Annotated in this window: 40 protein-coding genes and 1 tRNA gene (1 of these 41 running past the window's edge); 21 read left to right on the top strand and 20 right to left on the bottom strand. The window is 68.4% G+C overall.

The window, feature by feature from the left end:
* The 3 genes in view from ABSH63_RS07855 to ABSH63_RS07845 are tightly spaced (at most 53 nt apart) and all read right to left on the bottom strand, a layout consistent with a single transcriptional unit that may run on beyond the window.
* Positions 1–537: the 5' end (the start) of a DUF1329 domain-containing protein gene (locus ABSH63_RS07855; RefSeq protein WP_352888806.1), read on the bottom strand. 816 nt of this gene lie to the left of the window's left edge; only the first 537 of its 1,353 coding nucleotides appear in the window; its start codon is at positions 535–537; the stop codon falls past the left edge of the window.
* A gap of 53 nt (positions 538–590) precedes the next feature.
* Positions 591–1,073, bottom strand: coding sequence for a GNAT family N-acetyltransferase (locus ABSH63_RS07850; protein WP_352888804.1), 483 nt, complete (start codon positions 1,071–1,073; stop codon positions 591–593).
* On the bottom strand, positions 1,070–2,530 hold the full coding sequence (locus tag ABSH63_RS07845; protein ID WP_352888802.1) for a RimK family ATP-grasp domain-containing protein: 1,461 nt from the start codon (positions 2,528–2,530) through the stop codon (positions 1,070–1,072). Before ABSH63_RS07845 ends, ABSH63_RS07850 begins: the two co-directional genes overlap by 4 nt.
* Positions 2,531–2,728: 198 nt before the next feature.
* On the opposite strand from ABSH63_RS07845, the gene ABSH63_RS07840 reads away from it, so the two are divergent.
* Entirely contained in the window at positions 2,729–3,715 is a 987-nt protein-coding gene (locus ABSH63_RS07840; protein ID WP_352888800.1) for an SPOR domain-containing protein, read from the top strand.
* A gap of 214 nt (positions 3,716–3,929) precedes the next feature.
* On the opposite strand, the gene ABSH63_RS07835 is transcribed toward ABSH63_RS07840, so the two are convergent.
* The 3 genes from ABSH63_RS07835 to ABSH63_RS07825 all read right to left on the bottom strand — a co-directional run bounded on the left by ABSH63_RS07835 (position 3,930) and on the right by ABSH63_RS07825 (position 8,555).
* Entirely contained in the window at positions 3,930–4,922 is a 993-nt protein-coding gene (locus ABSH63_RS07835; protein ID WP_352888798.1) for a malate dehydrogenase, read from the bottom strand.
* 169 nt (positions 4,923–5,091) lie between these two features.
* Positions 5,092–6,435 carry a chloride channel protein gene (locus tag ABSH63_RS07830; protein WP_352888796.1) on the bottom strand — a complete coding sequence of 448 codons (1,344 nt, stop codon included), beginning with the start codon at positions 6,433–6,435 and terminating at the stop codon, positions 5,092–5,094.
* 278 nt (positions 6,436–6,713) lie between these two features.
* Positions 6,714–8,555: a CocE/NonD family hydrolase gene (locus ABSH63_RS07825; RefSeq protein ID WP_352888794.1), complete on the bottom strand. Its 1,842-nt coding sequence runs from the start codon at positions 8,553–8,555 to the stop codon at positions 6,714–6,716.
* A 416-nt stretch (positions 8,556–8,971) separates the two neighbouring features.
* On the opposite strand from ABSH63_RS07825, the gene rsmB reads away from it, so the two are divergent.
* Together rsmB and ABSH63_RS07815 are read left to right on the top strand one after the other, a co-directional pair.
* Positions 8,972–10,372, top strand: coding sequence for a 16S rRNA (cytosine(967)-C(5))-methyltransferase RsmB (gene rsmB, locus ABSH63_RS07820; protein WP_352888792.1), 1,401 nt, complete (start codon positions 8,972–8,974; stop codon positions 10,370–10,372).
* Between the two features lie 62 nt (positions 10,373–10,434).
* Positions 10,435–12,858, top strand: a complete 2,424-nt coding sequence (locus ABSH63_RS07815; protein ID WP_352888790.1) for a serine/threonine-protein kinase — start codon at positions 10,435–10,437, stop codon at positions 12,856–12,858.
* On the opposite strand, the gene ABSH63_RS07810 is transcribed toward ABSH63_RS07815, so the two are convergent.
* Positions 12,810–13,415, bottom strand: a complete 606-nt coding sequence (locus ABSH63_RS07810; RefSeq protein WP_352888788.1) for an ECF-type sigma factor — start codon at positions 13,413–13,415, stop codon at positions 12,810–12,812. The genes ABSH63_RS07815 and ABSH63_RS07810 overlap by 49 nt on opposite strands.
* A gap of 105 nt (positions 13,416–13,520) precedes the next feature.
* On the opposite strand from ABSH63_RS07810, the gene ABSH63_RS07805 reads away from it, so the two are divergent.
* The 4 genes from ABSH63_RS07805 (at position 13,521) to ABSH63_RS07790 (ending at position 20,431) form a co-directional block, all read left to right on the top strand.
* On the top strand, positions 13,521–17,633 hold the full coding sequence (locus tag ABSH63_RS07805) for a choice-of-anchor U domain-containing protein (RefSeq protein WP_352888787.1): 4,113 nt from the start codon (positions 13,521–13,523) through the stop codon (positions 17,631–17,633).
* 45 nt (positions 17,634–17,678) lie between these two features.
* Positions 17,679–18,380: a hypothetical protein gene (locus tag ABSH63_RS07800; RefSeq protein WP_352888785.1), complete on the top strand. Its 702-nt coding sequence runs from the start codon at positions 17,679–17,681 to the stop codon at positions 18,378–18,380.
* Between the two features lie 127 nt (positions 18,381–18,507).
* Positions 18,508–19,500, top strand: a complete 993-nt coding sequence (locus tag ABSH63_RS07795; RefSeq protein WP_352888783.1) for a hypothetical protein — start codon at positions 18,508–18,510, stop codon at positions 19,498–19,500.
* 46 nt (positions 19,501–19,546) lie between these two features.
* Entirely contained in the window at positions 19,547–20,431 is an 885-nt protein-coding gene (locus ABSH63_RS07790) for a hypothetical protein (protein WP_352888782.1), read from the top strand.
* 324 nt (positions 20,432–20,755) lie between these two features.
* On the opposite strand, the gene ABSH63_RS07785 is transcribed toward ABSH63_RS07790, so the two are convergent.
* Positions 20,756–20,832 (bottom strand) — tRNA-Arg (locus tag ABSH63_RS07785).
* A gap of 12 nt (positions 20,833–20,844) precedes the next feature.
* Positions 20,845–21,756: a TIGR01777 family oxidoreductase gene (locus ABSH63_RS07780; RefSeq protein WP_352888780.1), complete on the bottom strand. Its 912-nt coding sequence runs from the start codon at positions 21,754–21,756 to the stop codon at positions 20,845–20,847.
* Positions 21,757–22,105: 349 nt separating this feature from the next.
* Between ABSH63_RS07780 and ABSH63_RS07775 the strand changes: the two genes are divergently transcribed.
* A complete protein-coding gene (locus ABSH63_RS07775; protein WP_352888778.1) occupies positions 22,106–22,708 on the top strand; it encodes an ATP-dependent Clp protease proteolytic subunit in 603 nt (200 codons plus the stop codon).
* Positions 22,709–22,770: 62 nt separating this feature from the next.
* Positions 22,771–23,955 carry a sulfate adenylyltransferase gene (sat, locus tag ABSH63_RS07770; protein WP_352888777.1) on the top strand — a complete coding sequence of 395 codons (1,185 nt, stop codon included), beginning with the start codon at positions 22,771–22,773 and terminating at the stop codon, positions 23,953–23,955.
* Between the two features lie 31 nt (positions 23,956–23,986).
* Here sat and ABSH63_RS07765 read toward each other — a convergent pair whose 3' ends face one another.
* Positions 23,987–24,985, bottom strand: coding sequence for a GGDEF domain-containing protein (locus ABSH63_RS07765; RefSeq protein WP_352888775.1), 999 nt, complete (start codon positions 24,983–24,985; stop codon positions 23,987–23,989).
* Between the two features lie 115 nt (positions 24,986–25,100).
* Between ABSH63_RS07765 and ABSH63_RS07760 the strand changes: the two genes are divergently transcribed.
* A complete protein-coding gene (locus tag ABSH63_RS07760) occupies positions 25,101–25,454 on the top strand; it encodes a hypothetical protein (protein ID WP_352888774.1) in 354 nt (117 codons plus the stop codon).
* A gap of 181 nt (positions 25,455–25,635) precedes the next feature.
* Positions 25,636–26,505 carry an EamA family transporter RarD gene (gene rarD / locus ABSH63_RS07755; RefSeq protein ID WP_352888773.1) on the top strand — a complete coding sequence of 290 codons (870 nt, stop codon included), beginning with the start codon at positions 25,636–25,638 and terminating at the stop codon, positions 26,503–26,505.
* Between the two features lie 67 nt (positions 26,506–26,572).
* Here rarD and ABSH63_RS07750 read toward each other — a convergent pair whose 3' ends face one another.
* Positions 26,573–27,448 carry a DMT family transporter gene (locus ABSH63_RS07750; RefSeq protein WP_352888772.1) on the bottom strand — a complete coding sequence of 292 codons (876 nt, stop codon included), beginning with the start codon at positions 27,446–27,448 and terminating at the stop codon, positions 26,573–26,575.
* Between the two features lie 313 nt (positions 27,449–27,761).
* Here ABSH63_RS07750 and ABSH63_RS07745 point away from each other — a divergent pair, with 313 nt between their 5' ends.
* From ABSH63_RS07745 to ABSH63_RS07735, 3 genes are all read left to right on the top strand, one after another.
* Positions 27,762–29,918, top strand: a complete 2,157-nt coding sequence (locus ABSH63_RS07745) for a primosomal protein N' (protein WP_352888770.1) — start codon at positions 27,762–27,764, stop codon at positions 29,916–29,918.
* 89 nt (positions 29,919–30,007) lie between these two features.
* Positions 30,008–31,786, top strand: a complete 1,779-nt coding sequence (gene argS, locus ABSH63_RS07740; RefSeq protein ID WP_352888769.1) for an arginine--tRNA ligase — start codon at positions 30,008–30,010, stop codon at positions 31,784–31,786.
* A gap of 130 nt (positions 31,787–31,916) precedes the next feature.
* Positions 31,917–32,507, top strand: coding sequence for an SPOR domain-containing protein (locus tag ABSH63_RS07735; RefSeq protein ID WP_352888768.1), 591 nt, complete (start codon positions 31,917–31,919; stop codon positions 32,505–32,507).
* Positions 32,508–32,635: 128 nt separating this feature from the next.
* Here the strand turns inward: ABSH63_RS07735 and ABSH63_RS07730 are convergent, their stop codons facing one another.
* On the bottom strand, positions 32,636–33,439 hold the full coding sequence (locus ABSH63_RS07730) for an SDR family oxidoreductase (protein WP_352888767.1): 804 nt from the start codon (positions 33,437–33,439) through the stop codon (positions 32,636–32,638).
* Between the two features lie 138 nt (positions 33,440–33,577).
* Here ABSH63_RS07730 and ABSH63_RS07725 point away from each other — a divergent pair, with 138 nt between their 5' ends.
* The 3 genes from ABSH63_RS07725 to ABSH63_RS07715 are packed head-to-tail and all read left to right on the top strand — an operon-like array spanning position 33,578 to position 37,990.
* Positions 33,578–34,867: an alkaline phosphatase PhoX gene (locus ABSH63_RS07725; RefSeq protein WP_352888766.1), complete on the top strand. Its 1,290-nt coding sequence runs from the start codon at positions 33,578–33,580 to the stop codon at positions 34,865–34,867.
* Positions 34,868–34,896: 29 nt separating this feature from the next.
* On the top strand, positions 34,897–37,140 hold the full coding sequence (gene uvrD, locus ABSH63_RS07720) for a DNA helicase II (protein ID WP_352888765.1): 2,244 nt from the start codon (positions 34,897–34,899) through the stop codon (positions 37,138–37,140).
* Positions 37,141–37,150: 10 nt separating this feature from the next.
* Entirely contained in the window at positions 37,151–37,990 is an 840-nt protein-coding gene (locus ABSH63_RS07715) for a M90 family metallopeptidase (RefSeq protein ID WP_352888764.1), read from the top strand.
* Positions 37,991–38,032: 42 nt separating this feature from the next.
* On the opposite strand, the gene roxC is transcribed toward ABSH63_RS07715, so the two are convergent.
* Entirely contained in the window at positions 38,033–40,507 is a 2,475-nt protein-coding gene (roxC, locus tag ABSH63_RS07710; RefSeq protein ID WP_352888763.1) for a putative rubber dioxygenase RoxC, read from the bottom strand.
* A gap of 252 nt (positions 40,508–40,759) precedes the next feature.
* On the opposite strand from roxC, the gene ABSH63_RS07705 reads away from it, so the two are divergent.
* The 4 genes from ABSH63_RS07705 (at position 40,760) to ABSH63_RS07690 (ending at position 45,941) form a co-directional block, all read left to right on the top strand.
* Entirely contained in the window at positions 40,760–42,442 is a 1,683-nt protein-coding gene (locus tag ABSH63_RS07705) for an AMP-binding protein (protein ID WP_352888762.1), read from the top strand.
* Positions 42,443–42,533: 91 nt separating this feature from the next.
* A complete protein-coding gene (locus ABSH63_RS07700) occupies positions 42,534–43,475 on the top strand; it encodes a DegV family protein (protein WP_352888761.1) in 942 nt (313 codons plus the stop codon).
* A 24-nt stretch (positions 43,476–43,499) separates the two neighbouring features.
* The gene (locus tag ABSH63_RS07695; protein WP_352888759.1) at positions 43,500–44,552 is read left to right on the top strand and encodes an AraC family transcriptional regulator; all 1,053 of its coding nucleotides are present in this window, start codon (positions 43,500–43,502) and stop codon (positions 44,550–44,552) included.
* A 165-nt stretch (positions 44,553–44,717) separates the two neighbouring features.
* Positions 44,718–45,941: an oxygenase MpaB family protein gene (locus ABSH63_RS07690; protein WP_352888758.1), complete on the top strand. Its 1,224-nt coding sequence runs from the start codon at positions 44,718–44,720 to the stop codon at positions 45,939–45,941.
* Between the two features lie 53 nt (positions 45,942–45,994).
* On the opposite strand, the gene ABSH63_RS07685 is transcribed toward ABSH63_RS07690, so the two are convergent.
* The 7 genes from ABSH63_RS07685 to ABSH63_RS07655 all read right to left on the bottom strand — a co-directional run bounded on the left by ABSH63_RS07685 (position 45,995) and on the right by ABSH63_RS07655 (position 57,433).
* The gene (locus ABSH63_RS07685; protein ID WP_352888757.1) at positions 45,995–48,466 is read right to left on the bottom strand and encodes a TonB-dependent receptor; all 2,472 of its coding nucleotides are present in this window, start codon (positions 48,464–48,466) and stop codon (positions 45,995–45,997) included.
* Positions 48,467–48,544: 78 nt separating this feature from the next.
* Entirely contained in the window at positions 48,545–48,943 is a 399-nt protein-coding gene (locus tag ABSH63_RS07680) for a hypothetical protein (RefSeq protein ID WP_352888756.1), read from the bottom strand.
* A 16-nt stretch (positions 48,944–48,959) separates the two neighbouring features.
* The gene (locus ABSH63_RS07675; RefSeq protein ID WP_352888755.1) at positions 48,960–51,467 is read right to left on the bottom strand and encodes a TonB-dependent receptor; all 2,508 of its coding nucleotides are present in this window, start codon (positions 51,465–51,467) and stop codon (positions 48,960–48,962) included.
* A 137-nt stretch (positions 51,468–51,604) separates the two neighbouring features.
* Positions 51,605–52,402, bottom strand: coding sequence for an enoyl-CoA hydratase-related protein (locus ABSH63_RS07670; protein WP_352888754.1), 798 nt, complete (start codon positions 52,400–52,402; stop codon positions 51,605–51,607).
* 22 nt (positions 52,403–52,424) lie between these two features.
* Positions 52,425–53,903: an aldehyde dehydrogenase family protein gene (locus tag ABSH63_RS07665; protein ID WP_352888752.1), complete on the bottom strand. Its 1,479-nt coding sequence runs from the start codon at positions 53,901–53,903 to the stop codon at positions 52,425–52,427.
* A gap of 60 nt (positions 53,904–53,963) precedes the next feature.
* Positions 53,964–56,135, bottom strand: coding sequence for a 3-hydroxyacyl-CoA dehydrogenase NAD-binding domain-containing protein (locus ABSH63_RS07660; RefSeq protein WP_352888751.1), 2,172 nt, complete (start codon positions 56,133–56,135; stop codon positions 53,964–53,966).
* An 89-nt stretch (positions 56,136–56,224) separates the two neighbouring features.
* On the bottom strand, positions 56,225–57,433 hold the full coding sequence (locus ABSH63_RS07655) for an acetyl-CoA C-acetyltransferase (RefSeq protein WP_352888750.1): 1,209 nt from the start codon (positions 57,431–57,433) through the stop codon (positions 56,225–56,227).
* Positions 57,434–57,671: the final 238 nt, after the last annotated feature.

The following is a 57,671-nucleotide window of genomic DNA, read 5'->3' as shown; positions in this document are numbered from 1 at the left end:
CGCTGCGCCGACGCCACGGTAGCGCACCTTGTGGTTCCAGATCGGCTCCTTGCCGGATTTGGGGATAGGAAACGGCACGCTCACCGACGCCCCCGCGAGGCCCTCCCCCTCGCTGATCAACTCGGCATTGAGCGCGTTCTGGTAAGTCGCCTCGTAGACGAAGTCCGGATAACCCGCGGTGCGGCGCGTCGGGTACACCTTCATTTTGTAGGTGTCCGGATACTTCTCGAACATCGCCTTCTGGCCTTCGCTGAGCTTGTCCGCGTGTTCTTTGTAGTTCTGCGCCGTGATCGTGAACAGCGGCTTATCGTCGGGGAACGGATCGCAGTAGCGATGCGGCCTGCCCTTGTAGCAGGGCGGCGAGGTGGTCAGGCCACCTTCCCAGGCCGGGATGGTGCCGTCGGCATTGCCGGCGCGCTCCGCGCCCATCGGCGTGAGCGTGGTCTTGAGCTTGTCGGCTTCTTCCTTGGAAACCTTGGCGGCGAGCGGCAGGGATACGAACATCAGGGCCAGCGCGACGTGCGAGGCGCGTTTCATCGTTTTTCTCCTCAGATAAGCCTCTCTACGATAGACCAGTTTGGCACGTGCATCTAGCGGCCAGAGCGCAGCGGCGGCGCGAACGGCTTGCGCAAGCGGATACCCGGTGCACCGTCCTCATAGTATCCCGGCAGCACGGCGTCGATGCGATAGCCGAGATTCTCATACAGCGCGCGCGCCGCGGCGTTGTCCTCGCGCACTTCGAGCGTAACGCCGTCGCGCCCGAGGCGCCGCGCATCGGCCTCGGCGGCGAGCACCAGGCGCCGGCCGATCCCCAGGCCGCGCCAGCGCGGATCGACCGCCACCGAATAGATGCGCGCCCAGCGGCTGTTGCGGCGCAAGAGCAGAATCACCGCACCGACCACGGCGCCGTCCAGGCAGGCGACGCGCACGCAGGCGCTCGCCGCACGCAGCAAGTGCCGCACACTGCGCGCGCTCATACGATCGCCGGGGAAGTGCTGCTCCAGCGCGAGGATGCCGGCGGCATCCTCGGCGCGTGCGCGGCGCACGCGCGCCGTGCGCAACGCCCGGTTCACGTGCGCGTGCGCGCTTCGAGGCGCTTGATGAAGTGCTCCATGATGCGCCGGTACAGCACCTCCTTGAGCACCAGGTCCTCGACCCCGTGATCGATGTTGGGGTTGTCGTTGACCTCGATCACCTTGGCCACCTTGCCGAACTGCTTCAAATCCACCCCGTACAGGCCGTTGCCGACCGCGCGCGCCGCCTGCACGGCGATGCTGACGACCTGCGCCGGCGCATCCTCGATCGCCAGGGTCTCGTGGTTGCCTTCGACCTTGGCGCCGTCGCCGGCGCGCTTGACCACCTGCCAGTGATCCTTGGCCATGAAGTAGCGGCAGGCGTACAGCGGCTGGCCATCGAGCACGCCGACGCGCCAGTCGTAGTCCGTGGGCTCGAAGCTCTGGCCGATGATCAGATCCGAGCGCTCCAGCATCTCCGCGGCTTTCTGCTTGAGCTCGGCCGCGTTCTCGACCTTGATCACACCCTTGGAAAACTGCGAATCCGGCTGCTTGAGCACGCAGGGAAAGCCCAAGGCCTCGGCCACAAGCTTGAGATTTCGCGAGTGGATCAGCATGGTCTTGGGCTGCGGGATGCGGTGGCGCTCCATCAACTGCGCGAGGAACACCTTGTTGGCCGCACGCAGGATCGACAGCGGATCGTCGACCACGACCAGCCCCTCGCGCGCCGCGCGCCGCGCGAAGCGGTAAGTGTGATGGTTGACGGCGGTCGTCTCGCGGATGAACAGCGCGTCGAACTCGGCGACGTGGCCGTAGTCGCGCTTGTCGATGAACTCGACGTCGAAGCCCAGATCCTCGGCCGCCTTTTCGAAGAGTTTCAGCGCGCGCGCATTCGACGGCGGTTCCTTTTCGTGCTCGTTGATCAGGATCGCGAGGTCATAGCGCGCCGACTCGCGGCGCACTCGCGGACTGCGCTTGCGCTCGAAGTAGTCGCGCGCGGCCTCGTACAGGAATTCGTGATGTGAGGTCGGCACCTCGCCCAGCGCGATCGGCCCGACCCATTCGACGCGCCACTCATCGCCCTTGTAGACGAAGGTGGCCTGCAGCAGCGGCGCCGGGAACTGGTTGAACAGGAAGCTCGCGAGTCGCTCGTGGCGTTTGGCCAGACTGCGGCCGAAGTAGATGTTGAGCACGTACTCGTTGGAGCCGATGCGCGCCAGCGAGCGCTGCATCAGCTCCTCGATCTCATCGTTGACGATGCGCGGGCTCTCGGCGAGCTTGAGATCCTGGATCGTCGTGATCTCCGGCAGCGGCTTGTGTCCGCGCGCGCCGGCGAGCAGCGACACGTAGTAGCCAGTGGACTGGTAGGCGAAGGACCGGCACAGGTTGTAGACGCGCACGCGCCGAGCGCGCGTATGCAACTCCTGGGTCAGATAGTCCCAGGCCAGCACGACCTCCATGCCGGGGATGTCCACCGGCCAGTCGCTGCGTTGGTCGACGACGACGATGCCGCTCATACGGCGAACGTCGCTGCAATGACGAAAACAGCGGGCAGGGGATCGGCGGGGAGCGGGTCGGGCATGGCGGGGTGGCGGCTGCGCGCGAGCATCGTATTGAAGGCGCATTCAAAAGTCTAAAGCCGCCGCCGAGGCTGACAGCACGCCGCCTTGCCCCTACTCTTGCCTGCACCCGGAGCGTTCGCAGAGTACGATGCGATGACCATCCGCATGACCATCCGATCGACCGGTCTCATCATGCTGTGGCTGTGGGGCGCGTGCGCGCCGCTCGCGGCCCAGGCGACGGCGCTCGGCGTCGCCGGCGCCAGCGGCGAGACGGTGGCGATCCGCGACGGCATCCACCAGCCGCTGCGGCCGGCCGAGGCCGTCGAACCCGGCACCCGCGTCGTCACCGGCCGGCATGGCCGTCTGGAACTGCGGCTCGAACCCGCCGGTCTGCTCGCGCTCGGCGACGCCAGCCGTGTGTTGGTCCACAGCGTCGAGGCGGTCGACCCGCCGGCGCGCATGCATCTGCTGCGGCTGGTGGTCGAGGCCGGTGCGGTGCTGGCCGACAGCCGTCCGCGCACGGGCAGCGTGCCGGCGGATCTGCGCATCAACTTCGCGGCGCTGCGCATGCGCGCGTTCGGCGCCGCCGTGTGGATGGAGCGCACAGCGGCCCATGACGAGGTCTGCCTGATCGGCGGCGCCGTCGAATTGCAGACGCCGGCCGGACCGCAGCGGCTCGACGAAGCCGGCAGTTGCCTGCGCGTGACCGCGACCGGCCTGCAGCACCTCGACGCCGCGGCGGCCGGGCCGCTGGCGAGTCGCATCCAGCGCACCAGCGTGCCGACGCCGCCGGCGGTGACGTCGACGGTCACCCCGACGCCACCGGCGTCCGAGCGCACACCTGCGGCTGCGCAGCCCGCTGCCGAGCCAGCAACGACGTCCGCGCAGCCGGCCGGCTCCGGCCATTGGACCATCGTGCTGGCCTCGCTGCCGGAACGCGTCCGCGCCGAAAGCGAGGCCGCGCGGCTGCGCCGCCTCGGCCTGGATACACGCGTCGTCGAGGCGCGTCGCAACGACGGCGCGATCACCTGGCGCGTCGTCAGCGGCCGCTACGCGACCAAGGCCCAGGCCGCAGCGGACATCGCGGCGATCCGCAACCGGCGCGGCCTGGCCGGTGCTTGGATCGCGCGCCTACCCTGAGCGCCGCCCAAGCTTGCGCGCGCCCGCGCCCGATCGGTTTCGGCCGGACGCGAAACCCGCCCGCAGCGCCCGACGTGCGCCAACACCTGCGGGCGCGTGACCGACTCGGCGCTCGGACGGCGGCCACCGCCACGCGAGGCGCGCAAGGTCCCGGGCACGAATACGACAGGGCCGCGCTGCGGCAGCGGACTCCCTTACGGCCAACCGTATCGCTTCAGGCCTTGAGCAGATCCTCGATCGCCGCACGCTCCTCGCGCAGCTCGGTGTCGGTTGCATCCATGCGCGCGCGGGAGAACGCGTCGATCGACAGGCCTTGCACGATCTCATACTGGCCGTTCTTGCAGATGCAGGGATAGCCGTAGACCACGCCGGGCTTGATGCCGTAGCTGCCGTCGGAAGGCACGCCCATGCTCACCCATTTGCCGTTCGTGCCCAGCACCCAGTCGCGCATGTGATCCACCGCGGCCGAGGCCGCCGAGGCCGCCGACGACAAGCCGCGTGCCTTGATGATCGCGGCGCCGCGCTGCTGCACCGTGGGAATGAATTCCTTCTCGATCCAGGCCTGGTCGACCAGCGACTTGGCCGGCTTGCCGCGGACCGTGCAGTGGCTGAGGTCCGGATACTGCGTGGAGCTGTGATTGCCCCAGACGATCATCTTCTCGATTTCGGTGTTGTGTGCACCGGTCTTGGTCGCGAGCTGGCTCACCGCGCGGTTGTGGTCCAGACGCACCATGGCATGGAACTGCTTCGGATCGAGCCCGCCGCGCGCGGCGGCGGTCGCCGCGATCAGGGCGTTGGTATTGGCCGGGTTGCCGACCACCAACACGCGCACATCCTTGTTCGCCTTGGCGGCGAGCGCCTTGCCCTGTGGACCGAAGATGCCGCCGTTGGCGGTGAGCAGGTCCTTGCGCTCCATGCCGGGTCCGCGCGGACGCGCGCCGACCAGCAGCGCGTAGTCGGTACCCTCGAAACCCGCCATTGGGTCGGAATGGATTTCCACGCCGTGCACCAGCGGAAAAGCGCAGTCGTCGATCTCCATCACCGTGCCCTTGAGCTTCTCCAACACCTCGGGCACCGGCACTTCGAGTAGCTGCAGGATCACCGGCTGGTCGGGGCCGAGCATGGAACCGGAGGCGATGCGGAAGATGAGCGAGTAGGCGATCTGGCCGGCGGCGCCGGTGATGGCGACCTTGACGGGCTTTTTCATCAAAGAACTCCGTGGATGGTCCGATGGAGGGACGGTTGGGCGGCCGAACGGCCGAAAGGGGCGGCGATTTTACCCGTTCCCGGCGCTTTTCGGCCCCGGCCGGCCCGGCCGTTCTCGGCGCGAGGGATCGAGCATGAAGCACGCATCCCTATGTCGCGTCTCCGATCAGTCATGTTCCAGGCGATCGCGGCGTCGAGGAGCGGCGCTTGGGCGCGGACGTGGACGACGGTTCTGCCGCGTCGGCGAGGATGTCGCGCATCAGGGCCTGGTACAGGGAGTCGCGCCAGATCAGCCGCGCGATGCCGGCGGCGATGAGGCTGGCGGCCATCAGCGGCAGGACCATGCGCTGGTCCAAGGTCATCTCCGAGACGATCACGGCCGCGGTCAGCGGCGTCTGGGTGACCCCGGAGAAATAGGCGGCCATGCCCAGCAGCACGACGGCGGCCGTAGGCGCAAAGTCGAGCAAGTGGGCGAGGTCGGCGCCCAGGCCGGCGCCGATGGCCAGCGAAGGCGAGAACACGCCCCCGGGGATGCCGCTGAGATACGACAGCAGGGTCGCCGCGGCCTTGATCAATGGATACAGCAGCGGCAACTGCTCCGGCGCCTCGAGCGCGACCAGGGTCTCGCGATAGCCGCTGCCGTAGGCCGCACCCAGCGACAGCAGACCCAGCACGGCGACGCCCAGGCCGCAAGCCGCGGATACGCGCCAGCCCCAACGCTGGCGCAGCTCGCGCATGCGCCGGTTACCGGCGTACAGCACGCGGCTGAACAGGCCGCCGGCGAGACCGCCGGCGACGCCGCAGATCAGCACGGCGCGCCACTCGTGCCAGTGCACGAGGTGGGCATCGACCACGCCCAGATAGACGCGATGGCCGAGTAGCGACATCGCCACCACGGCGGCGATGATCACCAGCAGCAGCAAGGTACCGCTCGCCTTCTCTTCCAGGCTACGGGCGAGTTCCTCAAAGGCGAAGACGATGCCCGCCACCGGCGTGTTGAAAGCGGCGGCCACGCCTGCCGCCCCACCGGCGAGGATCAGGCTGCGCTGGACCGCCGGGTTTCGGTGACGCACACCCACGACGTTGGCGATGGCCGCGCCGATCTGCACGGTCGGGCCCTCGCGTCCGACCGAGGCGCCGCAGGCGATGCCGACGACGGTCAGCACCATCTTCATCACTGCGGTCTTCAGCGCCAGCAGCTCGGCGCGCAGCGCGCGGCCTTCATTGCGCAGCGCCGCGAGCACCTGCGGGATGCCGCTACCGGCGGCGCCGGGCGCGACGCGGGCCGTGATCCAAGCGACGGCGACCATCCCCAACGGCGTCAGCAGCAGCGCCAGCCAAGGCAGGCGCTCGTCCACGGCGAAGAACAGGTGCTGGGCTGCCTCGCTGCTCCAGGCGAACGCGGCCGCCGCCAGGCCGATGGCCGCGGCGGCCGTCCAATATGCGGCGCGCGGACGCCAGCGCATTAAGACGAGGCGCACACGGGCGCGCAGTGGAAAGCGGCGGCGGCTCATGCCGACCCCCCGGGGGCGGTGCCGGGGAAAACGGGGCATCGCTGTTTCGGGGCGCTCATCGATCGGCTGCTCGCTCATCGAGGTCCGCGACGCGCAAGGCCGCGTCGCCGCGGGCACGGTGCGCCGCGCCGGGGCAGTCAAGCCCGCTGGTGGACGGTACGCGCAGTCCCGACCTTACCATTTCCGCGCGTCAGCGCCCGCGCTGCGGGCAAGGCACGCCCGGACGGCCATGCAGCGAGATCGGCCGCGTTCGGTGACGGCGCCGATGTGTCGTCCGCTCAATCGGCCGGCAGCGCGCTACGCGGCACGACCGGCACGACGATGCTCGACGGATGTTCGGCGTCGCTGTGCACGGTCATCACGCCGACGAGCTGGTCGACCAGATCGACCACCGGCGGCAGGCCGTGCGGAAAGTCGCTGGCGCCGACGGTCACACGCAAGCGGTAGCCCTGCTTGATGACGAAGCTCGACGGGAACACCTCGACCGGCAGATGGACGATGGTGTTCATGCCGACCGGCTCGCGCGAGGCCTCGGTGAACGGATGCCAGGGCTGGATCATCTGGCCGTCGAGATAGCGCGAGCGCGCCGGATCGACCTGGCGCAGCGACGCGGTGAGGATGCCGTTGGTCAGCTCGCGCGAGTTGCCGTCCGGCGACACTTCGGTGACGCGCACCAGCACGCCGGCGTCGAGCGCGGTGGTCGAGATGTGCAGATCGGCCTGGATCGGGCCATTGACGACGTAGTCCTCGGCCATCGGCTCGGTGCTGTAGGTGATCTCGAACAGCGGGTTCTCGTTGAGGTTGTTGCTGTCGAAGCACGGCAGCGGCACCAGACCGAGAAGGCCGGCGGTCCACTGCGAGGTGCTGGTCGAGCAGATGCCGTTGGCCGGCTGCTGCAGCACCACGCGGCCGCCTTCGCCGGCGGCCGGCGGCTCGCGCGACAGCGCACCGTCGCCGCGCAGATACCAGCGCTCGGCGCGCGCCTGCGGGTGCGGCCAGTCGGTCGTCGTCGCGTAGCGCTCGGCGCCGTAGTAGTACTGGGTGACATTGGGCACCGAGGCGGCGCCGACATCGAGGCCGCGCAGGTACTGATCGAACCACATCAGCGCGAGGTTGTTCAGCGGCGGCACACCATCGCGTGGCAGGCCGGCGCCGCTGGCGCCGTCGAGATGCTGCCACGGCCCGATCAGCAGCTTGGTCGTGGTGTTGCGCGAGATCGCCTCGTACAGCAGCGGCTCGCCACGCTGGAAGATGTCGTTGAGACCGCCGACGATGAAGGTCGGAATGCGGATGCGATCGGCCTGCTCGATCGGCGAGCGCGTGCGCCAGAACTCGCCGTCGTAGTTGTAGCCGCCGACGCCGAGCGCCGACTGCAGGATCACCGGCACCTGGAAATTCAGCAGCGCGCTGCTCAGGTGTTCGAGCATCGTCACCGGCGCCACCGGGTCGGGCTCCACCGGCAGCACGCCGAGCGCCGTGACCAGGCCCATCCACAACGGAATGAAGCCGATGTTGGTCTGGCCGCCGGAAAAGACGATGTCGCGGTAGCCATCGGCCATCGGCACGATCGCGAACACTGCCTTGTGCGCCGGGTGCTGGTGCGCCGCCGTGTAGAGCTGGGTGATCGCCATGAACGATGCGCCCCAGGTGCCGACGCTGCCGTTGCTCCAGGCCTGCTTCGACGCCCAGTCGATCACCGCCAGATAGTCGGCCTGCTCGGTCTCGCCGAAAGCCTCCCACTGACCCTGCGACAGCCCGGTGCCGCGCACGTCCACCGACAGGTGCGCGTAGCCGCGCTTGACCAGATAGTCGTTCGACGCCGGAATCGCCGGGATGCTCTTGTTGTAGCCGGTCTGCGTCAGAATGACCGGGAATGGCCCCTCGGCGGGATTGCCGTCGGCATCGGCCGGCAGTGCGACGCTGGCCGACAGTTCGATGCCGTCCGCCATCGTGATCTTCAGGCCGCCGATCTGCGCCACGCCCGGATAGTCCTCGGCGCGCTCGTAGGTGAACCACTTGGCGTCGCTGCCCGCGCCCGGCGCGCCGCCACCGCCGCCGCCACAAGCGCCGAGCACCAGCACCGCCGCCAGCGTGAACCGTCGCAGCATCGCCGTCTTCATTCGCACACTCCTCGATCTCGCATCGTCTGTCACCGCGCGGGCGCGCTCAGCCACCGCGAACCCGGGTCGCGCATGTTGCCAGCACGACGGCGCGCCGGGGATTGGCCGCCGCGCCCGGACTATCGCGCGATCGGCGCGCCTGCGATGATGCGCGCCGCATGAAGAACAGTCGCCCGCCCAGCTCATCCAATCGCCCCACGGGCCGTCCATCTGGCCAAGCGTCCGCGAACCCCTACGGCGGAAAGCCGCACGTGGGCGGCGGTCCGGGCCGGACCGGCAGCGGCGGGTCCGGCAAGAATCCGGATGCCAAAGGGCCGTATCGCGGACAAAAGCCCAACGGCCGCGCCAGTGGCCGACCGGGCGCGCGCCCGGATCAGCGTCCGAGTGGCAACGCCAGACCGACGAGCAGCAAGCCGGTGGCGATTCAGCACAAGCCCTCGCGCGTCGGCGCCGGCAGTTCGGCGAGTCACGAGCGTCCGCGTGTACCGCGTCCCGGCGGCGATGCGCCGCTGCGCGGCAATCACCGACCGCTCGCCAATGTGCGCGCCGTCGCCGCGCGCACGATCAGCCGCGTGCTGCGCGGGCGCTCGCTCGACGATGCGCTCGAACCGGCCGCGCGCCTGCGCTTGGCATCGGACGCGGCGATGGTGCGCACGCTGTCCTACGGCGTGCTGCGCGAGCTCTCGGCGCTGCAGTGGCTCACCGTGCAGTTACTCGACAAGCCGCTGGCCGCCGACGACGACATCGCCGCGTTGCTGCTCGTCGGCATCCACCAGATGCGCTCGCTCAAGACGCCGGCGCACGCGGCGATCCACGAGACCGTCGACGCCGTCGAGATCCTCAAGCAGCCGCAGTTGCACGGTCTGGTCAACGCCGTGCTGCGGCGTTACGCGCGCGAAGGCGCCGCGCTCGAACAGCGCCTGCCGAAAGATCCGGCCGTGCGGCATTCGCATCCGGCGTGGCTGGTCGAAATGCTGCAGCGCGACTGGCCGCAGCACTGGGAAGCGGTGCTCGCCGCCAACAACCTCCAGGGACCGCTGACGCTGCGCGTCAATCGCCGGCGGCTGTCGCGCGACGAATACGTCAAACGCCTCGCCGAGATGAACATCGCCGCCGAGGCCCATCCGCATGCAGCGGATGCGGTCACGCTTGCCGAGCCACGTCCGGTCGAGAAGATTCCCGGCTTCGTCAGCGGCCAGGTCTCGGTGCAGGACGCCTCGGCGCAGCTCGCGGTCGATCTACTCGACCTCAAGCCGGGACAGCGCGTACTCGACGCCTGCGCCGCGCCCGGCGGCAAGACCGCGCACATCCTCGAACGCGCCGACGTGAACCTCACCGCGCTCGACGCCGATGGCACACGGTTGATCCGCGTCGACGAGAACCTGCGTCGCCTCAAGCTCAAGGCCACGGTGCTCGCCGGTGATGCGGGCGAGCCGGCACGCTGGCATGACCGCAAGCCCTTCGACCGCATCCTGGTCGACGCACCCTGCTCCGGCACCGGCGTCATCCGCCGCCATCCGGACATCAAGTGGCTGCGCCGGCCGACCGATGTTCCGGCCTTGCAGCAGACCCAGCTCAAGCTGCTCAAGGCGCTGTGGCCGCTGCTCAAGCCGGGCGGCCGGCTGGTCTACGCGACCTGCTCGCTGCTGCGCGATGAGGGCGACGAGATCGCCAACCGCTTTCGCCTGCTCGGGGAAGACTTGCGCGTCGTGCCGATCGACGCGGCCTGGGGCGAGAAGACCGAGCACGGTCGGCGCCTCGCCCCCGGCGGCGCGCACGACGGCTTCTACTACGCGGTATTCGAGAAAAAGCCGTAGCGCGACTTGCGCGGCGTCGGGGGCACCGTTAGCTTGCCCTTCCCACTTGGCCTGTGCAGACCATGGACGACGCCCAGCGCTGGTCCCGCATCGAAGCCCTGTTCGACGCCGCGCTCGAGCTCGACGCGGATGCGCGCGCCGCGTTTCTCGATCGTGAATGCGCAGACCCGGCACTGCGTGCAGAGGTCGACAAGCTGCTGCAGGCCGAGGCCGCCAGCGGCGATTTCCTGCAACCGCATACACCGGCGCACACGCGGCTGACGCCGGGGACGCTGGTCGGCCAGTGGCGCGTCGGCACGCTGCTCGGTCGCGGCGGCATGGGCGAGGTCTATGCGGCCACGCGCGCCAATCGCGACTTCGAACAGCGCGCCGCGCTCAAGCTGCTGACGCGCTTGGACTCCGCCGACGCGCGCCGACGCTTCGCCGAGGAGCGCCGCATCCTCAGTCGCCTCGAACACCCGGGTATCGCCCATCTGCTGGACGGCGGCGAACACGATGGCCTGCCGTATGCGGTGATGGAGTTCGTCGAAGGCAGCGCGCTGACCACGCATGCCCGCGACCTGCAGCTGCGTGCGCGTATCGAGCTGTTCCTACAGGTGTGCGCGGCGGTCAGCCATGCGCACCAGCACCTGATCGTTCATCGCGACCTGAAGCCCTCAAATATTCTGGTCACCGCCGACGCTCGCGTGAAGCTGCTCGATTTCGGCATTGCCAAGCTGCTCGACGCGGCGCCGGCCGGTGATGTCACGCAGGTGATCCGGGCGTCGCCGGATTACTGCGCGCCAGAGCAACTGCGCGGCGAACCGGTCTCGGCCGCAACCGATGTCTACGCGCTCGGCGTGATCCTGCACGAGCTGCTGACCGGCCAGCGCCTGTGGATGAGCGGTGGCGCCGCGCTGCTGCAGACACTCGAACGCCTGTCCGCCGGCGATCCGCCCTTGCCGAGCAGCCGCGTCCGTGGAGCGTTGGCGCGCAGACTGCGCGGCGATCTCGACAGCATCGTGCTCAAGGCATTGCGTTCCAGACCGGATCAGCGCTACGCGACGGTCGATGCGCTCGCGGACGATCTGCGCGCCTGGCTCGACGCGCGCCCGGTACGCGCCCGCGATGCCACGCTGCCCTACCTGCTCGGCCGCACGATACGGCGCCGTCGCTGGTGGTTCGCGGCGGGCGCAGCGGTGTTCGCGTCACTGCTGCTCGGGCTCGCTGGCGTGCTGTGGCAGGCACGCGAAACGGCGATCGAACGCGATCTCGCGCGCCGCGAGGCGGAGCGCGCCGACGCCGTGCGCCAGTATCTGATGCTGATGTTCCGCAGCGCCGGCGACCAGGCGGCGGGCGCCTCGGTCACCGCCAAGGACGTGCTCGATCGCGCCGCGGCGCGCATGCACGACGAGTTCGCCGGCGATCCCGGCGCCTATGCCGACATCCTCATCGCGCTGGCCGAGCTGTACTTCTCGCTCGACGATTACACCGGTGCGCGGCCGCTGCTCGAACGTCTACTGCGCGAAGGCAGCGCGGTTCCCGACGAACAGCGGGCGATGGCGCAACACGATCTGGCGCAGATCGAGTTCCGCGACGACCAGCAGGGCGAAGCCGCGCGGATGCTCACCGCCGCACAGACGTTCTGGAATGCAAGGCCGCAAGCCTACCGCGAGGAACTGGCGATGAGCCGGCTGCTCCAGTCGCAGCTGGAACGCGCGAACGGCAACCCTGAACAGGCGTTGCGCACACTCGAAGCGGCGCTGCCGGAACGCCTCGCGCTGTCCGGCGAGATCCATCGCGAAACCGGAAAACTCGTCAACAACCTCGGCATCGCCTACTACCAGGTCGGCCGCTTCGACGAGGCGATCGCGCGCTTCGAGCAGGCCAGCGCGATCTGGGCGGCGCTCCGTCTCGATCGCAGCGCCGATGCGCTGAACACGCTCAACAACTGGGCCGCCGCCGAGATGCGCAGACAGCGTCCGGACGCGGCGGTGCCGGTGTTCGAGCGCGCCTTGAACCTGCGTCGCGAGCTGTATCCGCCGTCGGCGGCGCTGGCGGCGCTCGTCAACAACCTCGGCAAGACCCTGACGCAGATCGATCGCGCCGACGAGGCGCTGCCCCTGCTGCGCGAGGCCGTCGAGCTGGGCGAACGGTACGCGGGCGCCAGCAGCGTGCTGACGGTGTCCGCACGCCTGGGGCTCGCCGACACCCTGAGTGCCCTCGGCGAACCGGACCAGGCTGCGTCCGAACTGGACTCCCTGGCGCCGCTGCTACGGGAAACCTACGGCGAGGCACACGTGCTGACGGCGCTGCTCGATGTGTCACGCGCGAGAGTCGCACACTCGCGTGGCGATCTGGCTACGGCGCTCAGCAGACTGGATCGCGCCGAAGTACGGCTGCGCGATCTCGGCCGCAGCGGCGCGCCTTTTTTGCCGCAGATCGAGGCCCTGCGCCGTCAGTGGGGGGCCGGTTCCGCCGCACCAGCGGAATCCGACAAGGCCTGAAACAGCCACGCTCGCGCCTTGACCCAGTCACGGCGCACCGTGCGTTCGTTGATGTCCAGAGCGAGCGCCGTTTCCGCCTCGGTGTACCCGGCGTAATAGCGACATTCGACCACCTGCGCGAGCCGGGGATTGAGCCGGCCCAATTGCTCCAACGCGTCGGCGACGGCGACGACGCGCTCGTCCGGCTCGGCCTCATGCGGAACCTCTTGAACGCCCGGCGCATCGAGCGATAGCGGCACGAGGCCCTCGCCGCGGCGCAGCGCGAGCCGCGCGCGGGCATCGTCAACCAGAACCTGGCGCATCGCCATCGCTGCCGCTGCGAGAAAGTGCCCTCGGCTCTGCCAGACGCTCGCACGCGCCAGCTTGAGATAAGCCTCATGGATCAGCGCGGTGGTCTGCAGGGTGTCCCCCGCGCGTACCCCAGCGCGGATGCCCCGCGCCGCGCGCCGCAGCTCCGGATACAGCAACGCTGCCAATTCACGGCTCGCGCCCACGCTGCCCGCCCCGCCGACGGGGGCAGGATCGGCATCAACTGCGATGTCCGGATTGGCGCTCACGATCCGTATATCCCTTACAGACGACCCTAAAGGCGGCCGGCGATGAGCCGGATTTTGCCGGCATCCGCGTCATCCCGCCTGTGCCGGTGTTCACGGAATACGGAAATGAGGAAGCATATCGATGGCAGGTACGCGGCTGCGGTCGCGCTGGTTGCAGTCTTGGCGGGCACCGGCGCCCTTCAGGCCGGCGCGAGCTTCAATGCAGACGGCACCGTCTACACCAGTCCCGGGGAATCCAGCCACGGCGCGCTGGCCGGCGCACTCGCGCTTCGAGCCGACGGCAGCTTCTACGTGAGCGGCAATTCGACCAACAATCAGGATTCCACGGACCAGCGCTTCCACATCCGCCGCTACGGTGCGGACGGGACGCTCGATCCGATATTCAACGTCGACCTGCAGCACAGCGGCAGCCTGTCGGTCGGGCGCCGCGCCCTGCTGGCCCATCCGGACGGCGGTGTCGTCGCCGCGCTGACGCTGGCCAATGCCAACTCGCCGACCGACAGCTTCACCCGCATCGTTCGTTACGACGCCCAGGGCAGCAACACTGCGGCATTCAACGACTTCACCTTCGACAACAGCCTGCGCTTCGACCAACTCGACGTGCTGGCGATGCAGGCCGACGGCAAGATCCTCGCCGCCGGCAGCAGCGGCGGCGCACTGCAGAGCGGCGGCAGTGCCGTGGTGGCGCGCCTGAATCCCAACGGCAGTATCGATACCGGCTTCAGCGGCGACGGCTACGTCAGTGTCGCCCCGGGCATCGGCAGTCCAAACTTCTTCCAGCGCAGCTACCCGCTGGTGCAGTTCACCTCGGTCAACCTGCTCGAGGACGGCCGCATCTTCCTCGCCGGCACCGCCAGCAGCGACTTCAGCAATGATTCGGAGATGCTGTTCTGGCGGCTGATGCCGGATGGCAGCCCGGACACGAGCTTCAACAACGGCGAGCCTCTGCTGTTCGCGGTCCGCGACGGCAATAACGTCGGCGCCTCGAACGACGTCGGGGGTGCCGATGTCGCACCCGATGGCAGCTTCCTGATCGGCGGCCGCTCCACGGCCGGCGGCTCCGGCCGCGCCTGGCTGCTGCTGTTTGCACCCGATGGCACCCTGCTCGCCCGTCAGGACGAAGCTTTCGGCTTCGACCAGATCAGCGACGTGCAACTATTGCCCAATGGCGGTGCCGTCGCGGTCGGCAGCTATGACATCAAGCCGACCCGTCCGCTGGTCGCGATCTTCAGCCAGGGCCTCGCATTCGGCGGCGGCTTCTTCGACCCGCTGGGCAGTGCAACGCGGACCAACCAGCTCTTCGCAACCGCCTACGATCCGTTCCAGCAGCGCCTGGTGTCGGTCGGTCTCGGCGTCGCGGAGAGCGGCTCGGTGCTCGCGCGCTGGCTGGTGCTGGCGACACCGATCGTCAGCAACGAACTCGACGTGACGCCGGAGCCGTTCACATTCGCGCCGCTCACCCACGTCAAGCCCGGCACGCCGGTGCTGAGCGAGGCCGTCGAGATCACCGGCGTCAGTGAGTTCGTGCGCATCCCGCTGCGCCTGTTCGACGGCGAGGCGGTTCTCGACGGTGGCGCGTCGTTCAGTCACGCCGCGCCGCCGGATTTCGGCACGCTGCGCTTCGTTTCCGGCAGCGGCGTACCGCCGTCGCTGAATGTGCAACTCGGCCACACCGCGGCCGCAACGATCGACACCGACACGACCACGCGGCTGATCGCGGGCGGCCTGGTGCGCTCGACCAATCTCGCCGTCACGGTCGGCAACACGCGACAGGGCAGCTTCGTGTCGCGAACCAGCGGCGCGGCATTGCCGGGCAGCCTGCGTTTCGGCGCCACCGGTGTGACCGTCACCGAGGGCGAGCGCGCCGAGCTGACGGTCGAGCGCACCGGCGGCAGCGACGGCGCGATCTCGGTACGTTTCGCGATCACCGAGAACGCCACGGGCACCGTCTTCGTCGGCGGCACGCTGGACTGGGCCGACGGCGACGCGGCGCCGAAGACCATCGGCCTGAGCAGCGAGGACGACAGCGCGCCGTCCGGCTCGAAGCAGTTCACCGCCAGCTTGAGCGAACCCGCCGGCGGCGCCACGCTCGGCACGCCGGCCACGGCCGCGATGACCTTTCTCGACAACGACGTCGCCGGCAGCCTGCGCTTCACCGCCAGCAGCGTCACCGTGAACGAGGGCGAGCGGGCCAATCTGACCGTCGAGCGCGTGTTCGGCGATGCCGGCGCGATCTCGGTGCGCTTCGAGATCCGCGACGACGCGGACGGCACCCTGCTCGTCGCCGGTCCGCTCAACTGGGCCGCCGGCGACACCAGCACCCGCACCGTCGGCATCGACACCGCCGAGAACAGCCGCGCCGACGGCAACCAGACCTACACCGCGCGCCTGCTCGATCCCGCCGGCGGCACCGTCCTCGACACGCCTTCGGTCGCACGCATCACCGCGCTCGACGACGATGTGGCGCCGACACCGACCCCTTCGTCGACACCGCTGCCGACGCCAGTCCCCACGGCAAGTCCGTCACCCACACCGTTCCCGACACCGGAGCCGACCAGCACGCCGACCCCGTTGCCGACAGCGACCCCCACGCCGGTGTCGACGCCGGTCGCAACCGCGTCACCGACACCCACACCGACGGCCGTTCCGACTGGCACGCCGACCCCGTTGCCGACAGCGACCCCCACGCCGGTGCCGACGCCGGTCGCAACCGCGTCACCGACACCCACACCGACGGCCGTTCCGACTGGCACGCCGACCCCGCAGCCGACGGCCAATGCGACGCCGACACCCACGCCGGTCGCGCGCGGCGAAATCGTCCTGGGTGACGGACGCGTCGTCGAAATCGTCACGGCCAGCGGCAGCCTCCAGGCTTTACGCACGGTCGCCGCCCCCGCGAACCTGCCCGCAGACTTCGACTATCCGATCGACTTCCTCGCCTTCGACATCACCGGGCTGGCGCCGGGCGCGAGCGTCGAGGTCAGCCTGCTGCTACCCGGGGGCGTGCTGGCCGACACCTACGTCAAGTGCGATGTCGCCGGCTGCGCCCCCTTTGCCGGTGCGACGGCGGACGGCCGCACGGTCACGCTAACACTGACCGATGGCGGCGCCGGCGACGCCGACGGCGTGGCCGACGGGGTGATCCGCGATCCGGGCACGCCGGCGCGCGCCAAGGATGCGCCGGCCGCGGGCAGCGGCGGCGGCGCGATCGGCAGCCTGGCCCTGCTCGGCCTCGGTCTCGCGGCGCTGCGGCGCCGCGCCGGCCGACTGGCGACGGCGCTGCTCGGCCTGTTTGCAGGCGGGGCCGCAGCAGGCGGCGGACAGTCGATGCTGGTACTCGACGCCTCGGGGTCGATGTGGGGCCAGCTCGAGGGCCGCACCAAGATCGAGCTCGCGCGTGATGCCGTCGACGCGATGCTGCAGGACTGGCCGGCCGAACAGGGCTTGGGGCTGATCGCCTACGGCCATCGGCGCAAGGGCGACTGCACGGACATCGAAGTGCTACTGCCCGCCGCTGTGCGCGACACCGCAGCCCTGCGCGCTCAGGTCCAGCAACTCACGCCGAAGGGCATGACGCCGATCACGGCAGCGGTGCGACTCGCCGCCGAGCAGCTCAAGTTCACCGAGCAGAAGGCGACGGTGATCCTCGTCAGCGACGGCGAGGAAACCTGCAACGCCGACCCCTGCGCGCTCGGTGCGGAGCTCGAACAGCTTGGTATCGATTTCACCGCCAACGTCATCGGTTTCGACCTGCCCGAGGGTAAGGCGCGCGAGCAACTGCAGTGCCTGGCGCGCAACACCGGCGGTCGCTATCTCGAGGCACGCGACGCCGCCGGGCTGAATGCAGCGCTGGGCGAAGTGGCCGCACCCACTCCGGCACCGGCGAGCGCGGTCACGACCGCCGAGCAGTGGATACCCGGCTTCGCGCTCGAATGGGCGGCCGGCGGCGCCATCGACGGCGCCGAAGGCAGCGACGGCACCCGGGTCGAGGAGTTCGCCGTCGGCCAGACCGCCGAGGAATGCCAGGCGCTATGCGTTCAGGACGACAGCTGCGGCGGCTGGCATTACGAACCGACCGGCAGCTTCTTCATCGAGTACCCGCGTTGCCATCTGAAGGGACGCGGTTATCCGATGAGTCTTCGCGAGGAAGGCGAAGGATGGGTCGCCGGCGTCAAGACCGGCGTGAAATTGATTGCGGCCGACGCCGCGCAGGAGTGAAACATGAGTATCCGTCTGACATCCGCCGCGCTGCTGACCGGCCTTTTGCTCAGCGCCTGTGGAGGCAGCGGCAGCAGCGACGCGGTTGCCGCCGATGCGCTGCCGATCGACGTGGCCGCCGATGACGCGCTCAAACCCAATGAGCGCCTGCAAGGCACGATCGAGCTCGACATCGGCAAGGGGGCGACGGTCTATCGCTCGATCGCCACCAAACTCGCCGACAACCTCGGCGAGGTCGCCGCGCAACAGCTCGACAGCGCCGAGGGACGACGCACGCTGGACGACGCCAACGCCCGGCTGAAGGGCGATGTGAAGGTGCAGAGCAGCGACGTACAAGCGCTTGCCGACCATTTCGCTGGCAAGACGATCTACACGTCCGAGCTGCGCGATATCGACATGATCAAGCGTCGCAATGTCACGATCCGCGGCATTTCGGCCGGCGGCGCGACCGCCGCGCTGGTCCTGAGCTTCACGATGGCAGACAACCGCCTTGAGTCCGCCGTCCTTGAGTACACGCCGGACAACAGGAAACTGACGCAATCGTTCACGACTGACGAAGCGCATCCGGCCGAGGTCAGCATCGAACGATTCGAGCAGATTGAAGACAGCACCTGGCGCATCGCCGGCAGTTTCAAGGCCGACAAGATGGTGCCGAACGTGCTGGCAAAGAAGCTCGCAGGCCAGACTGTCGATGGCGCCAGCGGTCGTTTCGACATCACCGAGCTGCGCGCGAAGCCGAAACTCTAGGAACGATGATGGAACGTGCCGATCATCACGCCCGCCGCACAGCGCACCGCGTAGAGTCGCAGCGTCCGATCGGCACGCGCCGCCGGCAATCAATCAACTCGGATCTGGAACAGGCAGGGAGCTGACAATGTGGGATTTCGAACTCGGCAGAGCTCTCGGTCTGATGGCGCGGACCGCGCCGTTCATCGGCCTGCGGCTGGTGATCTATCTGGGCATCACGCTGGCATACGTTATTGCCACCGGCGGCGGGGGCGGCATCGGCTATCTGATCGGCAGTACCGGTGATGCCGAGGCGGCAGCCAATGGCGCGTTCTGGGGGGCGAGCACCGGCTTTGCAATCGTTTCGGGCGTGCTCTATTTCGCTCGCGAGTACCTGCTGTATATGGTCAAGGCCGGCCACATCGCGGTGCTGGTGCCGCTGCTCGACAACCAGCCGATTCCCGAGGGCAGGAACCAGATCACCCACGCCACCGCGGTGGTCAAGGAGCGCTTCGTCGAATCCTCGGTGCTGTTCGGCGTCGACCAGCTGATCAAGGGCATTCTGCGTGCATTCAATGCCACGGTGCTGACGATCTCGGCCATCCTGCCGATTCCGGCGCTGCAGAACGTGATGAAGTTCGTTACCGCGGTCATCAACATGTCGCTGACCTACGTCGACGAGGTGATCCTCGCGTACAACATCCGCACGCAGCAGCAGAATCCCTGGGCCGGTGCGCGCGACGGTGTCGTGTTGTACGCGCAGAACTACCAGAACCTGCTGAAGAATGCGCTGTGGCTGACCGTGTTTGTCTGGTTCCTGACCTTGCTGGTGTTCATTCTCGTGTTCGCGCCGGTTGCTGCCCTGGCGGCCTTGTTCCCCGGCGTCGCCGGCTTCTGGACCTTCGCGATTGCGGCAATCACCGCCTACTCGCTCAAGGCCGCGCTGATCGATCCGATTGCGATGACCTGCCTGATGCAGGCCTACTTCAAGGCCACCGAGGGCCAGACCCCGCGCGAGGACTGGGCCAACAAGCTCGACTCGGCGTCGGGCAAGTTCAAGGAACTGGGTGACAAGGCGATGGCCTTCACCAAGAATCGCTTCGATACCCCTGCGGCAGCGACACCGGCCGCACGTTCGTGAGCGCGATGCGCGCGCACGTCTTGATCCACCCCCACCGGAGCAGTGCATGAACCTCTCACGAACCCTGATCGCCATCGCCGTCGCCGCGACGCCCGCCTGGGCCTGGGCCGGCGGCAAAGCCGTCGTCGAAGCCGGCGAAGGCAGCGACAAGCAGCGGATCACCTACGAATTCGACGGCGCGCTGCTGCGCATGGATGTGCCGCAGCAGGACGGCAACTACATGATCATGCGTGACGGCAAGATCTACAGCGTCACCGAGCAGAACGGCCAGCCGATGGTCATCGACATGTCCGGCATGGGCAAGATGCTCGGCGGTATCGCCCAGCAGTCGATGGCAAGCGTGAACCAGGACGTCGACCAGTTCATCAGCCTCAGCGACACCGGCCGCACCGAGACCGTGGCCGGCATCAGCGGCAAGGTCCATGTGCTGACCTATGTCGACGACGGCGAGCGCAAGACCGAGGAGATCGTGCTGTCGAACGACAAGAACCTGCGCGAGATGAGCGACAGCATGATGCTCGTGAGCGAGACCATGGCCAAGGCCTTCGGCGTGCAGATACCGGAGGGCAGCAAGCGCATGAGCGCCGAGCTCAAGGGCCAGGGTGTGCTGCGCTTCGGCACGCAATACAAGCTGGTGTCGCTCAGTGGCAGCACGCCGCCGCCCTCGCGCTTCACGCTGCCGGCGCAGCCGCAGCAGATGCCGGACCTCGGCAGCCTGTTTTCCGGCGGTGCGGCGGCCAATGCCGACGCCGGCGCCGCCGGTGCCGCCAACACCGGCGGCGGCAATCCGCTCGGCGGCCTGTTCGGCCAGAAGGCGCAGCGTCAGCAGGAGCGTGTCGAAGACCGCGCCAACCAGGAAGTCGACCAGGCCACCGACGAAGCCGTCGACAAGGTGCTCGACAAGGCTTTCGAGAAGCTGTTCGGCGGCTGAGCGCTGGTGAACTTTTCAAGCTCTCGGGACGGTCAGGGACGGCCGGACGCGCCTCAAGCCCGCAAGGGCTTGAGGCGTTGGAGCAAGCCCGGGTGTCCCCTCCCCCAATTTAGGGCCACGGATCATTGGAGGTGTCGGGCGGGTGGTGAAGTCCGTACTCGACGCAGGTGAGGTCGTTCAGCGACTCGTGCGGGATCTCGTGGTTGTCGTCGCGCAGCCAGGCCTCGGCGCGCTCGCGCACTTCGGACGAGAACTTCGATGTCTGCTCGATGGCTGCCTTGTCGAGCGTCGGAGCCCGCTCAAAACCCGGGGCGATCCAGTTGTTGGCGCGCCCGAGAGGATTCGAACCTCTGACCCCTTCCTTCGGAGGGAAGTACTCTATCCAGCTGAGCTACGGGCGCGTGGCGCGGATTCTAATGGACTTGCGGCCGACGCGGGGCAAGGATCGCGGCGAGCGCGGTTGCCAGATCGGGGTAGCGGAACACGTAGCCGCCGCGTAGCGCGCGCTGGGGCAGCACGCGCTGACCTTCGAGCACCAGGCCCGCCATTTCACCGAGCAGCAGTCGGAGCGCCGGCGCCGGAATCGGGATGAGGGCCGGACGGCGCAGCGTACGCGCCAGCGTGCGCACAAACTCGCGATGCCGCGCCGGCTGCGGTGCTGTGCCGTTGTAGGCGCCCTGCGCCTGCGGCGTGTCGATCAGCCACAGGATCAGGCCGACCAGATCGTCGCGGTGGATCCACGACATCCACTGCGCGCCGCTACCCATGACACCGCCCAGACCGAGACGGAACGGCAGCAGTAGTTGCTGCAAGCTGCCGCCGTCGCGTTCAAGCACGATGCCGATGCGCAGCAAACAAGTGCGCACGCCCAAGCCTTCGGCTTGCAAGGCCTCGGCCTCCCAGGCGCGGCATAGCTGCGCGCTGAACTCATCCGGCCGTCCGGGCGATGCGTTCTCGCCGAGCTCCTCGTCGCCGCGCGCGCCGTACCAGCCGATCGCCGAAGCCGACACCAGCACCTGCGGCCGCGGGCCGGTCTGCATCCAGTCGATCAGCCGGCGCGTGGTCTGCACGCGGCTGTCGACGAAGCGCTGCTTGCGCGCGGCGCTCCAGCGACCGTCGCCGAGATTCTCACCGGCGAGATTGACCACGGCCTCGGCCGGTGCGGCCTGCGCCAGATCGTCAATACAGTGCACGCTCTGCGGCAACCGCTGGCGCGCACGCGCCACGTCGCGCGTGAGCACGGTGACGCCATCGCCACGCGCGATGAGCGCGCGACACAGTGCCGTGCCGATGAACCCGCTGCCACCGGTGACGAGGATATGCATGGACCTGCCGTCCGCACCCACGCTTGCGCATGCAACGGCTTAGATTACTGGCCTTGATCCACCGGTGGAATCCGCAGGTGAACGGACCCGCGCGTTCCTCACGGGGATCAGCACGCCCACCGCGCAAAAAAGTTCCGATGCCGTCAGCGGCGGGTCCACCGCTTTGCGCGATCGCGTCGGTGCCCGCAAACCGTGGACGCCCCCCGGCGAGCGCAACGCCGCCACGCGCGGCGGCGGCACGGCGCCTGAACCGGCGGCCGCACGGTGCCGGCCGACTGAAAGTGCGGCGGGCCGGGTAGAATCGCCGCTCCCCATCTTCACGCTCGCGCCTAGACGCGCCCGACAGACCATGCTCATCGAACCGTTCCACAACGCCGAGAAGGAAGACGAGGCCAAGGCCGCGCGCTCGCGCGCGCTCGAAGAGCGTCTGTTCAAGGCGCGCACCATCCTGATCTACGGCGCGATCAACCAGAAGGTCGCCGAGCTGTTCAGCGCACGCCTGCTGGCGCTGGCCGCGGACTCCGACGCGCCGATCACGATCTACATCAACAGCCAGGGCGGCCATGTCGAATCCGGCGACACCATGCACGACATGATCAAGTTCGTCACGCCGCCGGTGCGCATCATCGGTACCGGCTGGGTCGCCAGCGCCGGCGCGCTGATCTACGCCGCCGCCAAGCGCGAGAACCGCCTGAGCCTGCCGAACACGCGCTTCATGCTGCACCAGCCGTCCGGCGGCGCCGGCGGCACCGCGTCCGACATCGCCATCATGGCCAAGGAGATCGTGCGCATGCGCGGTCGCCTCAACGAAATCTTCGCGCGCGAAACCGGCCAGCCGCTCGAGCGCATCCAGCAGGACACCGAGCGCGACTACTGGATGAGCGCGCAGGAGGCCAAGGACTACGGCCTGGTCGGCCGCATCATCACCAGCGCCAACGAAATCGGCGGCTAGCTAGGCGCTCGATGCCGCGCCTTACGCCACCCCACACTCCGCTGCTCGACACGGTTCACGACATGATTGCCCCGCACGGTTCCGCCACCCTGAATCCGCTCTACGTCGCCGATGACGCCGCCCGCGCCAAGCTGCAGGCCGAGGCCGAAAAACTGCCGTCGCTGCTGGTGAACTCCGCCGCCGCCGCCAATGCGGTGATGCTCGGCGCCGGTTACTTCAACCCGCTGACCGGTTACATGAATCTGGCCGACGCGCTGTCGGTGGCCGAGTCGATGAAGACCACGTCCGGCCTGTTCTGGCCGGTGCCGATCGTCAACTTGACCAAGGACAGCTCGATCAAGGCCGGCACGCGCATCGCGCTGCGCGACCCGAATGTCGACGGCCATCCGGTGCTGGCGGTGATGGACGTCGCCGCGGTCGAAACCGTGTCCGACGCGCAGATCAAGCTGATGACCGAGAGAATCTTCGGCACGCTCGATCCCAAGCACCCCGGCGTCGCCACCTTCACCGATCTGGGCAACACCCTGCTGTCGGGTGCGATCCAGGTGCTGAACTACAGCTACTTTCCGGCCGAGTTCCCGGACACCTTTCGCACCGCGGTCGAAATCCGCGACGAGATCCGCCGGCGCGGCTGGAACACGGTCGTCGCCTTCCAGACCCGCAACCCGATGCATCGCGCGCACGAGGAGCTGTGCCGCATGGCCAAGGAGCGGCTGAACGCCGACGGCATCGTCATCCACATGCTGCTCGGCAAGCTCAAGCCGGGCGACATTCCGGCCGACGTGCGCGATGCTTGCATCCGCAAGATGGTCGAGCTGTACTTCGAGCCGAACACGGTGATGGTCACCGGCTACGGCTTCGACATGCTCTACGCCGGCCCGCGCGAGGCGGTGCTGCACGCGGTGTTCCGCCAGAACATGGGCGCCACGCATCTGATCGTCGGCCGTGACCATGCCGGCGTCGGCAGCTACTACGGTCCCTTCGACGCGCAGGACATCTTCAAGCGAATCCCCGCCGATGCGCTGAAGATCCAGATCTTCGGCGCCGACAACACCGCCTGGAGCAAGAAGCTCGGCCGCGTGGTGATGATGCGCGAGGCGCCGGACCACGGCCCCGAGGACTTCATCAACCTGTCCGGCACCAAGGTGCGCGAGATGCTCGGCCAGGGCATCGCCCCGCCGCCGGAGTTCTCGCGGCCCGAAGTCGCCAAGATCCTCATGGATTACTACCAACGCATCGACGCCTGAGTCGCCGCGGGGCGCCGCGCCGCAGCGCCCGCTACTCGAACCACAGCTCCACGCGGTTGCGCCCTTCGCGCTTGGCCTTGTACAGCGCGGCATCGACATTGCGCAGCAGCTCGGCGAGGTCGCGCGTCGTCGGCCGCAGCGAGGCGACGCCGATGCTCACGGTGAACGCGATCTCGCGGCCGCCGCCGATAGGCACACGCTGCTCGCCGATCAGGCGGCGCAGGCGCTGCGCCATCTCGGCGGCCGGCTCCTTGTTGGCGCGCGGCAGCAGGATCGCGAACTCCTCGCCGCCCAGGCGCGCGACCAGGTCGATCTTGCGAGCGCTGGCGACGCAGGTCTGCGCCAGCGTCTGGATCACCCGATCGCCCGCTTCATGCCCGTGCGTGTCGTTGACGCGCTTGAAGTGATCGATGTCGAGCAGCATCAGCGACAGCGGCTCGGCGAAGCGCCGTGCGCGCTCGATTTCCAGCGCCGCCATCTCGGTGAAATGCCCGCGGTTGGCGACGCCGGTCAGCGGATCGCGGGTCGCGCGCTGGTACAACCGCTCTTCGCGCTGCTTGGCCTCGGTGATGTCCTGGAACACCTCGACGAAGCCGAGCAGCTCGCCGCTTGCGGCGCGCAGCGCATCGAGCGCGATCTGGGCGAGGAAATCCGCGCCGCCGCGGCGCGCGCGCCGCTGCTCGTCGCGCACGTGATGATTCGCGCGCACGAACTCCAGCGTGCGTCGCGGCACCCCGGCGCGTACGTCGGCGTCGACGAACAGCATCTGGAACGGCTGGCCGAGCACCTGCTCGCGCGCGTGGCCGGTCAGGTTCGCGGCACCGCGGTTCCAACTGCGGATCACGCCGTCGCGGTCGATCAGATAGATGCCGAAGCTGGTGACGCCCTGCACCATCTGCGCGTATTTCTCGGGCTCGCTACGCAACAGCGACTGGTGCCGATCCGGCAGCAGCTCGGCGGCCGGATGCCGGTCCCAGGAGCGCAGGGCCCAGCTCACCGGCGGATCGAGAAAGCGCACTTGCGGGTCCATGCGCCGGATTCTACGCCGACCGTTCGGCGGCGCCTCGCGACCGCTCGCGCCCAGCGGCACGGCTTGCGGCGCGACCGCGCGCGACAGTTACGCGCCACCCCGAACGACGCGTGCCGTGGAAACGCTACAGCACGATCCGAGTCCCGCCGTCCTGTGCGTCGCGCCGCCGGCCAACGATGACTGCGCACGGGCGCCGGTGGCGTACCCGCAGCCGCCGTACCGGCGCACGGCGCTACGCTCCGCACAGGCACGGCGCAACGCCGCCGCGGTGGCGCTGGCGCTGGCCTTCTGCGTCCACTGGTTCGTCATCCGCGACGCGATGCCGGCGGAGATCGACGCCGTGCGCGCCGACCTGCAGCGCCGCAGCGGCGCCGAGGCGGTCGCTCGCTTCGACGCCGCGCTGGCGGCGCGCGAGCCGGTCTCGCTGCTGCATTTGCACCTTGTGAGCCGCCGCAGCGAAACCCGCTAGGCCCCGCTGCGACAAGGCCGGCGTCGGCGTAGACTGCGCGCCCCTTGTTTGCGCCTTTTCCTCATGCCCGCCGCTGCCCGCCGTGGCGCCACTGCCACGCCGCCCTATCCTGCGGCCCGGCCACGCCCCGTGGGGCGCGGCGCGTGGCCGGGCGTGGCCGGCTGAAGCGGCTCCTGCCACGATGCGCCAGGGTCTCGCCGCCGCCGCGGCCGCCTACCTGATCTGGGGCCTGTTCCCGATCTACTGGCGGCTGCTGCAGAGCGTTCCTGCGGCGCAGATCATGGCCCACCGCATCATTTGGTGCCTGCTGTTCGTCGCGCTGTGGCTTGGGCTGCGCGAGGGCTTCGGCTGGCTGCGCAGCCTGTCGCCGCGCCTGTTGGCGATGCTCGCCACCAGCGCCGCGCTGATTTCGGCCAACTGGTGGCTGTACATCTGGGCGGTGAATGCCGGACACGTGGTCGAAACCAGTCTCGGCTACTTCATCAACCCGCTCGTCAGCGTGCTCATGGGGGTGCTGATCCTGCGCGAGCGGCTGAACGCCGCGCAGTGGCTCGCGGTGGGCGTCGCCGCCACCGGCGTGTTGTGGCTGACCTGGCAGGGCGGCCGCCCGCCGTGGATCGCGCTGGCGTTGGCCCTGTCGTTCGGCGGCTACGGCCTGATCCGCAAGCTCGCGGTGGTGCCGGCGGTGCAGGGCCTCGCCATCGAGAGCGGCCTGCTGTTCGTGCCGGCCGCCACCTTCCTGCTGTGGAGCGAAGCCGCCGGCAGTGGCGGCTTCGGCCATCACGGCCCGCACGTCGACGTGCTGCTGGTCGCCGGCGGCCTGGTGACGGCGCTGCCGCTCGTCCTGTTCGCGATCGGCGCACGCCGGATTCCGCTGTCGATGATCGGCATCCTGCAATATCTCGCGCCGACGCTACAGCTCGCCTGCGGCGTGCTGCTGTTCGACGAGCCGTTCACGCGCACGCAGGCGCTCGGCTTCGGCTGCATCTGGCTGGCACTGGGGATCTACGCGATCGACGGCCTTGCGCGAGCACGGCGCCGTCGCGGATGACGGACCTCGCTGGTCCGGCCCTGTGGCACGCGGTTCGCCTCCTGCCATCGCGGACCGGCGCGAGCGCTCAGCGCTGTGCGCGCAGCATCGAAAACCGGCACAGCACGATGCCACCGAGCACGATCGCGCCGCCGAGCGCCTGCAGCGGGCCGAAGGCCTCTGCCAGCAGCAGCCACGCGAACAGCGACGCCGCGACCGGCTGCAGCAGCAGGCTCACCGACGAGAACGCCGCCGGCAAGTGCGCCAGCGCGTAGGCGATCAGCCCCTGCCCACCGACGTGCGAGAGCAGGGCCAGACCGACGAGCAGCCCCCATTCACGTGTCGATGCCGGCCATAGCGTCTCGCCCAGCGCCACGGCCAATGGCAGTGTGACCACGGCACCGGCGGCGGTGGTCCAGAACATGACCTGCACGGTGTCGAAGACGCGGCGCTGGCGGCTGACGCCGATCAGGTAGCCGGCGTAGAACATCGCCGCGATGACGCCGAGCAGGTCGCCGAACGCGGTCTGGCGGCTGATGCCGAGGCTGTCGGCGACCAGGCAGGCGGCGCCTGCCAGCGCCAGCAAAAGGCCAAGCGCGAAGCGGCCGCTGATGCGCTCGCCGTAGAGCGTCCACATTGCCAGCGCGACGAATACCGGCGCGACATTGGCCAGCAGCGTCGCATTGGCCACCGAGGTGAACTCGATCGCCTGATGCCAGACGGCGAGATCCCCCGCGAAGAACAGTCCGGCGAGCCACAGCCAGCGCAGCGCGCCGCGTTCGCCGCCGGCCGCCGCCGCGCGCCGGCGCAGCATCAGCACACCGAGCAGCGGCAGCGCCAGCGCCAGGCGCCAGAACGCGGCCGCGCTCGGACCGACATCGACCAGCCGCACGAAGATCGGCGCCAGGCCGATCAACACGGCGCCGAGCACCAGTGCCGGCAACGCCCGCGCGGCTGGAGTCATATCGGCAGCCGCGGGAAGATCGTCATGGCGCGCAAGCCTAGCAGTCCGCTGGGCGGCGCGGCCGCCGGCGAGCACCGATATGATGCGCAGCGGCCGCACCCCGGGTTCCTTATGCACAAGTCAGCGAGATCAAGCGCGGCCGTCATCATCAAGCCCGACTTCCGTCAAAATCTCGTCATGTTTGTATAAGCCGATGATTATATTGATTATATTTGCGGAACTTGACGGATGAGCGCAAATCGGCTTGCCGGTGGTGCTTCGGCCCCGTCGAACGGGTCCGGGCGCATCCACACAGTTATCCACAGGGTTTGAGGTGCTGGTCGCGACGGTCAGCCTGCCGGTTCCGCTGCGCCGAGGCTTCGATTACCGCGTCGCTGCCGATCTGGCCGCGCGCCTGCGGCGCGGCTGCCGCGTCCGCGTGCCCTTCGGTGGGCGCAGCCTCGTGGGCATCGTCGTGCAGGCGCCGCGCGAGGCGCCCGGCGCGGTGGCCGAGCTGCGCGACATCGAGGCGCTGCTCGACGAGGAACCGCTGATTCCGGCCGAGCTGCTCGGCCTGTGCGAGTGGGCCGCGGACTACTACCTGCACCCGCTCGGCGAGGTGCTCGGCGCCGCGATGCCCGGGGGACTGCGCCGCGGGGAGCCGGCCCGCGTGGCGCGCGCCGAGTGCTATGCGCTGACCGCCGCCGGCCGCGCCGCGCTCGACACGCTGGCGGACAGCCGCCGCGCGCAGCGCAGCCTGCTGCAGGCGCTCGTGGCCGGCCCGCGCGCGCGCGCAGCACTCGATGCCAGCGCCGCCGTGCTGCGGCGCGCGCTCGACGCCGGCTGGATCGAGCCCAGCGTCGCCGCACCGTCATTGCCGCGAGTCGTCGCACCGACACCGACGCCGGAGCAGGCCGCGGCGCTGGCGCAGCTTGCGACGGACGACGCCGGCTTCGCGGTACACCTGCTCGAAGGCGTCACCGGCAGCGGCAAAACCGAGCTGTATCTGCGGCGCATCGAGGCCGCGCTCGCGAGCGGCCGCCAGGCGCTACTGCTGGCACCGGAGATCAGCCTCACCCCGCAGCTCGAAGCACGCCTGCGCGAACGCTTCGGCGACGGCGTGCACCGCTATCACTCGACGCTCACCGATAAAGCGCGCGCGCAGGTCTGGCTCGCGGCGCGCGATGGCAGCGCGCGCGTGGTCATCGGCACGCGTTCGGCCGTGTGGCTGCCGTTCGCGCGGCTGGGCGTGATCGTCGTCGACGAGGAGCACGATACCTCGTACAAGCAGCAGGACGGCTTTCGCTACTCGGCGCGCGATGTCGCGATCCTGCGCGCGAAGCGCCTGGACATCCCGGTGCTGCTCGGCAGCGCGACGCCGTCGCTCGAAAGTCTGCACAACGCGCGCAGCGGCCGCTACCGCCACATCACGTTGCGCCGGCGTGTGCATGCGGCACCGCCGCCAAGGGTGCGTGTGCTCGACGTGCGCGGCCTGCCGCTCGACCATGGCCTGTCGCCGCCCTTGCTGCAGGCGATCGAGCGTCACCTCGGCGATGGCGGTCAGGCCCTTTTGTTCCTCAACCGCCGCGGTTATGCGCCGGTGCTGTTGTGCCATGCCTGCGGCTGGCGTGCGCCGTGCACGCGGTGCGATGCGCACCTGACCCTGCACCGCGGCCGCAACCTGCTGATCTGTCATCACTGCGGCGCGCAACAGCCGCCCCCGCGCCACTGTCCGTCCTGCGGCTCGACCGGCCTGCTCGCGGTCGGCGCCGGCACCGAGCGCATCGAACAGGCGCTGGCCAATCGCTTTGCGCAGTACCGCGTCGCGCGCTTCGATTCGGATCGCATCACCAGCCACGCGGCGCTCGAACGCCAACTCGCCGACATCCGCGCAGGCCGCGCACAGATCCTCGTCGGCACCCAGATCCTCGCCAAGGGCCACGATTTTCCGGGGTTGTCGCTGGTCGGCATCGTCTCCGCCGACCAGGCGCTGTACGGCAGCGACTTTCGCGCCGTCGAGCGCATGGGTCAGCTCGTGACCCAGGTCGCCGGCCGCGCCGGCCGCGCCGGCCAGCCGGGCGAGGTCTGGTTGCAGACGCACGAACCGGAGCATCCCCTGCTGCAGACGCTGGCCCGGCACGGCTACGGCGCGCTGTGCGAAGCGCTGCTCGCCGAGCGCCGCGACACCGGCCTGCCGCCGTACAGCCATCTGGCCCTGCTGCGCGCCGAATCGCGTGAGCCGACGCTGGCGCTGCGCTTTTTGCAGCAGGTCCGCACGCGCGTGCCGGCGGGCGAGGTCACGGTCTTCGAGCCCGTTCCCTCGATCATGGAACGCCGCGGCGGCTTTGCGCGTGCGCAACTGCTGTTGCAGTCAGCCAGCCGTGCGGCGCTGCACCGTGCGCTGGCCGGCGTCGTGCCGCAGATCGAAGCATGGCCGCAGGCGCGCCGGCTGCGCTGGTCGGTCGATGTCGATCCCTACGACCTGATGTAGCGACAGCCGCACCCCGCGCTCGGGGCCGCCGATGGCCCTGCCCTCGCCAGCGGGTAGAATTCGCGCCTTGTGGTTTGCGGCGGCACTCGATGAAAGAACACCTGCAGGAGTTGTTGGTCACCGCGCTCAAGCGCACCCTGGCCGAGACCGGCGCGAACCTTGCGCCCACGATCCAGCTCGACGCGACACGCGACGCGAAGTTCGGCGACTTCCAGACCAATCTGGCCCTGCAGCTCGCCAAGCCGCTGGGCAAGCCGCCGCGCGCCGTCGCCGAGATGCTGCTGCGGCATCTGCCGGAGTCGACGCGCGTCGCCAAGGTGGAGATCGCCGGCCCCGGCTTCATCAACTTCTTTCTGGCGCAGGCGGCGTTGCAATCGGTGGTGTCCGAGGTGCTCGCCCAGGGCGATGCCTACGGCTGCGACCGTTCCGGCAGCAAGGGCCGCATCATGGTTGAGTTCGTCTCGGCGAATCCGACCGGACCCATGCACGTCGGCCACGGCCGCGGCGCCGCCTACGGCGATTCGATGGCGCGGCTGCTCGCGGCGACCGGCTGGACCGTCTGGCGCGAGTATTACATCAACGACGCCGGCCGCCAGGTCGACGTGCTCGCCACCAGCGTGTGGACGCGCTATCTGCAGGCCTGCGGCGAAACGATCGAGGTCGCGCGACGCGGGTATCCGGGCGATTACATCCAGCGCACCGCGGCGGCGCTGCGCGAGCGGCACGGCGAGACTTTCCGCCGGCCGGCGGCCGAGGTGCTGGCCGGTCTGCCGCCCGACCCCGCAGTGCCGGACGGTGCCAGCGAGGCGCAGAAGGACGAGATCAAGGCGCAGCAGGAGCGCTATCTCGATGCGCTGATCGCTCGCGCAAAGACGCTGCTCGGCGACGGTTATGCCGAGATTCGGTCCGCCGCCCTGGCCGACCAGCTCGCGACCATCCGCAAGACGCTCGCCGACTTCAACGTCCACTTCGACCAGTGGACCTCGGAGCAGGCCCTGGTCGACAGCGGTTTCGTCGCCAAGGCGCTGGCGCGGCTCACCGAGCGGGGCCTGACCTACGAGAAGGACGGCGCCCTGTGGATGCGTACCGCAGACTTCGGCGACGAGAAGGACCGCGTGCTGGTCAAGGCCGATGGCGCGGCCACCTATTTCTGCAACGATCTGGCCTATCACATCGACAAGCTGGAGCGGAACTGGCCGGTGCTGATGGACGTCTGGGGCGCGGACCATCACGGCTACATCGCGCGCGTGCGCGCCGCGATCGAGGCGCTGACCGGGCGCAAGGACGCGCTCAACGTGCAGCTCGTCCAGTTCGTCACGCTGTCGAGCGGGCGCATGGGCAAGCGCAGCGGCAACTTCGTCACGCTGCAGGATCTGATCATTGATGCCGGCGCCGACGCGACGCGCTTCTTCTTCCTGATGCGCTCGCACGACCAACACCTGGAATTCGACATCGACCTCGCGCGCTCGCAGTCGAACGACAACCCGGTGTACTACGTGCAGTACGCGCATGCGCGCATCTGCAGCGTGTTCCAGCAACTCGCCGACAAGAACGGGCAATGGGACGCGGACACCGCCAAGCTCACCCTGCACCGCCTGACCAACGAGCACGAAAAGGCGCTGCTCACGCTGCTCGCGCGCTATCCGGAGATGCTCGAACGCGCCGCCGCCGCGTACACACCGCACACGGTGGTGTTCTTCCTCAAGGATCTCGCCGAGGCCTTGCACAGTTACTACAACACACACCGCTTCCTGGTCGAGGATGATCCCGAGCTGCAGGCCGCGCGTCTGGCGTTGATCCGCGCGACCGGCCAGGTGATCCGCAATGGTCTTGCGATTCTCGGCGTCTCCGCGCCGGAGAAGATGTGACGACCATGCCGGACATGGAGCGACTACATGTGACTAGCTCTCACCCCAGCATCCGCATCCGCGGATGGTCCCCCCTCTGCCGCGACGCGGGCAAGGGACACAAACGTCGCCTGCGGCGACAGGCACGTTGATGTCGCGTGACTACGCCCAGCGCAGCCGCAGCAGCGGCCGTCAGGCGCGCGCACGCGGCGCTGCCGTGCGCGCTGGCCTGCCCGGCTGGATCTGGCTGGTGGTCGGCCTTTCCGTCGGTCTGGTCGTCGCCGCCTTCGTCTACATCTCGCGGCCGGTCGAACACAAGACCCTCGTGCGCACCGAGCCCGCCGCGACACCGGCCAAGCCCGACCAGAACGCGCCGATTCCGCTGCCGCCGAAGGAAAAGCCGCGCTTCACCTTCTACGAGATCCTGAAGAACCAGGAAGTGGTCGTGCCCAAGGACGCCGCGCGCGACGCGAACGCCCCGGCCGCCGGCGCCGCGCCGACCGGCGGCGAGCGCTACGTCATCCAAGTGGCCTCGTTCCGCGCGCAGGCCGACGCCGAGCGGCAAAAGGCCAGCCTCGCGCTGATCGGCATCGAATCACGCATCGAAAGCGTGACCATCGACGGCAAGGACACCTACTACCGCGTGCGCATCGGGCCGGAGAACGACTGGCGCAAGGTGCAGTCGACCCTGGCGCGCCTCGACGAGAACGGCATCGAGGCGCTGTTGATCAAGCTGCAGTAGGGCGTACCAGGTGCGCCGGGATCGCCGGCTTTACGCCGCATCCGAGCCGGACCAAACGTAGTCCCGTCCGACTATATGGCCGCCGATGCGCACCGACGGCAAAGCCCCTAACACCGGGCAGACGCAGCTCAACCCAGTAGCTGCTTCGCGATCAGGCGCCGATACACCCCGTCCGGGACCACGCGGCGCAGCGCCAGCAGGCCCTTGGCGTCGGCGCCGACGACGTAGCGCAGCCGCGAAGAGCCGTCGGTCGCGGCCTTCCAGATCGCATCGGCCACGGCTTCGGGGGCGGCGCCCCGGCTCGCCGCCTTGCGCATGCGCCGCATGCCCTTGTCGACGATGGCGTTGTACGCACTCAGGGCGCGGTCGTGGACGAAGTCCGCCGAGCGCTCGTAGAAGTCGGTCTTGATCGCGCCCGGCTCGATCAGCTTGACGCGGATGCAAAGCGGCGCGAGTTCGAAGGCCAGCGCTTCGGTGAAGCCGTCGACCGCCCACTTGGTCGCGTGATACACGCTGTAGAACGGGAAGGTGAGCCGGCCGCCCATGCTGGCGACGTTGATCAGCATGCCCTCGCCCTGCTCGCGAAACTGCGGGATCAGCGCACGGCACATGCGCATCAGGCCGAAGACATTGGTCTCGAACTGGCGCCGGATGCGCGCCTCGTCCATCGACTCGAACGTGCCGACCAGGCCGTAGCCGGCGTTGTTGACCAGAGCGTCGATGCGGCCGAAGCGCTCATTCGCGGCCTTAAGTGCCGAAGCGATCGAATCGGCGTCGGTCACGTCGAGCCGCGTCACCAGCCAGCGGTCGTGCTCGCGCTCGGACTTGGGCGTGCGCATCGTCGCAACCACGTTCCAGCCGCGCGCGAAGAACCGCTCCGCGGTCGCGCGGCCGATGCCGGTGCTGGCGCCGGTGATCAGGATGGTCTTCATGGTCATGCCCCCGTGGTCGATGTCCGGGCAGTATATCGGCCGCAGTCCGGGCGCGGGCATCGCCCACTTCATCGGCCTGTCGCAATCGGCGACTATGCTGGCGCCCTTGTGTTCTTGTTCTGCACTCTACCGCCCGCGATGCTGCTCCGATCCGCCTCACCCTGGAAACGTCCGCTCTCCCGCCGTCGCTTGCTGAGCGGCGGCGCACAGGCCGTCGGCTATCTCGCGCTGGCCCGAGCGCTGAGCGGCTGCGGATCGAGCAGCGATGGCGGCGGCTCGGGCGGCGCCGGTCGGCTCGGCAACATTGGCCCCTTGGGCGAGCCGCTCGACATCGGCATCCGCATTCCCGAGGGCTTCACCGCCCGCGTGATCGCCCAGGCCAATCGCCTCGTGCCCAACACCAACCTGCTGTGGCACACCGACCCGGACGGCGCGGCCACCTACGCCACCGACGACGGCGGCTGGATCTACGTCTCCAACCGCGAATTTCTGCCGGGCGGCGCCAACGCGCTGCGCTTCGATGCCAGCGGCGAAGTCGTCGACGGCTACAACGTGCTGTCGGGACTGGTCTCGCGTATCAACTGCGGCGGCGGCATCACGCCGTGGCGCACCTGGCTGTCCGGCGAGGAATACGAGCTGGGCCTGATCTGGGAGTGCGATCCCTGGGGCCGCGAGCTGGCGCGTCCGCTGCGCGCGCTCGGTACGTTCGCGCACGAGGCGGCCGCGGTGGATCCGCGCACTAACATCGTGTACGAGACCGAGGACGAGTCCGACGGCCGCTTCTACCGCTTCGTGCCCGATGCGCCCAACATCGGCGGCCGCGCCGACCTGTCATCCGGCAGGCTGCAGGTCATGCGTGTGCTGGCGACGCAGGACGAGGTCGATGCGCCCGGCACCTTCGGCCCGCTGCCGGTCGAGTGGCTGGACGTGCCCGACCCGAATCCCGTGCTCGGCGGCGTGCTCACCGGCACCCCGACGCGCCTGCAGGTGCCCGAGAGCACCGCCTTTCGTGGCGGCGAGGGCATCTGGTACCACGACGGCATCGTCTACTTCGGCACCAAGGGCGACCGTCGCATCTGGGCGCACGACCCGCTCGCGCAGACCGTCGAATGCATCTACGACGACGCCATGTTCGCCGAGCCCATCCTCGACTCCGTCGACAACATCGTCATCACGCCCGGTGGCGACATCATCGTCGTCGAGGACAAGTCCGACCCCAGTCAGCAGGCCGTCGCCATCACCCGCGACGGCCGCATCGTCCCGCTGATCGAACTCGTCGGCCAGGACGGCTCCGAAGTCACCGGCCCGGCGTTCTCGCCCGACGGCCGCCACTTCTATTTCAGCTCCCAACGCGGCCCCGGCGCCAACGGCACGACCGGCACCGCCGGCATCACCTACTGCGTCAGCGGGCCCTGGTTCGAACCTTGAGGTCGATACCGAGGGGGTAGAATCGCGTGATGCGACTGCCCTCGTTCGATCCCGCCCCCCTCGTCGGCGCGCTCAATCCTGCGCAACGTGAAGCCGTGATGGCGCCGCCGCAGCACCGGCTGGTGCTCGCCGGCGCCGGATCCGGCAAGACGCGCGTGCTCACGCACCGCGTGGCCTGGCTGATCGCCGCGGAGAACGTCTCGCCCTTGTCGATTCTCGCGGTGACCTTCACCAACAAGGCGGCGGCGGAGATGCGGGCGCGCATCGAGCAGCTCGTGGACGTGCCGATCCGGGCGATGTGGGTGGGCACGTTCCACGGCATCGCCCATCGCATGCTGCGCATGCACTACCGTGAAGCCGATCTGCCGCAGAACTTCCAGATTCTCGACGCCGACGACCAGCTGCGCCTGGTCAAGCGCGTGCTCAAGAACCTCGACCTCGCGGACGACCAGTGGCCGCCGAAGACCGTGGCGGGCTGGATCAACGCGCAGAAGGAAGAAGCGCGGCGCCCGCAGCACTTCAGCGACGAAGGCGACTTCACCCAACGGCAGTTCGTGCGCATCTACAGCGCCTACGAAGAGAGCTGCCGGCGCCAGGGCGTCGTCGATTTCGCCGAATTGCTGCTGCGCGCCTTCGAGCTGACGCGCGACCATGCCGAGATTCAGGCGCACTACCGGCGCCGCTTCCGCCACATCCTCGTCGACGAGTTCCAGGACACCAACACGCTGCAGTACCGCTGGCTGCGCACGCTCGCCGGAGCCGACGGCATCCTGTTCGCCGTCGGCGACGACGACCAGAGCATCTACTCGTGGCGCGGAGCCCGCGTCGAGCACATGATGCGGCTGACGACGGACTTCCCCGGCTGCGAAATCGTCCGGCTGGAGCAGAACTACCGTTCCACCGGGATGATCCTCAGCGCCGCCAACGGGCTGATCGCGCGCAACAGCGCGCGGCTCGGCAAGCAGTTGTGGACCGACAGCGGCGACGGCGAGCCGGTGCAGCTCTACGCCGCCTACAACGAGTACGACGAGGCGGAGTTCGTCGTCAACCGCATCCGCGAGCACGTCGCCGCGGGCCATCGCTACGACGACACCGCCGTGCTCTACCGCATGGGCGCACAGTCGCGCGTGCTCGAGGAGGCGCTGATCCGCGAGCACATCCCCTACCGCATCCATGGCGGCCTGCGCTTCTTCGAACGTCAAGAGATCAAGGATGCACTCGCCTACCTGCGCCTTTTGCACCACCGCGACGACGACACCAGTTTCGAGCGCGTGGTCAACGTGCCGGCGCGCGGCATCGGCAGCACCACGGTGGAAAAGCTGCGCGAATACGCGCGCCGTCACGGCCAATCGTTGTGGGCCGCGGCGCGCGAGGGCGGCGATGCCGTGCTCGGCCGCGCGGCGGCGCGCGTGCGCGAATTCCTCGCCTTGATCGAGTCGATGGCGGCGGAGACCAAGGAGCTGTCGCTGTCGAAGACGACCGAGCGTGTGATCGAGCGTTCCGGTTTGCGCGACCATTACAACAAGGAAAAGGGCGAGCAAGCCGAGGCGCGGCTCGAAAACCTCGACGAACTGATTTCGGCGACGCGCAGCTTCGAGCTGTCGATCGAGCCGCCGGCCGAAGGCCAGCCGGCGCTCGATCCGCTCACCCAGTTTCTGACCCACGCCGCGCTCGAGGCCGGCGAGCAGCAGGCCGGCCCCGGCGAGGACTGCGTGCAACTGATGACCCTGCACGCGGCCAAGGGCCTTGAGTTTCCTGTGGTGTTCATGGTGGGCATGGAGCACGGCCTGTTCCCACACGTGCGCGCGACCGACGAAGGCAAGCTCGACGAGGAGCGCCGCCTGTGTTACGTCGGCATCACGCGCGCACGCCAGTGCCTCTACATGAGCTATGCCGAGCGGCGCCGGCTGCACGGTGTCGAACAGCTCTGTGTGCCCTCGCAGTTCCTGCGCGAGATCCCGCACCACGTCATGGTCGAGCTGCGTCCACGCGCGCACGTCGTGCGCCAAGCGTTCGCGCCGGGCGCGCACGGGCCCTACCGCCGCGAATGGGGCACGCCGGCGCCTTCGCACACGCCGCTGCCGGAGAGCCTGCGCCAGTCCCAGGGTCCCCAGGGCCTGGCGCTGGGTCAGCGCGTGCGCCATGCAAGATTTGGCGAGGGCACCATCCTGCAGTTCGATGGCGACGGCGAGCGGATGCGCGTCGAGGTCCGCTTCCAGGCCGCCGGCACCAAATGGCTGATGCTGTCGGTGGCCAATCTGCAACCGGCATGACCGACGACGCATGACCGGCTTTCCGTCCGAGGCCTTCGTCGCGCTGGTGCTGGGCCTTGCGCTGCTGTTGCGCTCGATGTTCCGCAGGCGTCGCCCACGCATCGTCGCCGCCGAACCCGACGGCTGGCGCGAGCGACTCGATGCCCTGGTGCCGCAGGCCGCGCTGGTGCCACCCGCACTGCGCCCGCGCTATCTCGACGCGGTCGGCCGCTTCCTGCGCGAGAAGCGCTTCGTCGGCTGCAACGGCCTGGTCGTCGTCGACGACATGCGCATCGCCGTCGCCGGCCTGGCCTGCCTGCTGCTGCTGCGCGAAGGCGCCAAGCTCTTCCCCCTGGTGCACTCGGTGCTGCTGTATCCGGATCGCTTCTACGTGCGCGTGGATACGCCGGACGAGCTCGGCCTGGTCAGCGACGAGCCGGTCGAACAGATCGGCGAGTCCTGGACCGGGGATCGCGTGATCCTGTCGTGGACCGATGTGCAGGCGGCGTTGGACGGCGATGCGGTGAACGTCGTGCTGCACGAGTTCGCGCACCAGCTCGACGACGAGAACCCCGCAACCGAAGGCGCGCCGGCGATGCGCGACTACACGCGCTGGTCGGCCGTCATGGCGCGCGAGTTCGAGCGCCTGCAGCGCCATCGGCGGCCGCCGGTGCTCGACCCCTACGGCGCCCAGAGTCCGGGCGAGTTCTTCGGCGTCGCCACCGAGGCGTTCTTCCAGCGCGGCCCGGAGCTCGCGCGTCACCATGGCGAGCTGTACGCGCTGCTGCGCGACTACTACCGCGTGGACACCGCGCAGCGGCCGCTGTGGCCGCGGCGCTCGGCCGAGGCTTGCGCAGACGCCACCCCTTGACGAATCACCCTGAGCGCGCGAAGCCGAGCTTGCACGCGGCGGCTACAGGGTCTTGAGGTATTCGATGATCGCGCGCCGCTCCGCTTCGGTGAGCACGTCCGAGAACGTGTGCCCGCCGTTGCCGTTGCCGAGGATGCGAGTGTCGTAGACCAGGCGCTTGTCGACGGCACCGGGCACAGGATCAGGGATGTTGACCAGCCCGGTCCAGCTCACCAGGCCGTTGAGGAAGTTCTGTGTCATCTGCACCAGCGACGGCCCCTGGTCATCGACGGGATTGCAGTTGGCGATGGCGCTGCCGGGAATCTCGGTGCAGTCCAGGACGCGGTGCTTCCACCCGACCGCCTGCTGGTCGAAGGCCGCGCCGAAGCGCTGGTCGAAGCCCTTGATGCCCTGATCCTCCTGCAACTGGCGCTGCCAGATCGCCGGGCGCTTGGATGAATCGAGCACCTGTTCGAGCGTCGGCACCGAGCCGTTGTGGAAGTACGGCGCGGTGGCCCAGACGCCGTACAGCGGCGGCGCCTGATAGCCGATCACGGTCTTTTCCCAGCCACAGGCGCCCATCGGCCGCAGCGCGAGCGGATACATGTCATCGAGCAGCTCGGTGAGCGGATCCTTGTCCTCGGGCGCGACGTAGTCGGCGGCGGCGTCGTTGTAGCCCCAGAAGGTCGTGTCCCAGCGCTCGCGCAGGGTTGGCGTGAGCATGTCGGAGCGCGCCGGATCGGTGCCGATGACCGCAAGCGGCACGATGTGCGCGGCCACGCCTTCGAGCGCGGGCGTCTGCAGGTAGGCCGGGTCGTTGACGTAGCGCGGCGAGTAGGCGCCGTGACAGCTCGCGCAGGAACCATTGCCGCCGAGCGGCCGCGGCGCGTCGGCATTGCCCGGCTCGGCCCACAGGTCTTTGGTGTGGAACAGCACGGCCCCTTGCTCGGCGAGCGCGGTGTCGATGGTCCCCGGCCATGCGGGCGAACGCAGCGACAGGAAGAAGGCTTCGAGATCCTGGTCGTACTGCTCGATGCGCGTGCGGTACGCCTCGCCGCTGGCCGAGACCAGCTCCTCGAACTCGCCCGGTCCCGCGGCCATGATGATGCGCGTCGAGTCGTTGGAGACGCCGGCGTCGAAGAACTTGCGTGGCCGCGAGCCCATGTTCCACCACGGCGGCGTGTCCTGGGTGTGCGCGAGCGGATGGGCGATGTCGATCACGCCGGTGACACCGACGACGGTCTTGAGCGGGTTCGGGTTCAGGCCCAGCGAATCCAGATCGAGCACGGTGACGAGGAACTCGAAGGCGCCGACGGCGTTGTTCTGGCCGCGCTGCTTGATGCCGATGTTGAACAGCGCATCGATCGACAGCGGCGGCAGCAGCGTCGAGACGTAGGTGCCGGCGAACGGCGAGGCGTCCTGTCCAGAGATCACCACGTCATAGTTGTTGTTGCCCAGCCCCAGGTTTTCCAGCGTCAGCAGATGCTCGCCGATTGCCGGTTCCCCGATCTGGCCGCCATGGCACTGGAAGCAGGCCGCGGTACCGATCTCGCCGGTCCAGCGGCCGTTCTCGTCCTTGAGCTGGCGCAGCCCCAGCGGCAGCCGGCCCGAACCGCCGTTGGTCGCGTTGGGATCCTCGCCGGGCAGCGGATACGGATTGTAAAAAGGCGCGTAGTTGAGGCCGTAGCGCAGCGTGTAGAGCTGATCGAAGTTATCCGGGCGGCCGGGCAGGCCCCACTTCCGCCAGGTGTTGTTGTACTCCTCGGCGCTCATCGCGCCGACCGGCAGCTCGTCGATCAGGAACGCCAGGCCGCGGTCACGGCGCGCGCGGTACTCGCCGCAGGTTTTCGCCTGCCGTTCGGCCTCGGGCATGTGGGCGTGGCAGTCTTCCCAGTAGGCATTGAAGAACACCGCGCGATCGGTCGCGATCGTGCCGGGCTGCACCAGCGTGCGCGGATCGGCCGGCAGCACGGCGCTGTCGTCCTTGCCTTCGCAGTAACTCGCCCAGACGTGCTGGGCCCGCTTGCTCCCGAGTAGCGGCGCCTCCTCGGCCACCGGCCCGCCGCCAGCGCCATCGAGGCAGCCGGCCGGCTGCTCGAAGCAGCCGAGCATGATCGCCATGTCCCGATAGGCGTCCGAGCCCTGCGGCCACGGCGCACCGCCGCTGTGACTGCGCGCATCGCGGCCCGAGGCCATCAGCAGGATGCGCGATTCCGGATTGTTGCCGCCCAGCGCCTCCCAGGAGGCACGCAGTAGTGCATAGTCGTTGCCGGGCCGCTGGCCGAGCATGAACCGACGGCCGTCCTCGACGTCGGCGACCCCGCCCGGCACGTGGCAGGTGCGGCAGAACGCCAGTCGCGGCTCGATGCGCTGGGCGTAGAAATCCTCGAGGCCGCGGAGGTCGCCGCCGCCGGGCGAGGGTCCGGCGTTGCCGCCGCCGGTGCTGCCGCTGTAGTCCCCGGAGCACGCTGCGAGCAGCCCCAGAGACAGCAGGCCGGCCATGCCACGTGCACCTCGCTGCATCCGAGTCTCGTCCATGTCCCGACTCCTCCCAGGGCACCGTACCTTAGCCCCCGCCGCCGCGGCGATCTACTCGGATTGCGCGCGGCGTCCGCGTGAGCGCAAGTGCAGGCTCAACCGAAGAAAATCGACGACGGCCGGCGCCACCGAGGCGAGCCTGCTCAAGATTGGACCCCAGGCTTCGACGCAGGCCCTGAGTCTCGATATAGTCGGCACCGGCCATCGCACGGTGGCCAGCCGATCGAACGTCTACCGGAGGAGAACGAACCGATGAGCGCCGCATCGACGCCACGCACGCCGCTGGCGTGTATTTATGACTGGGAACGACGGTGTCCGGACACCGTGCACTTCACCCAGCCGGTCGGTGGCGGCAACGTCGTCGAGTACACCTGGAAGCAGGCGGTGGACCAGGCGCGGCGCATCGCTGCGTATTTGCAGTCGCTGAACTTCCCGCCCAAGAGCCAGATCGCGATCCTCGGCAAGAACAGCGCGCACTGGATCATCGCCGACTGGGCGATCTGGATGGCCGGGCACGTCACCGTGCCGCTGTACCCGACGCTCGCCGCCGACACCGTGCGCTACATCCTCGAACACAGCGAATCCAAGCTGCTGTTCGTCGGCAAGCTGGACGGCTGGGCGGCGATGAAGCCGGGCGTGCCCAAGGACCTGCCGGTGGTGACGCTGCCGCTGGCGCCGCCGACCGAAGGCGAGCAATGGGACGACATCCTCGCACGCACGGCGCCGCTGCAAGGCAACCCCGATCGCGATCTCGACGAGATGGCGACCATCGTCTACACCTCGGGCAGCACCGGCCAGCCCAAGGGCGTGATGCAGAGCTTCCGCTCGTTCTACGTCTGCGGCACCAAGATGGTCGACATCATGCCGTCGAAGCCCGATGACCGCATGATTTCCTATCTGCCGCTCGCGCACGTCGCCGAGCGCATCGTCGTCGAGACGCAGTCGACCTACCACGGCTTCCACGTGTTCTTCGCCGAGTCGCTGGAGACCTTCCTCGATGACCTCAAGCGTGCGCGGCCGACGATCTTCTTCTCGGTGCCGCGGCTGTGGACCAAGTTTCAGCTCGGCGTAGAAGCCAAGCTGCCGAAGAAGAAACAAGAGATCCTGTTCCGCATCCCCATCCTCGGGCGCAGGGTCAAGCGCAAGATTCTCGAAGGCCTGGGCCTGGATCACGTGCGCATTGGTCTCACCGGCGCGGCGCCGCTGCCGCCGCCAACCATCGCCTGGTACCGCAGCCTCGGCCTCGAATTGCTCGAAGCCTACGGCATGACCGAGAACATGGCCTATTCGCACTTCTCCCGGCCCAACGCGGCGCGCATCGGTTACGTCGGCCAGGCCAATGTCGGCGTCGAATGCCGCATCGACCCGGAAACGCGCGAGGTGCTGGTCAAGAGCCCTGGACAAATGATGGGCTACTTCAAGGAACCGCAGAAGACCGCCGAGTGCTACACCGCAGACGGTTTCTTTAAGACCGGCGACATGGGCGAGATCGACAGCGAAGGCCGCCTGCGCATCACCGGCCGCGTCAAGGAGCTGTTCAAGACCTCCAAGGGGAAGTACGTCGCGCCAGTGCCGATCGAGAACAAGCTCGGTGCGCATCCCAAGGTCGAAGCGGTCTGTGTCGGCGGCGCCAATCAACCGGCGACTTTCGCGCTGATGCTGCTCGCCGAGGATGCGCGCAAAGCCGCCGCCAATGACGCCGATTATCGCGCGGCGCTCGAGGGCGAGCTCAAAACCCTGATCGACGAGGTGAACGCCGGACTCGACCCGCACGAGCAGCTCGCCTTCGCCGTGGTCGTGAAGGAGCCGTGGACCATCGACAACGGCGCGCTGACGCCGACGATGAAGATCCGCCGCAACGTCATCGAGGAACGCACCGCGCCCAAGATCGACGGCTGGTTCGCGGCGCGCAAGGCGGTGATCTGGGACGCCTGACGCGATGCCGGCTGGCTTACGCGACGGAGTGTGGCCACGCAATAAGCGGGAGCACGCAGCACACATCGATCAGACCATGGGGGGGAGAACCATGCGCATCGGTCTGGTGGTCGATTCATCCTGCGATCTGCCGCAGGCGTTCATTGGGCAGCACGGCATCGTCATTCTGCCGATCACGGTCGAGGTCGATGGCCGCGCGATCGTCGACACGCGCGACGAGGACACCACACGGCAGTTCTGTCGCGAGCATCTGGCCGCGCGGCGCGACGCACGCACAGTGCCGTGCTCGCAGGCGCAGGTGCAGGAGCTGATCCTCACTCGGCTCGTCCGCGATTTCGACTACGTGTTCTGCATCACCATCGCCTCGAGCCGCAGCCCGATCCACGACAACGCCCAGCGCGCAGTCGCCGAGGCGATCCTGCATCACAAAGCAGCGCGCCAGCAGGCCGGGCACACGACGCCGTTCGCGATGCGCGTGGTCGACAGCGAGAACGCCTTCGCCGGCGAAGGCCTGATCGCCGCGGTCGCGGCGCAGCGCATCGCCCAGGGCGCCGGCATGATCGCCATCCGAGACGAGCTGCGTGCACTGATTCCGCAGGTGCACGCCTACATGCTGCCGCGCGACCTGCAGTATCTGCGTATGCGCGCCCATGCGCGCGGCGACCGCTCGGTAAGCTGGATGCGGGCAGCGCTCGGCAATGCGCTCGACATCAAGCCGCTGGTCAAGGGGTATCGCAACCAGACCTTCCCGTGCGCGAAGCTGCGCAACTTCGACAGCGGCGCCGAGCGGCTCTTCAACTACGCGGCACGCCACGTCCAGAACGGTCTGCTCGCGCCGGTGCTGACCGTCTGTTACGCCGGTGAGCTCAAGGACCTGTTCAGCCTGCCCGGCTACTCGCATCTGGCGATGACCTGCGCCAAGCACGGCGTGCAACTGCTCAGCAGCATGATGAGCATGTCCGGCGCCGCCAATGTGGGCGACGGCGCACTCGGGCTCGCGTTCGCCGACGTCGAGCACGAGTTCGACGGCTGATCGGCGCGCGGCGCGCCCGCGGCGATGTCCGGCAACTTCCTGCCCAGCGCGACCCTGCATGGCGCCGCCGGACTGCTGGCGACGCTCGGCGGCGATCCACTGCGACTCGCGGCCGAGTTGCGCATTCCCGCCGATGCGCTGCGCAAGCCGGACCTGCCGCTGTCGGCACGCGCCGTCGGCGGCTTCTTGGAACGTGCCGCCGAGGTCAGCGGCTGTCGCAGCTTCGGCCTGCGCCTGGCCGCGCGTTCGAACATGGCGATTCTCGGACCGCTGTGGCTGCTGCTGCGCAACGCCGCGAGCGTGCGCCAGATGTTCGAGGATCTCGCGGCGCACTACGACATCTTCACCAGCGCCGCGACGGTGACGCTCGAAGCGGCTGACGGCGGTTTGTTCGTCGGCTGGGATACCGCGGTCGCACAGGCCGGCGGCAGCGTGCAGGCCGTCGAGTTCGTGCTCGCGCTGTTCTGCAACGAGCTGCGCCTGCGCTGCACGCCTGGCTGGCAACCGCCGCTGCTGCAGTTCCGGCACGCGGCGCCGGCGCGGCTCGACGAGCACCGCCGCGTGTTCGGTCCGCGCCTGCAGTTCGACGCCGAGCGCAACGCCTTGTTTCTCGACGCGCAGACACTAGCGCAGCCCGGCAAGGTGCAGGACTCGCGCGCGCGCACGCTGGTTGCCGCAATGCTGCGGCTCGACCACGATCGCCCGGACCCCGATCTTGCCGCACGCGTCGAGGGCATCGTGCGCGCGCTGCTGCCGTATGCCGCCTGCAGCTTGCACGACGTCAGCCGCGTGCTCGGCATGGCGGCGCGCACCCTGCAGGAACATCTCGCCGGCGAAGGGCGCCGTTTCAAGACGATCCGCGACGCCGTGCGCGCCGACCTCGCGCTCAAATACCTGCAGCAGTCGAGCCTGAGCCTTTCCGAGATCGCCGACATCCTCGGCTACACCAGCCTGAGCAGCTTCTCGCATTCGTTCCGCCGCTGGCACGGGCAGCCGGCCTCGGCCTTGCGCCGTCGGCAGGGTCTGCGCCTTGCGCGCGCGCCGCTGTTCACCACCCGGCACGTCGGCGAGCCTTGATGCGAGGTTCGCGGCTGCGGTCGTCGATCCGCGCGTAGAAGCAAACAGGCCGCGCGTAAACGCAATCGCCGCCGTCGCCACCGCTCGACAATCGGGGTCGCCATCGTCGGGCCATGGGCCCGATGCGGTCCGTGCGAACACCGACAAGAGCGAGGAGACAGGCAAATGAACGAATCCAATCCCCCGACCCCTTCGATGAGCCGGCGCGGGTTTCTCGGCGCCAGCGCGGCGCTCAGCGCCACCCTGAGCCTGCCGTGGTCCTGGGCGGGCGCGCAGTCGGTCGCCCGCATCGGCGGTACGACGCCGCCGTGGCTGGTGTGGGACGACGAGGCCGACCCGGTTGTCGCCGCGCTGATCGACAGCGGCGCCGTACCCGCGGTCAATGCGTTGTTGCGCGGCTGGACCCGCAACGCGCAGCCGCTGCCGGCGGGCCTGCCGAGCTATCTGCACCAGTTCATCGAGCGCGCGCGGCAGCTCCCGGCCTGGACCAACACCGGCAAGCTCAAGGCCGCGACCGACTTCAACAAGAAGCGCGGCACCTACCTGGGCGTGGCCTACGGTTTCGTCAGCGGCATGATGAGCACGGTGATTCCGCACGAGGCGCGCGCGGTCTACTACTCCAAGGGCGGCGCCGACATGAAGCGCCGCATCTCGCGCACCGCGAAATTCGGCTACGACATCGGCTCGCTCGGCGGCTTTCATGATCCCAACGGCGAGATGATCGTCACCGCGGTGAAGACGCGGCTCGCACACGCCGGCGTGCGCCACCTGCTGCCGCAGTCGCCCCATTGGCGGGCCGGCGCCGACCAGCCCAAGCCGATCAGTCAGCGCGACATTCTCGTCACCTGGCACAGCCTGCCGACCTCGGTGATGCGCGCCCTGCGGCAGTGGGGCGTGAACGTGCCGGCCGCGGAAGCCGACGCCTTCCTGCATTCCTGGCAGGTGGCCGCCCACATGCTGGGCGTGCGCGACGAGTACATCCCGGCCACCTGGGCGGCGGCCGATGCACAGGCGCCGGAGATTCTCGATCCCGTGCTGGCGCCGACGGCCGAGGGCATCGAGCTGGCGCAGATCCTGCTCGACCTGGCCGCGGACACCGACCGCGGCGTCTTCAGCCGGCCGATGCTGGAGTCGATGACGCGCTACTTCCTTGGGCCGCGCATCGCCGAGTGGCTGCGCATTCCGCGCCGTCCGGTACAGAACCAGATGCTGGCCATGGCCTGGCCGCAGTTCGTGCGCATGAAGGAGGCGGGGCTATGGATGCCCGGCGCAGGCGAGGCGTACTGGTTCTTCGACGAGCTACTGCGTCAGGGCGCGATGTGGTACCTGGCCGAAGGCCAGCCGATCTACATCGAGATTCCGGACACCAACAACCCGAACTATCGCTGATTCCGCGGTGCCCGTCCCTGTGGCTCGCTGCGCGCGACAGAGACGGCGCCGGTTCAGAAGTTCCACACCAGTTGCAGGCTGTAGCTGCGCGGCATCGCGATCGACGGCTGCACGCCGTAGTCGGTGACGAAGATGCCGTTGGTGTAGAACTCGTCGGTGAGGTTGCGCACGCCGGCGGTCAGGCGCAGGTCCAGCGCTTCGTAGAGGTAGCTCAGACGCGCACCGAGCAGCCAGTAGGCCGCCTGCAGTGTGGCCTGACGGTTCGAAGGCTCGTAGAAGAAGTCGTCGGTGTAGTAGGCGTCGAAGGCGGCCTCGAACGGTCCGCCAGGCACGCCCCAGGTCTTGCTCAACGACAGCGTCCCGGTGAAGGTCGGCGAGCGGATCACCTGATTGCCCGAGTAGTCGTTGTCCTGCGAGAAGAAGCCGGCCTCGTCGAATCCGGCCGCGCCGGTGAAGTCCTGGTACTCGGCGTCCAGCCACGCGGCGCCGCCAGCCAGCACCAGATCATCGACGAGCGAAGGCAACAGCACCAGCACGCCGTCGAAGTCGGCGCCACGGATACGCGCACGGCCGGCGTTCTGGAAGCTGATCACGCCACCGGCGAACAGCGAGATGAACGCCTGCTGCAGATTGGCGACGTCATAGTCGAACACCGCGCCGTTAAGACGCAGCAGGCCGTCGAAGGCCGAGAACTTGGCGCCCAGCTCCCAGGCGACGATCTCCTCGGGCTTGACGTAGTCGGGCTGGTCGTAGATGGCGACCGTGTTGTAGGTCGCGGCCTTGAGCGCCTTCTGCCACGACAGGTAGATCAGCGTGTCGTCGTTGAACGGCCGCAGGTCGATCGAGACCTTCGGCGAGAAGGTGCTACGCGTGTCGCTCGCCGGATACGGGTCGCCGTTGCTGTCGGTCGCGCGGTCGGTGTTGTCGATCAGCTCGGTGCGCGTGCCGTCGCCGTTGTCGAGGCCCACGGAGGAGTCGTAGATGTAGCGTTCCTCGACTTGGTAGCGCCCACCCAGCGTGACGTCGAGCCAGTCGGTGACGCTGGTCGTGGTCTGGGCGAAGACCGCGCGCGAATCGGTGCCGATCAGTCCGGTCAGGCTCAGCGCGCCGCTGGGAGCCGCCTGCGCCAGACCGATCAGGCCACGCAGGGCCTCGGGCAGCGCCAGCGGTCCCAGCGTGCCCTGTTCGAGGCTGATGCCGTTGACGATGAAGTTCAAGATCTCGAAGCCGTTCACGCCCTCGAAGTAGTAGCCGCCGAGGATCCACTTGAACCAATCTGGCCCGAACTCGTCGTTCGACAGGAATTGCACTTCCAGCGAGCGCGCGTCGATGTACTGGCTGGGCGTTTCGAAGGTGGAGATCGGCTGCGGCGAACCGTCGAAATCGCGGATGCCGGCGGTGTCCATGCGCTGATCGCTGGCGATGATCTTGAAGTCGAACCACGGCGCGTTGTATTCGAGCTGGCCGTAGTAGACGGTGTTCGCGTCGGTCTGCGTGTAGGCGGGCGCGTCGATCGCACCATGTGTGCCCGGCTGCGGCTGGATACCCTGCAGCATGCCCAGCGTCGACGGCCTTGCGTTGTAGGCGATGTTGGCGGCGGCGCCATGCAGTTCGAGCCGGAACATCGCGAGCTGCAGTTCGAGATCGTCGCGCGGCCGCCAGCGCGCCTTGATGCGCAAGCCCTCGGTGTCATCGTCGGGAATCCCGGTCGGCGGGTTGCCGCGCGTGCCGGTGTAGAAGTTGTCGAAGGTGCTGGTGACCGCAGACGCATTGATCGCGAAGCTGTCGCTCAGCGGGAGGTTGCCGTAGAGGCGCGCCATCCGCGTGTAGGTGTCGGCGCTGAGCAGCAGCTCGCCGAAGGCATCGTCGAACGTCGGCTTTTTGGTGTGGATGCTGAACGCACCGCCGGTCGCGTTGCGGCCGAACAGCGTGCCCTGCGGACCCTTGAGCACCTCGATGCGCTCGACGGCGCCGAAGTTCTGCGCGAGATTGGACGCGAACGGAAAGTAGATGCCGTCGATGTACGTCGCGACACTCGGATCGGCGGCCGTCACCGCATCGGTGCCGACGCCGCGCAGAAAGGTCACGACATAGCTGACCTGCGAGGTGATGTTCAAGCCCGGGGTGATGCGCTGCAGGTCGGTCTGGTCGGTGATGCCCATCGCATCGAGCTTCTCGCCCGAGAAGGCCTGCACCGAGATCGGCACGTCCTGCAGATTCTCCTCGCGCTTTTGCGCGGTGACGACGATCTCCTCGACCAAGCGGCTGCGCGACGCGCGCGCCGGCACGTCGCCCGTCGGCGCGGGTTCGCGCGGCAGCGGGATCACGCCGGTGGTCTGCGCATCGGCCTCGTCGCGGGCTTGTGCCGCCGGTGTCTCGTCCTCGGCGGCGGTCGGCTCCTGGGGCGCGGACGGGCGCTGAGCATCGCCGAGCAGCGCGTCCAGATCGTCCTGCACCGTTGCCGTCGCGGCGGTGCCGGCAACGAGCAGCGTCATCCACAGTGGAATGGTCCAGCGTCCACGCATTGTGATTCTCCTCGCTCCACGGTTCCGGGTCGCGCCGGCCCCTGATGCCGTCGCGGACACCCGGATATGAATTCCTTGCTACGTCACGGTGCGCGACCGCGTGCGCCGCAGCCAATCGATGAACAGCAGCGCGAACAGCAGATCGCCAGCGGCGAGCAACGGCAGGCGCCAGTCGATGACGCCCTGCAGCCACGGTACGTCCGCTGCGGCGACGGCGAGCAGCTTGCCGATCGCGCCGAGCTCGGCATAGACGCGGTAGCGCAGCGGATCGAGCGCAAGACGCAGATAGGCATAGCCGAACAGACCGACCAGCGCGCCGGCCAGATTGGCGACGACGACATCGCTGCCGTCGATCGGATCGAGTCCGAACGCCGCAGCAAGCTGCGGGCGCGCGCACAGCAGCGCAGCAGCGACCGCGGCGTTGAAGATGGCAGCGGAGCCGAACAGCACGACGGCGTAGCGGTCGGTGGGCAGCATGGCGACGCGCGATCCCTCAGAAGTTCCAGATCAACTGCGCGAAGTACGAGCGCGGCGGCGCCAGCGTCGGCTGCACGCCGAAGTCGGTGGCGAAGAATCCGGCGGTGTAGAACTCGTCGGTGAGATTGCGCACGCCGCCGGTGACACGCAAATCCCAGCGTTCGAACAGATAGCTCAGGCGCGCACCGAGCAGCCAGTAGGATTCCTGCTTCGACGCCTCCCGATTGCTGGCCTCGTAGTAGAAGTCTTCGGTGTAGTAGGCGTCGAACACCGCCTCCAACGCACCGCCGGGAATCTCCCAGGTCTTGCTCAGCGACAGCGTCGCGGTGAGCTGCGGCGTGCGGATCAACTGGTTGCCGCTGTAGTCCTGGTCGCTGACGAAGGTGCCGTTCTCGTTGAAACCGGAGGCGCCGTCGAATTCCCGGTACTCGGTGTCGAGCCAGGCGGCACCGCCGGACAGCGTGAGGTTGTCGATCAGCGACGGGAACAGTTGCACGAGGCCGTCGATGTCGGCGCCGACGATGCGTGCGCGGCCGGCGTTCTGGAAGCTGATGACGCCACCGGCGAACAGCGACAGGTAGTAGGTCTGCAGGTTCTCGACGTCGTAGTGAAAGGCGGCGGCGTTGAAGCGCGCGAGGCCGTCGAACATCGAGGTCTTGAGGCCGACTTCGAAGGCCTCGATCTCCTCGGGCGCGACGTAGTTCGGCTGCGTGTAGATCGCAATCGTGTTGTAGGTCGCCGCCTTGACCGCCTGCTGCCACGAGACGAACAGCAGGGTCTCGCCGTTGGCGAACGGGCGGAACTCCAGCGTCACCTTGGGCGAGAAGTCTTTTTGTTCGTCACGCGCCGGATAGGGATTGCCGTCGCTGTCGACCGAACGGTCGCTGTTGTCGAAAAGCTGCACCTGTCCGCCGTCGGCGGTCCCCAGCCCCACGGTGGACTCGACGATGTAGCGCTCCTCGACCTGGTATCGGCCGCCGAGCGTCAGCGAGAACCAGTCGGCGAGCGCGAACGTGGCCTGCGTGAACAGCGCGCGCGAGTCGGTGCCGATCAGGCCGGTCATGTTGATCGCGCCGGTCGGCAGCACGGCGCCCGGAATCAGGCGCAGGATGTCGACCAGTGGGTCGGGCAGGGCGATGCCGGCCAGCGTGCCGTTGGGCAGATCGACGCCGGCGAGATAGAAGTCGAGCGCGCCGAAACCCATCGTCGAGCGGAAGTAGTAGGCGCCGACGATCCATTCCAGCCAATCCGGCCCGGCTTCGCCGTTCGACAGCAGTTGCAGTTCGAGCGACTGCGCGTCGATGTACTGGCTCGGCGTGACGAAGGTCGAGATCGGCAGCCGCGAGCCGTCGAAGTCACGCAGGCCAGCGGTGTCCATGCGCTGGTCGCTGCCGAACAGCTTGATGTCGAGCCAGGGCGCGTGCCAGACCACGCTGCCGTAGTAGACCGTGTTGTCGTCGGTGATGTTGTACGGCCGCGAGTCGACCGAGCCTTCGTAACCCGGCTGCGGAGTAATCAGGAGGCCGAGCGACGACGGTTCGGACGTGAACGCCACGCTACCGTTGTACGATTCCTGCTCGAACCGGAACATCGCCAGACGAAGGTCGAGGGCATCGAAGGGCCGCAGGCGCGCCTTGATGCGGTAGCCGGTCATCTCGTCGCCCGGCATCGGCTCGGGCGGCGTGCCGTAGGTGGCGTCGTAGTAGCCGTCGGTGCGACTGGTCAAGGCGGTGGCGTTGAGGCCGAACCACTCGGTCAGCGGCAGGTTGACGTGTGCGCGATACAACTGCGTGTCGAAGCTGCTGAAGTTCGTCAGCAGCTCGCCGCGCAGGCCGCCGTCGAGATCGGGCTCCTCGGTGTAGATCGCGATCGCACCGCCGGTGGCGTTGCGGCCGAACAGCGTGCCCTGCGGCCCCTTGAGCACCTCGATGCGATCGACGGCGCCGAAGTTCTGCGCGAGGTTCGATGCGAACGGGTAGTAGACGCCGTCGATGTAGGTGGCGACGCTCGGCTCGGCGGCAATCGTCGCATCCGTACCGATGCCGCGCAGGAAGGTCATCACATAGCTGACCTGCGTGGTCACGTTGAGGCCCGGCGTGATGCGCTGCAGATCGGTCTGGTCGGTCACGCCGAGCGCGTCGAGCAGCTCGCCGCTGAAGACCTGCACCGAAACCGGCACGTCCTGCAGATTCTGCTCGCGCTTTTGTGCGGTGACGACGATCTCTTCGACGAAGCGGCTGCGCGGCGCTGTGGGCGCCAGTTCGTCCGCCGCCGCGGTGTCGTCCGCCACGGCGATCACGTCGGTGCTTTCTGCGGGCGCAGTCGCCGCTTCGTCGGACGCATTCGGCGAGTCCGCAGGGTCCTGCGCAGCAGGCGCGGGGCTTGCAGCGGGCGCCGGACGGGAATCAGGCGGCGTCTCGCCGCCTTCGAGCAGCCAGTCGAGGTCGTCCTGCGCGACGGTCGCGGTCGCTGCGCCCAGCAAAGCCACTGCCAAACACCAGGACATCATCCCCCGCCGTGTCATGCGCCTCTCCTCTGCTGTGGCTCTGTCGGCCCTGCGGCGCCCGGACATCGCCGCAGCGTGCCAAACATGATGCGAATCATGACACTTGTCAAATATTGACCGTGGCCGCGATACCCGTCGGCCAGCGTCGCTTTCGCTCAGCGCCCGCGAAACTGCGGCTTGCGCTTCTGCACGAAGGCGATCGCGCCTTCGGTGAAATCCTGCGAGCGGCCGCAGTCGCGCTGCAGATCGGCTTCGAGATCGAGTTGCGCGGCCAGATCGTTCTGCGCCGCCGCGTGCATCGCGCGCTTGATGCGCTCGATCGCAATCGCCGGCCCGTCGGCGAGCTGGCGCGCGATCGCGGTCGCCCGCGCAAGCACCTCGGCGTCGTCGACGACTTCCCAGATCAGGCCCCATTCCAAGGCCTTGGTCGCGGGCAGCCGCTCGCCGAGCAGCGCCAGCCCGAGCGCGCGCTGCGTACCGACGGTGCGCGGCAGCAGCCAGGTGCCGCCGGCATCCGGAATCAGGCCGACGTTGACGAAGGCCTGCAGGAAATAGCTGCTGCGCCCGGCGATGGTCAGGTCGGCCATCAGCGCGACATTGGCACCGGCACCCGCAGCCACGCCGTTGACGGCGGCGATGATCGGCTTGGGCAGCGCGCGCATCTTCAGCAGCAGCGGGTTGTAGTAACGGTCGAGTACGTAGCCAAGGTCGAGTCTGCCTTGCACGTCGACCGGCGGCGCGTTGTCGGCGGTCAGATCGGCACCTGTGGAGAACGCGCGTCCCTCGCCGGTGAGCACGATGGCGCGCACCGACGGATCGTTCGCTGCGCGGTCGAAGGCCGCATCGAGCTCCTCCATCAACGACAGCGTCATCGCATTGAGTGCCTGCGGTCGGTTGAAGCGCAGCGTCGCGATGCCGTTGTCGAAGCCGTAGAGGATGGTCTGCGTGCTCATGGTCCAGTCGTGGGTTTCGTGTCTACAGCTTTTCGCGCGTCGGTCGGTTGTGCAGCATGAAGCCGAGAATCCACGCGGCGAGAACGCCGAACGGCGGACGCAGCAAGACGCCGGCCTTGGTCAGCGGACTCATGTACAGCACTGGCTTGATGTGCGAAAAGCGCTCGAAACCACTGCGCCCGCGATACGCACCGATGCCGCTGGCACCGATGCCGCCGAACGGCAGGTTGTGCTGGATCGCGTGATAGCCGCAGCCGTTGATGCTGACGCCGCCGCTGATCGTGCGCCGCAGCACCTTGTCGACGTCGCCGCGACGATGACCGAAGTAGTACAGCGCGAGCGGACGCTCGCCGGCGTTGACCTGCGCGATCGCATCGTCGAGCGTGCGGTAGGTCATCACCGGCAGCACCGGCCCGAAGATCTCCTCGCTGCCGAGCGCGGTGTCGCGCGGGCAGCGCGACACCAGCGTCGGCGGGAACACGCGGTTGTCGGCGTTGCAGGTTTCGACCGCCGGATTGAAGGTCTCGACCGAAGCACCCTTGTCGCGCGCCTCACGGACCCATTTATCGAGGCGCTCCCAGTCGCTACGCATCAGCACGCGGCCGTAATCCGGGTTGACGACGAGGCTCGGGTAATAGCGGCGAATCGCCGCGCGTGCGTGTTCGAGGAATTCGGTGGCGCGCGATTCCGGCACCAGCGCGTAGTCGCTGGCGACGCAGGTCTGGCCCGCGTTCATCAGCTTGCTCTGCACGATGGTTTCGGCCGCAGCCTTGATGTCGAAGTCGTCGCCGACGATCGCCGGGCACTTGCCGCCGAGTTCGAGCGTGACCGGCACCAGGTTCTCGGCCGCATCACGCATCACCAGCTTGCCGACGCGGGTCGAGCCGGTGAACACCAGATGATCGAAGGCCAGCTTGGAGAAGCGCTTGGCAATGCTGCTGTCGCCGGTGACGACGGCGACGTGATCCTCGGCAAACAGGCCGCTGATGATCTCGCGCATCAGCTCCGAGGTTTTCGGCGTCAGGCTCGACGGCTTCATCATCACATGATTGCCGGCCGCGAGTGCACCGACCACTGGCGAGAGCGTCGTCATCACCGGATAGTTGTACGCGCCGATGACGCCGACCACACCCAGCGGTTGCGGCATCAGCCGCGCGCGGCTCGGGCGGAACTGCCAGTTGGCCGCGACGCGCCGCGTGCGCATCCAGCGCTCCAGATGCGACAGCGCGTGGCGCAGATCGTCGATGACGACGAACAGCTCCAGCAGGGACTCCTGCGGTGCGCGCCCGCCGAAGTCCAGCCGCATCGCCTCGGCCAGATCGAACCGACGCGCCAGCAGCGCGTCGAGCAACGCCTTGAGCACCTGCTTGCGCTCATCCAGCGACGAAGGCTCGCCGCGTGCGTTGAAGGCGGCGCGCTGGCGCGTCAGCAACGCGGCCAGCGCGTCGTTCTCGGCGTTCGGCAGGCTCACCACCGAGCTCACTGCAGTCTGGCTTTGCATGGGTACTCCTCCATCCCGTCGGTCATCCCCTTATGTCGCGGGAACGAGGACACTGCGACCTCAGGCCGTTTCGGTCTCGGCGCTGCGCGGATAGAAGGCCTCGTTCTTGTGTGCGCGTGCGAGCAACCAGTCGGAAGGCTCGAAGCGCGGACCCCAGGTCTTGGCCAGACGCTGGCACTCGTCCACGAAGGCGCGGATGCCCATCGTGTCGATGTATGACAAGGTGCCGCCGGTCCACGCCGGGAAGCCGATGCCGAGAATCGAGCCGATGTCGGCGTCGATCGGAGTGGCGATCACGCCTTCCTCGAAGCAGCGCGCCGTCTCCAGCGCCATGATCGTCAGCAAGCGCGCCTTGATCTCAGACACGTCAGGCTGCTCGGCCTTGGGCGGGAACGCCTGCTTCAGGCCCGGCCACAGCTTCTTGGGCTGGCCTTGCGGGTAGTCGTAGAAGCCGGCGCCGAAACGGCGGCCCGGACGTTTGAGCTCATCGACCATCTTGTCGATGACCGGGCGGCCGACCTTGCCGCGGTACTTCTCCGGCAGGTTGTCGGCTTCCTGCTGCTTGTAGATGCTTTGCTGCAGGAACATGGTGACTTCGTCGGACACCGCGAGCGGGCCGACCGGGAAGCCGGCCATCTTCGCGCCGTTCTCGATCAACGCCGGCGCGATGCCGTCAAGCAGCATCTTCTGGCCTTCCGCGCAGAAGGTGCCGAACACGCGGCTGGTGAAGAAGCCCGGGAAATCGCGCACGACGATCGGCGTCTTCTTGATCTGCGCGACGTAGTCCAGCGTCCTGGCCAACGTCTCGGAACTGGTCTGCTCGCCGAGAATGATCTCGACCAGCGGCATTTTCTCGACCGGCGAGAAGAAGTGGATGCCGATGAACTGCCTCGGCCGCTTCGATGCCGTGGCGAGGTCGGTGATCGGCAGCGTCGAGGTGTTGGAGCCGAAGATCGCGGTTTGCGGAATAACCGCTTCGGCCTTGTCGGTGACCTCGGCCTTGATCGCACGGTTCTCGAACACGGCCTCGACGATCAGGTCGCAGCCTTCGAGATCGGCGTAGTCCGCCGTGGCCTTGATGCGGTTCAGGATCGCATCGACCTTGTCCTGCGTGGTCTTGCCCTTCTTGAGGTCCTTGGCCTGCTTCGCGGCGATGCCCGCCTTGCCCTTGTCCGCCTGTTCCTGCGTCGTATCAAGCAGCACGACCTCGATGCCGACCTTCGCCGACACGTGCGCGATGCCGGCGCCCATCATGCCGGCGCCGAGCACACCGAGCTTGCTCACCTTGGACTTCGGCACGTTCTTCGGGCGGTTCGCGAGCTTGTCGGCGGCGCCCTTGTTGATGAACATCGTGCGGATCAGGTTGCGCGCGACCGCGCCCGACAGCAGCTTGCCGAAGTACTTGCTTTCGATGCGCAGGCCGGTGCCGATCGGCACCTGCGTGCCCTCGAACACGCAGGACAGAATCGCGTGCGGCGCCGGGTAGTTGCCCTGCGTGTTGGCGAGCGTCAACGCGTTGCCGGCGCCGAAGGACTGCATCGCATGCGCAGCGAGCGGACCCGCGCCGCCCGGCACGCGGAACTTCTTGCTGTCCCATGGTTGTTCGGCACTGGGTGAAGCGAGCAGCCATTCGCGCGCCTTGGCGGCGACCTCCGCCGCCGGCGCGATGGCGTGGACGATGCCGAGCTTGAGCGCCTCGGCCGGCTTGACGTGGCTGCGCTGCAGCAGCAGCGGCAGCGCGTTTATGATGCCGATCAGGCGCGGCAGGCGCTGCGTGCCGCCGGCCCCCGGCAGCAAGCCGACCTGCACTTCAGGCAGACCGACGACCGCCTTCGGATCGTCGGCGAGCACGCGGTAATGGCAGGCCAGGCACAACTCGAAGCCGCCGCCGAGAGCAAGCCCGTTGATCGCCGCGGCGAAGGGCTTGCCGCAGGTCTCGATGCGGCGGAACAGCGCCGAGAGTTCGAACGAGGACTTCGAGGCCTCGACGGTGTCGATGCCCTTGTCGAAAGCCGTGACCAGATCCTTGAGATCGGCACCGGCGACGAAGGCGCCGGGCTTGCCCGAGGTGATGATCGCGCCCTTGATGGCGGCGTCGCTGGCGACGCGCTCGACCGCGGCGGCCAGCTCCTGCGTCAGCTCCGGCGTGATGACGTTCATGCCGCGGTCCGGCACGTCGATGGTCAGCGTCGCGATGCCTTGGGCATCCAGATCGAATTTCAGTGTCGTCATGTGAGAATCCGTAAGAAGTGAGTGGCGAGACGCAAGACGTGAGGATCGTGAACTTTCGTCTCACGTTTCACGTCTCACCATCGAGGACGTCAGACGCGTTCGATGACCGCGGCATTACCCATGCCGGCGCCGACGCATAGCGTCGCCAGCGCGGTGGCCTTGCCGGTGCGTTCCAGCTCGTCGAGCGCGGTGCCGAGGATCATCGCGCCGGTGGCACCGAGCGGATGTCCCATCGCGATCGCGCCGCCGTTGACGTTGACGCGCTCGTGCGGGATCTGCATGTCGCGCATGAAGCGCAGCGCGACCGAGGCGAAGGCCTCGTTGATCTCCCACAGGTCTATGTCGGCAGGCTTCATGCCGGCGAGCTTGAGCGCCTTGTGCGAGACCGCGGCCGGACCGGTCAACATGATGCAGGGCTCGGAGCCGATCGCCGCAAAGCTGCGGATGCGCGCGCGCGGCTTGAGCCCGGCCTTTTGTCCGTACTCGCGCGTGCCGATGAGAATGCCGCAGGCGCCGTCGACGATGCCCGAGGAATTGCCGGCGGTGTGGACGTGATTGATCGCCTCGACCTGCGGATAGCGCTGGATCGCCACCGCGTCGAAGCCGCCCTGTAGGCCGAGCTGCTCGAACGAGGGCTTGAGCTTGCCGAGATCGGCGAGCGTGGTGCCGGGCCGGATGTGCTCGTCGCGATCGAGCACCACTTGGCCGATGACGTCGCGCACCGGCACGATCGACTTGGCGAAGCGCTTCTCCGCCCAGGCCTGTGCCGCGCGGCGCTGGCTCTCGACGGCGAAGGCATCGACGTCCTCGCGCGAGTAGCCGTCGAGGGTGGCGATCAGATCGGCGCTGATGCCCTGCGGCACGAAATGGACCTTGGGCGCGATGGCCGGATCGGTCGGCCACGAGCCGCCATCCGATCCCATGGCCACGCGCGACATCGACTCCACGCCGCCGGCGATCGCCGCCGGCACCATGCCCGACATCACGCGCGCGGCCGCCAGACTCACGGCTTCGAGGCCCGAGCCGCAAAAACGGTTGACCTGCACGCCGGCAACGGTCTCGGCGTAGCCGGCGGCGAGCGCCATCGTGCGCGGCAGCACCGCGCCCTGCTCGCCGACCGGCGAGACGATGCCCATGATCACGTCGTCCACCAGGGTGGTGTCCAGGCCGTTGCGTTCTCTGAGCGCGAGGAGCACCTGGGTGCCGAGCTGCAGCGGAGTGATTTCGTGGAGCGCGCCGTCGGCGCGGCCCTTGCCGCGCGGCGTGCGCACGTGGTCGTAGATGAAGGCTTCAGTCATGGGCATCTTCGGCAGGAGTGGAGGCGCCCGCAGCCGTCGCGCTCCGGGCGGTGCCGATGCTCGCCGCTGCGTCCGCTTTCGGGTATGCGCGAAGCGGCCATCCGTTTAATAATTTGGTAATTCCTAAGCAAACCGGACCAAATCTGAGAGGATTTGGTCATGAAGCGATGTCCCGGATGTGCAGGTTGTCGGCACTATCGCCTGGGGGATGGACGTCTGAAGTGCCGCGCCTGCGGGC

This window comes from Sinimarinibacterium thermocellulolyticum, from assembly GCF_040327995.1.
Classification (GTDB): domain Bacteria; phylum Pseudomonadota; class Gammaproteobacteria; order Nevskiales; family Nevskiaceae; genus Solimonas; species Solimonas thermocellulolyticum.
This window is presented reverse-complemented; position numbering and strand designations above follow the sequence as displayed.

Excerpts from the sequence above, each read along its gene's own strand:
- ABSH63_RS07845 (WP_352888802.1), bottom strand. The coding sequence starts at position 2,530 with ATGAGCGGCATCGTCGTCGTCGACCAACGCAGCGACTGGCCGGTGGAC.
- ABSH63_RS07840 (WP_352888800.1), top strand. The coding sequence starts at position 2,729 with ATGACCATCCGCATGACCATCCGATCGACCGGTCTCATCATGCTGTGG.
- ABSH63_RS07835 (WP_352888798.1), bottom strand. The coding sequence starts at position 4,922 with ATGAAAAAGCCCGTCAAGGTCGCCATCACCGGCGCCGCCGGCCAGATC.
- ABSH63_RS07830 (WP_352888796.1), bottom strand. The coding sequence starts at position 6,435 with ATGAGCCGCCGCCGCTTTCCACTGCGCGCCCGTGTGCGCCTCGTCTTA.
- ABSH63_RS07825 (WP_352888794.1), bottom strand. The coding sequence starts at position 8,555 with ATGAAGACGGCGATGCTGCGACGGTTCACGCTGGCGGCGGTGCTGGTG.
- ABSH63_RS07815 (WP_352888790.1), top strand. The coding sequence starts at position 10,435 with ATGGACGACGCCCAGCGCTGGTCCCGCATCGAAGCCCTGTTCGACGCC.
- ABSH63_RS07805 (WP_352888787.1), top strand. The coding sequence starts at position 13,521 with ATGAGGAAGCATATCGATGGCAGGTACGCGGCTGCGGTCGCGCTGGTT.
- ABSH63_RS07795 (WP_352888783.1), top strand. The coding sequence starts at position 18,508 with ATGTGGGATTTCGAACTCGGCAGAGCTCTCGGTCTGATGGCGCGGACC.
- ABSH63_RS07790 (WP_352888782.1), top strand. The coding sequence starts at position 19,547 with ATGAACCTCTCACGAACCCTGATCGCCATCGCCGTCGCCGCGACGCCC.
- ABSH63_RS07780 (WP_352888780.1), bottom strand. The coding sequence starts at position 21,756 with ATGCATATCCTCGTCACCGGTGGCAGCGGGTTCATCGGCACGGCACTG.
- ABSH63_RS07775 (WP_352888778.1), top strand. The coding sequence starts at position 22,106 with ATGCTCATCGAACCGTTCCACAACGCCGAGAAGGAAGACGAGGCCAAG.
- sat (WP_352888777.1), top strand. The coding sequence starts at position 22,771 with ATGATTGCCCCGCACGGTTCCGCCACCCTGAATCCGCTCTACGTCGCC.
- ABSH63_RS07765 (WP_352888775.1), bottom strand. The coding sequence starts at position 24,985 with ATGGACCCGCAAGTGCGCTTTCTCGATCCGCCGGTGAGCTGGGCCCTG.
- rarD (WP_352888773.1), top strand. The coding sequence starts at position 25,636 with ATGCGCCAGGGTCTCGCCGCCGCCGCGGCCGCCTACCTGATCTGGGGC.
- ABSH63_RS07750 (WP_352888772.1), bottom strand. The coding sequence starts at position 27,448 with ATGACTCCAGCCGCGCGGGCGTTGCCGGCACTGGTGCTCGGCGCCGTG.
- argS (WP_352888769.1), top strand. The coding sequence starts at position 30,008 with ATGAAAGAACACCTGCAGGAGTTGTTGGTCACCGCGCTCAAGCGCACC.
- ABSH63_RS07735 (WP_352888768.1), top strand. The coding sequence starts at position 31,917 with ATGTCGCGTGACTACGCCCAGCGCAGCCGCAGCAGCGGCCGTCAGGCG.
- ABSH63_RS07730 (WP_352888767.1), bottom strand. The coding sequence starts at position 33,439 with ATGAAGACCATCCTGATCACCGGCGCCAGCACCGGCATCGGCCGCGCG.
- ABSH63_RS07725 (WP_352888766.1), top strand. The coding sequence starts at position 33,578 with ATGCTGCTCCGATCCGCCTCACCCTGGAAACGTCCGCTCTCCCGCCGT.
- uvrD (WP_352888765.1), top strand. The coding sequence starts at position 34,897 with ATGCGACTGCCCTCGTTCGATCCCGCCCCCCTCGTCGGCGCGCTCAAT.
- ABSH63_RS07715 (WP_352888764.1), top strand. The coding sequence starts at position 37,151 with ATGACCGGCTTTCCGTCCGAGGCCTTCGTCGCGCTGGTGCTGGGCCTT.
- roxC (WP_352888763.1), bottom strand. The coding sequence starts at position 40,507 with ATGGACGAGACTCGGATGCAGCGAGGTGCACGTGGCATGGCCGGCCTG.
- ABSH63_RS07705 (WP_352888762.1), top strand. The coding sequence starts at position 40,760 with ATGAGCGCCGCATCGACGCCACGCACGCCGCTGGCGTGTATTTATGAC.
- ABSH63_RS07700 (WP_352888761.1), top strand. The coding sequence starts at position 42,534 with ATGCGCATCGGTCTGGTGGTCGATTCATCCTGCGATCTGCCGCAGGCG.
- ABSH63_RS07695 (WP_352888759.1), top strand. The coding sequence starts at position 43,500 with ATGTCCGGCAACTTCCTGCCCAGCGCGACCCTGCATGGCGCCGCCGGA.
- ABSH63_RS07690 (WP_352888758.1), top strand. The coding sequence starts at position 44,718 with ATGAACGAATCCAATCCCCCGACCCCTTCGATGAGCCGGCGCGGGTTT.
- ABSH63_RS07685 (WP_352888757.1), bottom strand. The coding sequence starts at position 48,466 with ATGCGTGGACGCTGGACCATTCCACTGTGGATGACGCTGCTCGTTGCC.
- ABSH63_RS07680 (WP_352888756.1), bottom strand. The coding sequence starts at position 48,943 with ATGCTGCCCACCGACCGCTACGCCGTCGTGCTGTTCGGCTCCGCTGCC.
- ABSH63_RS07675 (WP_352888755.1), bottom strand. The coding sequence starts at position 51,467 with ATGACACGGCGGGGGATGATGTCCTGGTGTTTGGCAGTGGCTTTGCTG.
- ABSH63_RS07670 (WP_352888754.1), bottom strand. The coding sequence starts at position 52,402 with ATGAGCACGCAGACCATCCTCTACGGCTTCGACAACGGCATCGCGACG.
- ABSH63_RS07665 (WP_352888752.1), bottom strand. The coding sequence starts at position 53,903 with ATGCAAAGCCAGACTGCAGTGAGCTCGGTGGTGAGCCTGCCGAACGCC.
- ABSH63_RS07660 (WP_352888751.1), bottom strand. The coding sequence starts at position 56,135 with ATGACGACACTGAAATTCGATCTGGATGCCCAAGGCATCGCGACGCTG.
- ABSH63_RS07655 (WP_352888750.1), bottom strand. The coding sequence starts at position 57,433 with ATGACTGAAGCCTTCATCTACGACCACGTGCGCACGCCGCGCGGCAAG.